Consider the following 57001-nt stretch of genomic DNA (forward strand, 5'->3'; position numbering starts at 1 on the left):
GCGGCCACCGGAAGCGCCGTCGCCAGCGAGGCGGCGGCGACGACCGCCGCGGCGGCCCTGCCCATGCGTGATCCGTGCAACTCCATTGGTTTCCCCCCTTGCACGCCCTCCCGGGGACGGTCGGCCCCGAGGAGGATCTGTGGAGATGATGCAAAGGAACACGGTGTCCCCTTGCCCGAACGGCCCGAGTGTGGCTGACCTCTCACGGCCTTTGGCGCAAAGATGAAGGAGACACCACGGACGAGTGAACCGCCGCCGCCGTGAGCGAGCCGTACCACCGCGCGTAGGCTCTCCCCCGGCGTGGGGATGCCGATCCATCCCCCTGTACGGCCGCTGCGGCCTCGGAACTCAACGGAAGCGAGAATTCACCACCGTGACAGCTCTCACTCTCAGCACTGCGGGCGCGGCGACGCTGCGCGCCGACGCCGTCGTCGTCGGTGTCGCCAAGGGGGCCAAGGGCCCGGTGGTCGCACCGGGCGCGGAGGCCGTGGACCAGGCGTTCGACGGAAAGCTCGCCACCGTCCTGGAGACCCTCGGCGCAAGTGGTGCCGAGGGCGAAGTGACCAAGCTCCCCGCCCCCGCCGGCGTCAAGTCGCCGGTCGTCGTGGCGGTCGGGCTCGGCGCGGCGCCCGAGCAGGACGAGGCGTACGAGACCGAGGCGCTGCGCCGTGCGGCCGGCAGCGCGGCCCGCGCGCTGGCCGGCTCGAAGAAGGCCGCCTTCGCGCTGCCGATAGAGGCGGTCGAGGACGCGGAGGCCATCGCGGAGGGCGCGCTGCTGGGTGCGTACGCCTTCACCGCCTACCAGGAGAACGGCAAGAACGGCAAGAAGCCGCTGGCCGAGGTGGCGCTGCTCGGCGCGAAGCCCCGCGACAAGGCGTTCAAGGCCGCCGCCGAGCGCGCGATCGCCCTCACCGAGGAGATCAACCGCGCCCGCGACCTGATCAACACCCCGCCGAACGACCTCACCCCCGAGTCCTTCGCCGCCATCGCCACCGCGGCCGGCAAGGAGCACGGCATCAAGGTGCAGGTGCTCGACGAGAAGGCGCTGGCCAAGGGCGGCTTCGGCGGCATCCTCGGCGTCGGTCAGGGCTCGCAGAACCCGCCGCGCCTGGTGAAGCTGTCCTACACGCACTCCAAGGACGCCAAGCACCTGGCCCTGGTCGGCAAGGGCATCACCTACGACTCGGGCGGCATCTCCCTGAAGCCGGCCGGGCACAACGAGACGATGAAGTGCGACATGAGCGGCGCCGCCGCGGTGTTCGCCGCCGTCGTCGCGGCCGCCCGCCTGGGCCTCGCGGTCAACGTCACCGCCTGGCTGGCGCTCGCCGAGAACATGCCGTCCGGCTCGGCCACCCGCCCCGGTGACGTACTGCGCATGTACAGCGGCAAGACGGTGGAGGTGCTCAACACCGACGCCGAGGGCCGGCTGGTGCTGGCCGACGCGCTGACGAAGGCGTCGGAGGAGAACCCGGACGCGATCGTCGACGTGGCGACGCTGACCGGGGCGATGGTGCTGGCGCTGGGCAACCGCACGTTCGGCATCATGGCGAACGACGTCGCCTTCCGCACCGCCGTCCACGAGATCGCCGAGGAGGTCGGCGAGGCGTCCTGGCCGATGCCGCTCCCCGCCGACCTGCGCAAGGGCATGGACTCGCCGACCGCCGACATCGCCAACATGGGCGAGCGCATGGGCGGCGGCCTGGTGGCCGGCCTCTTCCTGAAGGAGTTCGTGGGCGAGGGCATCACCTGGGCGCACCTGGACATCGCGGGGCCGGCCTTCCACGAGGGCGCGCCGTACGGCTACACGCCCAAGGGCGGCACCGGCTCGGCGGTCCGCACGCTGGTCAAGCTGGCGGAGCGCACGGCCTCCGGCGACCTGGGCTGACCGGAGGCTCCGCCCCTGGCTCCCGCGCCTCGACGCCGACGGGGCTGGATCTCGTGGAGGGAGATCCGGCCCGCCCGGGGAGCACTCCCCGGCTTTGCCGGTGAACACCCGCGGCCGCCGGGACGTAGGGGGAGATCGAGGGCACGGCCGACGGCGGCGGGGGCGTCCGCGCCCCCGCACCGTCACGGGACGGGGGCACCGCCCACGGCCGCCGGGCCGTCAGGGGGAGGGCGGCGGGCGGCCCCGTGAAGCGCCCCGCCCGCGTACGCCCCAGTAGCCCCGAAAGCGTTCAAGCTCACCATCTCAAGCTCCGGCCCCGCGTCCCGCCGTCCGTCGACAAGTGCGAAGATGGGTTCTCGGCAGGACAGGGCCCCCACCACAGGGCCGAAGACAAGCGGCCGAACACCAGCCGCCGCCCGTCATCGACGACGGCGAACGGCGCACATGCATGGAGGACGTGACGTGGCGAACGACGCCAGCACCGTTTTCGACCTAGTGATCCTCGGCGGCGGTAGCGGCGGTTACGCTGCGGCCCTGCGCGGAGCTCAGCTGGGCCTGGACGTCGCACTGATCGAAAAGAACAAGCTCGGCGGCACCTGCCTGCACAACGGATGCATTCCCACCAAGGCTCTGCTGCACGCCGGTGAGATCGCCGACCAGGCTCGCGAGGCCGAGCAGTTCGGTGTCAAGACCTCGTTCGAGGGCATCGACATCGCCGGTGTGCACAAGTACAAGGACGACGTGATCTCCGGCCTGTACAAGGGCCTGCAGGGTCTCGTCGCCTCCCGCAAGGTGACCTACATCGAGGGTGAGGGCCGCCTGTCCTCCCCCACCTCCGTCGACGTGAACGGCCAGCGCATCCAGGGCCGCCACGTCCTGCTGGCGACCGGCTCCGTGCCGAAGTCGCTGCCGGGTCTGGACATCGACGGCAACCGCATCATCTCCTCGGACCACGCCCTCAAGCTGGACCGGGTCCCGCAGTCCGCGATCATCCTGGGCGGCGGCGTCATCGGCGTCGAGTTCGCCTCGGCGTGGAAGTCCTTCGGCACCGACGTCACCGTCATCGAGGGCCTCAAGCACCTCGTCCCCGTCGAGGACGAGAACTCCTCGAAGCTGCTGGAGCGCGCGTTCCGCAAGCGCGGCATCAAGTTCAACCTCGGCACCTTCTTCGAGAAGGCCGAGTACACCGAGACCGGTGTGCGCGTCACCCTCGCGGACGGCAAGACCTTCGAGGCCGAGGTGCTGCTGGTCGCCATCGGCCGCGGTCCGGTCTCGGCCGGTCTCGGCTACGAGGAGCAGGGCGTCGCGATGGACCGCGGCTACGTCCTGGTCGACGAGTACATGCAGACCAACGTGCCCACCGTCTCCGCGGTCGGTGACCTGGTCCCGACGCTCCAGCTCGCGCACGTCGGCTTCGCCGAGGGCATCCTGGTGGCGGAGCGGCTGGCCGGTCTGAAGACCGTTCCGATCGACTACGACGGCGTGCCGCGGGTGACGTACTGCCACCCCGAGGTCGCCTCCGTCGGCATCACCGAGGCCAAGGCCAAGGAGATCTACGGTGCGGACAAGGTCGTCGCCCTGAAGTACAACCTCGCGGGCAACGGCAAGAGCAAGATCCTTAAGACCGCGGGCGAGATCAAGCTCGTCCAGGTCAAGGACGGTGCCGTGGTCGGCGTCCACATGGTCGGTGACCGTATGGGCGAGCAGGTCGGCGAAGCGCAGCTGATCTACAACTGGGAGGCTCTGCCGGCCGAGGTCGCGCAGCTCATCCACGCGCACCCGACGCAGAACGAGGCCCTCGGCGAGGCCCACCTGGCCCTGGCCGGCAAGCCGCTGCACTCCCACGACTGATCAGTCCGGGCGCGACGACCACTTCCGCACTTTCGTAAGGAGCAACTGAAACCATGGCGGTTTCCGTAACCCTTCCGGCGCTCGGCGAGAGCGTCACCGAGGGCACTGTCACCCGCTGGCTGAAGGCCGAGGGCGAGCGCGTCGAGGCCGACGAGCCGCTGCTCGAGGTCTCCACCGACAAGGTCGACACCGAGATCCCGGCCCCGGCCGCCGGTGTCCTGGCCTCCATCAAGGTCGCCGAGGACGAGACCGTCGAGGTCGGCGCCGAGCTGGCCGTGATCGACGACGGCACGGGCGCGCCCGCTGCCGCCCCGGCTCCGGCCGCTGCCGAGGCCCCTGCCCCGGCCCCCGCCCAGGAGGCCCCGCAGGCCGCTCCGTCCACCGAGGCCGCCGCTCCCGCTCCGGCCCCGACGGCCGAGGCCGCGGCCGGCGGCGGTTCCGCCTCCGGCACCGACGTCGTCCTCCCCGCGCTCGGCGAGAGCGTCACCGAGGGCACCGTCACCCGCTGGCTGAAGGAGGTCGGCGAGGAGGTCACGGAGGACGAGCCCCTGCTCGAGGTCTCCACCGACAAGGTCGACACCGAGATCCCGGCCCCGGCTTCCGGTGTGCTGCTGGAGATCGTGGTCGGCGAGGACGAGACGGCCGAGGTCGGCGCCAAGCTGGCCGTCATCGGCGCTCCGGGCGCGGCTCCGGCCGCTGCGCCGGCTGCCGCTGCCCCGGCCGCCCCCGCGGCTCCGGCTCCGGCCGCTCCGGCTCCGGCGCCCGCACCTGCTGCGCCCGCTCCGGCTCCGGCGCCTGCCGCTCCGGCCCCGGCCGCCGCTGCCCCGGCCGCCCCCGCGGCTCCGGCGCCCGTCGCCCCGGCCGCGCCCGCCGCGCCCGCCTCCGTCGAGGCGAGCGACGCGTACGTGACCCCGCTGGTCCGCAAGCTCGCCGCCGAGAACGGCGTCGACCTCGGCACCGTCAAGGGCACCGGCGTCGGCGGCCGTATCCGCAAGCAGGACGTCATCGCCGCCGCGGAGGCCGCCAAGGCCGCCGTCCCGGCGCCCGCCGCCGCTGCCGCCCCGGCCGCGCCGCAGGCTCCGAAGCTGGAGGCGTCCCCGCTGCGCGGTCAGACCGTCAAGATGACCCGCATGCGCAAGGTCATCGGCGACAACATGATGAAGGCGCTGCACACCCAGGCCCAGCTGACCTCGGTCGTCGAGGTCGACATCACCAAGCTGATGAAGCTGCGCGCCCGGGCGAAGGACGCGTTCGCGGCACGCGAGGGCGTCAAGCTCTCCCCGATGCCGTTCTTCGTCAAGGCCGCGGCCCAGGCGCTGAAGGCCCACCCGGTCATCAACGCCCGGATCAACGAGGACGAGGGCACCATCACGTACTTCGACTCGGAGAACATCGGCATCGCCGTGGACTCCGAGAAGGGTCTGATGACGCCGGTCATCAAGGGTGCGGGCGACCTGAACATCGCCGGTATCGCGAAGAAGACGGCCGAGCTCGCCGGCGCCGTGCGCGCCAGCAAGATCACGCCGGACGACCTCGCCGGTGCGACGTTCACCATCAGCAACACCGGCTCGCGCGGTGCGCTGTTCGACACGATCATCGTGCCGCCGAACCAGGTCGCCATCCTGGGCATCGGCGCCACGGTCCGCCGTCCGGTGGTCGTGAACCACCCGGACCTCGGCGAGACGATCGCCGTCCGCGACATGACCTACGTCGCGCTCTCCTACGACCACCGTCTGGTGGACGGCGCCGACGCGGCCCGCTACCTGACGGCCGTCAAGGCGATCCTGGAGGCGGGCGAGTTCGAGGTCGAACTCGGTCTGTAACCAGCCTCACGAACGGCGCCCCCGCTGGGAGTACATTCCGGCGGGGGCGCCGCCGTATTGTCTAGGGGTCACAGGTCGACGCGGCTTTAAGGAGCGCTCCATGACCGTCCCCGTCGTCCACTCGCTGCGCGATCAGATCCGCGAGCACATCGTGGAGGGGATCGTCAGCGGCCGCTGGAAGCCCGGGGAACGCATCGTCGAGCGCCGTATCGCGACCGAGCTGGAGGTCTCCCAGACCCCGGTGCGCGAGGCGCTGCGCGAGCTGGAGTCGCTGCGGCTGATCGAGTCGGCGCCCAACAAGGGTGTACGGGTGCGGAATCTGACGGCCGCCGACCTGGAGGAGAGCTACCCGGTCCGGGCCGGCCTGGAGCAGATCGCGGCCGAACTGGCCGCGCAGCGGCTGGCGGACGACTGCTCGGCGCTGGAGCCGCACGTCGCGGCGCTGTACGAGGCGGATCGCACGGGCGACTCGGCGGCGCAGGTCCGTCACACGGTGGCGTTCCACCGCGAGCTGGTGCGTGCCGCGTCCAACAAGGTGCTCCTGCACACGTGGGAGGGGCTCGGGATCGAGGTCTTCACCGCGCTGTCGATCCGGTGGCTGGGCACGGTGCAGAAGTCGTACGCGGAGGAGCACCAGGAGCTGGTGGAGGCGTTCCGCAGGCGCGACCCGTCGATCGGCACGCTGGTGAAGTCCCACGTACTGGGCTGCGCGCCGCGCGCGTAGCGCCCCTGGACCGGGCCGCGCCTCGTGCGTGGTCGCCGCTGTGAGCGCGGCGGTCGCTCGGGCTTGACCCGGCCTCACACGTGCCATGTCCTTGCGCGGGTCGCGGCCTCGTGACACGCTCCCCGCCTCGGCCGGGTCCCTGGCCGCGACGCCGGTCCGCTCCCGGGGCCCGAATCCGGGCCGCTTCCCGCTTCCGGGCCTTGCGGTGCCTCACGACGCCTCACGTGCCGGACGCCGCGCGTGGAACGGTGGTTGCCCCCATGTGCCCGAGGACTGGCAGTGCGTCCGCGCATCCCCAGCCACCGCGTCCGCGCATCCCCAGCCACAGGGCAGCCAGGGTTCGTCACCTCCCCCTGATGCCCGGGGCCATGTCCGGAAAGAGCCGATTCGTCGCGGCACAGGGTGCCCACTTTTGCGGCACGGGATGCCAATTTCTCCCCAGCCTTTGATCGATCATCGATCAGAGACTTACAGTCGTCGACGGGTTCACCCAACCCTTCGCCCTGTCCTGCCAGACATGGCACCCCCCTTTCTCCACCCCCCTCCTGTCCGGAAGGCGGCGATCATGACCGACCCCGTAGGCAAGCTTCCGAGCGAGCTCGACCAGCTCCCGGACCGTGACGCCGAGGAAACCGCCGAGTGGGCGGCGTCCCTCGACGCCGTCGCGGAGCATGCCGGCCCGCACCGCGCCGCGTACCTGATGCGCCGCACTCTCCAGCACGCCGAGAAGGCGGGCGTCGCCCTGCCCCGGCTGCTGGAGACGGACTACGTCAACACCATCCCCACCACCGCCGAGCCCGCGTTCGACGGCGACGAGGAGATGGAGGCGCGCATCACCGCCTGGAACCGCTGGAACGCGGCGGCCATGGTGACCCGCGGCTCCCGCTTCGGCGTCGGCGGCCACATCGCCACCTTCGCCTCCGCGGCCTGGCTCTACGAGACCGGCTTCAACCACTTCTTCCGCGGCAAGGAGAGCGACGGCTCCGGCGACCAGCTCTACATCCAGGGCCACGCCTCCCCGGGCATCTACGCCCGCGCGTTCCTCGACGGCCGGCTGAGCGAGCAGCAGCTCGACAACTTCCGGCAGGAGGCGGGCGGCAACGGCCTCCCCTCCTATCCCCACCCGCGCCGTCTGCCCTGGCTGTGGGAGTTCCCCACCGTCTCCATGGGGCTCGGGCCGCTCTCCGCGATCTACCAGGCGCGCTTCAACCGCTACCTGCACAACCGCGGGATCAAGGACACGGCGAACTCCCACGTCTGGGCGTTCCTCGGCGACGGCGAGATGGACGAGCCCGAGTCGACCGCGGCCCTCGCCCTGGCCGCGCGCGAGCGGCTCGACAACCTGACCTTCGTCGTCAACTGCAACCTGCAGCGTCTCGACGGCCCGGTCCGCGCCAACTTCAAGATCGTGCAGGAGCTGGAGGCCCAGTTCCGCGGCGCCGGCTGGAACGTCGTCAAATCGCTGTGGGGCTCGGCCTGGGACGAGCTGTTCCAGCTCGACACCACCGGCGCCCTCGTCCGCCGCCTCCGCGAGGTGCCGGACGCGCAGTTCCAGACGTACGCGACCCGCGACGTCGCGTACATCCGCGAGCACTTCTTCGGCGCCGAGCCCGCGCTCGTCGAGCTGGCCAGGCTGCTCACCGACGCGAAGATCGCCGAGTGTTTCTACACCTCCCGCGGCGGCCACGAGGCCCGCAAGGTGTACGCGGCGTACAAGGCGGCCGTCGAGCACAAGGGCGCGCCGACCGTGATCCTCGCCCAGACGGTGAAGGGCTACACGCTCGGCAAGGGCTTCGAGTCCAAGAACGCCAACCACCAGATGAAGAAGCTGACGATCGACGAGTTCAAGGGCATGCGCGACCTGCTCGGGCTCCCGATCGCCGACAGCGCCTTCGTCGACGGCCTCGTGCCGTACGGCCACCCGGGCGCCGACTCCCCCGAGGTCCGCTACCTCCAGGAGCGCCGCGCCGCCCTGGGCGGCCCCGCCCCCGCCCGCCGGGTCCACGCCGCGGCGCTGCCGCAGCCGGAGGAGCGCGCCTTCAAGGCCCTGTACAAGGGGTCCGGCAAGCAGGAGATGGCCACGACCATGGCCTTCGTCCGGCTGATGAAGGACCTGATGCGGGACAAGGAGACCGGCAAGCGCTGGGTGCCGATCGTCCCGGACGAGGCCCGCACCTTCGGCATGGAGTCGCTCTTCCCGTCCGCGGGCATCTACTCGCCGCTGGGCCAGACGTACGAGCCGGTCGACCGCGACCAGCTGATGTACTACAAGGAGGCCAAGGACGGCCAGATCCTCAACGAGGGGATCACCGAGGCCGGCGCCATGGCCGACTTCATCGCCGCCGCGACGTCGTACGCGACGCACGGCGAGACGATGATCCCGTTCTACATCTTCTACTCGATGTTCGGCTGGCAGCGGACCGGCGACCAGATGTGGCAGCTCGCCGACCAGCTCGGCAAGGGCTTCATCGTGGGCGCGACGGCGGGCCGTACGACCCTGACCGGTGAGGGCCTCCAGCACGCGGACGGCCACTCGCACCTGATCGCCGCCACGAACCCGGCGTCGCTGAACTACGACCCGGCCTTCGCGTACGAGGTGGCGGTGATCGTCAAGGACGGTCTGCGCCGGATGTACGGCCCGGACGCGGAAGACGTCTTCTACTACCTGACGGTCTACAACGAGCCCAAGCCGCAGCCCGCCATGCCGGAGGGCGTCGAGGAGGGCATCGTCAAGGGCCTGTACCGCTTCAAGGAGGGCTCCGCCGAGGCGGACGCGCCGCGCCTGCAGCTGCTCGCCTCCGGTACGGCCATCCACTGGGCGCTCGAGGCCCAGGAGCTGCTGGCCGCCGACTGGAACGTGGCCGCCGACGTGTGGTCCGCGACCTCGTGGGGCGAGCTGCGCCGCGACGCGCTGGAGGCCGACGAGGCCCTGCTGCGCGGCGAGCAGCGCACGCCGTACGTGACCCAGGCGCTGGAGGGCGCTCCGGGTCCGGTGCTGGCCGTCTCCGACTGGATGCGGCAGGTGCCCGACCAGATCAGCCAGTGGGTCGAGCAGGACTGGTCGTCGCTCGGCACGGACGGCTTCGGTCTGTCGGACACCCGTGAGGGCGCGCGCCGCCACTTCGGCGTCGACCCGCAGTCGATCACGGTCGCGGCGCTGGCCCAGCTGGCCCGGCGCGGCGAGGTCCCGGCCTCGGCCGTGAAGGAAGCACGCGAGCGCTACGGTCTGTAGGAACCCGTTTGCGTGTACGAGGGCCCCGGAGGCAGCCGCCTCCGGGACCCTCGGGCGTTCGGGGGGCCGTTCGTCCGTGATGGTTGACCTTGACACCGTGTGAAGCCGTGCAGTGGGAGACGTCATGTTCACCATCGGAGACTTCGCCCGCCACGGCCGGGTGTCGGCCCGCATGCTGCGTCACTACGACGCCATCGGGCTGCTGCGGCCGGACCGCACCCACCCTTTCACCGGCTACCGCCACTACTCCGCGGCTCAGCTCGCCCGGCTCAACCGGATCATCGCTCTGAAGGATCTCGGCTTCACGCTGGAACAGGTGCGCCGGATCCTGGAGGAGCGGGTGACCACGGACGAGCTGCGCGGAATGCTCACGCTGCGGCAGGCGGAGCTGGAAGAGGCGAGGGCCACGGCGGCCGCCCGGCTGGCGCAGGTCGAGGCGAGGCTCCGGTCGATCGAGAGCGAGGGCCGCATGCCCACCCAGGACGTCATGATCAAGAGCACCCCGGCGGTGCGGGTCGCCGAACTGACCGCCGTCGCCGCCGGTTACGGCCCGGAGCACATCGGGCCGGTGATCACCCCGCTGTACGAGGAGCTCTTCCGCCGCCTGACGGCGGCGGGAGTCACGCCGACAGGGCCCGGTATCGCCCACTACGAGGACGCGCCCGAGGGCGACGGCGCGATCCTGGTGCACGCCGGGTGCACGGTCTCGGCCGCCCCGGCGCCCGGCCAGGACTTCGCGATCGTCGATCTGCCGGCGGTCGAGCGGGCGGCGACGATCGTGCACCGCGGTCCGATGGACGCGATCGTGTCCACCGCGCAGAACCTGGCCCGGTGGATCGAGGCGGGCGGGCACCGCTCGGCCGGCTACGCCCGTGAGGTCTACCTGGAGTGCCCGCCGGACAAGGAGCAGTGGGTCACCGAGGTCCAGGAGCCGCTGCGCTGATCCGCGCGCCGGAAGCCGCTGGGCGGATCCGCGCACCGGAAGCCGCTGGGAGGATCCGCACCCGGGAGCCGGCGGCCTGAGCCGCGCGACAATGCCTGCATGCGCGCTGCCCGGCTGATCAAGATGGTGCTGCTGCTGCAGGCGAGGTCCTCCATGACCGGGGCCGAGCTGGCACGGGAGCTGGAGGTGTCCGAGCGGACCGTGACCCGGGACGCGCTCGCGCTCTCCGAGGCGGGGGTGCCGGTCTACGCGGACCGTGGGCGGAGCGGCGGCTACCGGCTGATCGGCGGGTACCGCACCCGGCTGACCGGTCTCGGGCGCGACGAGGCCGAGGCCCTGTTCCTGTCCGGACTGCCGGGCGCGCTGCGGGACATGGGCCTTCAGGACGCGGCCTCCGCGGCGCGCCTGAAGGTGTCCGCTGCGCTGCTCCCGTCCCTGCGGGACGCCCCGCACTCGGCGGCGCAGCGGTTCCATCTGGACGCGCCCGGCTGGTACCAGGAGCCGCGGACGCCGGACCTGCTGCCGCTGATCGCGGAGGCGGTGTGGGCGGACCGCCGGATCCGGGCGTCGTACCGTCGCCGGGACGCCGAGGTGGAGCGGGAACTGGAGCCGTACGGTCTGGTGCTGAAGGCGGGCGTCTGGTACTTGTGCGCCCGCGCGGAGGGCGGCTCGTTCCGGGTGTACCGGATCGACCGGTTCTCGGCGGCGGAGGCGGACGGGGAGGTCTTCGAACGGGACGAGGACTTCGACCTGCCCGGCTTCTGGGCGAAGCGCGCCGCCGAGTTCGCGCGCTCCCTCCTCCGCGCGGAGGTGGTGGTGCGGGTGACGGAGGCGGGCGCGGCGCGCCTGCCGTACGTGACGGACCGCTCGGCGGCCGAGGAGGCGCTCGCCGCCGCGCCGCCGCCGGACGCGGTGGGCCGGGTGACGCTCACGCTCCCGGTGGAGTCGCTGGACGTGGCGTACTCGCAGCTGCTGACACTGGGCGCGGAGGCGGAGATTCTGGAGCCCGCGGAGCTGCGGGACCGCTTCGCGGCGACGGCGACGCGGATGCGCGACCTGTACGCCTGAGGCGGGCCTCGGCAACGGGTCGGACGCGAGCCGGGCTCAGGCCCGGGCGCGTGCGGGTGCGCCGGCCGGCGGTGGTGGCCGACCCGCCGATGAACCCCGCGAGTTTGCGCCGGTGTGGCGTACCGCCGCCGATGAACCTCGGGAGCCCGCGCCGGTGTCGGCGTGCCGCCCTCCTATGGACCCCGGAAGCCTGCGCAGGTGTGGCGTGCCGTCGTTGGCGGCCCGCCTGCCTGTGCACGTGGGCCCGCCGGGCGCGACGGCCCGGCGCGGCCCCGAGGCGGTGACCCAAGCGCGCCCGCACAGAACCCGGCACCTGCGCCCGACGGGACCACCGCGCCGCCCGCGGACCCGGCGCGACGCTTCCGGGCGCGACTGCCCTGCGCGGCCCCGAGGCGGTGACGCAGGCGCACCCACACAGAACCCGGCACCTGCGCCCGACGGGACCACCGCGCCGCCTGCGGACCCGGCGGCTGCACGGCGGGCGCGACGGCCCGGCGCGGCCCGGCGCGGCCCCGAGGCGGTGACGCAGGCGCACCCACACAGAACCCGGCACCTGCGCCCGACGGGACCACCGCGCCGCCCGCGGACCCGGCGCGACGCTTCCGGGCCGCGTGCGCCCCGCTCAGCGGTACGCGTCCGCGCGCGGCGTCCTGCCCGCCTTCTCCGCCAGCATGAAGCCCCAGACGTCCGGGCGGCTGCCGTCCGCGTCCGTCACCCCGTACTCCCTCGCCAGCCGCCCGCTGTCCAGCGACGTGCCGTTCCAGCGGGCCCGGTCCGGGTCTGCGGCCAGGGCCGCGACGCCGCGGCCGATGTACACCGGCGATTCGGACAGCTCCCAGAGCTTCTGTCCTGCGATGCCGTCGCGCCAGTTCTCCTCCGTGAGGCCGAAGAAGTCCAGCATCTCCTCGGAGCGGAGGAACCCCGGGGTGACGGCCACCGCCGTCGCGCCCACCTCCTTCAGTTCCTCGCCGAGGATGTACGCCATGCGGATCGGCCCGTTCTTGGCGAGGTCGTAGTAGAAGTTCTCGCGGCGCTCCCTGTTCGTCTCCGCGGTGCCGTCCGTCACCTCGACGACCAGGCCCCCCGGCTCCCGCACCAGCAGGGGCAGCATGATGCTGCTGGTGATGATGTGGGTGCGCACACCCAGGTCGATCATGCGCAGCCCGCGCTCCAGGTCGACGTCCCACATCCGGGTGTCGAAGTCGAGCAGGTGGTTCCCGCCCCAGATGTCGTTGACCAGGATGTCGAGGCGGCCGTGGTCGCGGTCGATCCGGCCGGCCAGCGCGCGGACCCGGTCGGCCTCCAGGTGGTCGGTGGGGACGGCGATGCCCGTCCCGCCCGCGGCCGTGACCAGCTCCGCAGTCTGCTCGATGGTCTCCCCCGCGCGACCCACCTCGCTGACCCGGTCCCGGGTCGTGCGCCCCGTCACGTACACCGTGGCTCCCGCGGCGCCCAGCTCCACGGCGATGGCGCGGCCGGCGCCCCGCGTCGCGCCCGCGACCAGCGCGACCTTTCCCCGGAGCGGCTGCCGTGTCCGACCCGCCGCCGTCTGCTCTGTCGTCCTGTCCGTCGTCATGGACCGAACGTCCCACGGATACCGGACATCCTCTGTCCGGCTTGCGGGCCGCTTTCCGCGGGGGGCGGACTCATCTCGAAACAGGCGCGTTCTTCCGACTCCGCGTGCGCCGCCCTCCCCCAGACACGATGCTTGTCCCGTGATGGACGAGACGGAGTTCTGGGAGATCGTCGACAGCACCCGTGAGGCCGCCGAGGGCGACCCCGAGGACCATGCCGAGCTGCTCGTCGAGCGGCTGCTGCAGCTCGATCCCGACTCCGTGCTGGACTTCGCCCGGCACTTCGAGGCCCGCTACAACCGCGCGTACACGTGGGACCTGTGGGGCGCGGCGGCCATCCTGCTCGGCGGCGCGAGCGACGACGCGTTCGACTACTTCCGCTGCTGGCTCATCGGCCAGGGCCGCGAGGTCTTCGAGGGCGCGGTGCACGACCCCGACTCGCTGGCGGAGCTGCTGGAGGACTTCGACGAGGACATCGACGGCGACGGCGAGGAGCTGGGCTACGCGGCGGACGAGGCGTACGAGCAGCTGACCGGTGTCGACGCGCCGGACCTCGGCATTCCGGTGCAGGCGACCGAGCCGGCGGGCGTCCCGTTCGCCTTCGACGACGACGCGGCGCTGGCGCGGCGCTTCCCGCGCCTGTGGGAGCGTTTCGGCGGCTGACCGCCCGGCGGCGCGTCCGCGGGGGTCGCATCCGCGCGCGTCATGTCCGCGCCGGTCAGGTCCGCGGGGGTCGCATCCGCGCGCGTCACGTCCGTGCCGGTCACGTGGCGCCGGTCGCATCCGCGCGGGCCGCATCCGCGCGCGTCAGGTCCGTGCCGGTCGCATCCACGCCGGTCACGTCCGCAGGGAACGGCCCATCAGGACGTCGTCCACGTAACGCCCCTCCAGCAGGAACTCGCCCGGCAGCACGCCCTCGACCCTGAAGCCCTCCGCCTCGTACAGCGCCCGCGCCGGGGCGTTGTGGCCGAGGACGCGCAGGGTGAGGCGGACGGCGCCCTGGCGGCGCGCCTCGTCGCCCGCCGCGCGCAGCAGGGCCCGGCCGATACCGCGGCCCCGTGCCCTCTCGGCCACGGCGAGGCCCTGGATCTGGCGTACGTGCCGGTTGCACGCGAGGGGCGTCGGCCGCCCGAGGCGGATGTAGCCGAGGAGCGTGCCGTCGGTGTCCTCGGCGACCAGGAAGTCCTCCGGCGGATGGGCGGCGTCGAAGAAGGGCCCGTACGGGGGCTCGGGCCGCGGCTGAACGGCGTGCAGGGGCGACCAGGTCGCCCGGTCGAGTTCGCCGAGGGCCGTGCCGTCGGCGGCTCGCGCGGGGCGTATCACCGGGGTTCTGGCGGAACGCGTGTGCGACTCGGGCATGGGGGCAACTGTGCCATGCCGTACGGGCGGGGGAGGATGGGGCCATGCAGAGATCGCGTATCGCCGTCACCGGCGCCTCGGGGCTCATCGGCAAGGCGCTCGTGCGCTCGCTGCGTGCGGACGGGCACGAGGTGGTGCGGCTGGTGCGGCGCCCGTCCGGGGCGGGGGACGAGGTCGAGTGGGACCCGCGGCGGCAGTACGTCGACGTCGCGGGGCTCGTGGGCTGCGACGCGGTCGTGCACCTCGCCGGCGCGGGGGTGGGCGACCACCGCTGGACGCAGGCCTACCGCAGGGAGATCCGCGACAGCCGGGTGCTCGGGACGGCGGCGATCGCGGAGGCGGTGACATCCCTGGACACCCCGCCGAAGGTGCTGGTCAGCGGCAGCGCCGTCGGTTTCTACGGTGACACCGGGGACCGCCCGGTGGACGAGGACGCCCCTGCCGGGGACGGCTTCCTGCCGGGTGTGTGCGTGGAGTGGGAGGAGGCGGCGGCACCCGCGCAGGAGGCGGGCATCCGTACGGCGTTCGCCCGCACCGGTCTGGTGGTGGCCCGGCACGGCGGCGCGTGGGGCCGGATGTTCCCGCTGTTCCGGGCGGGGCTCGGGGGACGGCTCGGCAGCGGGGAGCAGTACTGGAGCTTCATCGCGCTGCACGACGAGGTGGCGGCGCTGCGGCACATCATCGACACGGAGTCGCTGTCGGGCCCGGTGAACCTGACGGCGCCGGAGCCGGTGACGAACCGCGAGGTGACGGAGGCGATGGGCCGGGTCCTGCACCGTCCGGCGCTCTTCGCGGTACCGACACCGGCGCTGCGGCTGGTGCTGGGCGAGATGGCGTCGGACGTCCTGAGCAGCCAACGCGCGCTGCCGGTCCGCCTGTTGGAGTCGGGCTTCTCGTTTGCGTTCCCCCGCATCGACGACGCCATCCGCGCGGCCCTGCGGTAGCCGCCCGGGGGTCGGCACTACCGGATCTGGCCACCCGGTGGGCCCGGGCGGGCGGCCGCCGTCCCTGCCACCGGCACGGTGGAACGCCTTCCGAGGACGCTCCCTGGCACGGTGGCGGGACGACCCATGCCACCCCGACGGCCCGGCGGCCGTCACGCGCCTCCTGGCGGCGCAACGGCCGGCCTGGCCGGCAAGGCGCTGCCCTCGCACCGAGCAATGCCGCCGAGGACGCGTCACGGCCGCAAGCCGTCGCGGTAAAGCCCGCCGCGCGGGCGGCATCGCGACGCGGTGCATGGCGATCGCCGCGCGCGTCGGCAACTCCCGGCCGGGCCGCGGCCACCGGCGACGCGGCGGGCGGCAGGCGGCGCGACCTGGTCGCGCACCGGAATGCCCTGGGAGCGGCGGCCACGGTCCCGGCCGGCAGGCGGCGCGACGGGCGCGCACCCGAAGGCCCCGGCGGGCAGCGGCCCATGGTCCCACGCGCGTCCCAGCCGACGGACGGCGCGACGGGCGCGCACCCGACGGCAGTCACGCCCCCAGCGCGCGGCCCGGTCGGCTTGCGGCGGTGCCCGGCCGCGGACGACGGACGGGCGGCGCGCGTGCGCCCCCGCGCTCCGGTGCTCCGTCCTGTGCGCGACTGCAGGTCGGGGTCCCGGTTCCTAGTCTCGGTGCGAACTCGGGTATCGCCCGGGCCTCATGGGGGCATGAGCTCCCCACCAGCCGCGCCGACCTCGGGGAGGGGCACGTGCTCAGCACCGCTCAGCATGCGGATCACGCGGACGTCGTCATCGTCGGGGCCGGGATCGCCGGCCTCTCGGCAGCTCATCGGCTCACCAGTGCGGGGGTGACGGTCAGGGTCCTGGAGGCCGCCCCGGTCGTGGGCGGGCGCATGGCCACCGAGCGGATCGACGGATTCCGGCTCGACCGCGCAGGACAGTTGCTCAGTACCGCGTTCCCGGAGCTGCGGCGCATCACCGCGCTGCGCGGCGCCGAACTGCGGTTGTTCTCGCCCGGTGTGCTCGTGCACGCCGAAGGGCGGCTCCAGCGGACCGGTGAGGTCGGGACGTCGCCGCACGCCACCCGGGGCGTAGGGGTCGCATTCAACGTCGCGCGCGCCCTCGCGAGCGCCCCTCGGCCGCGGCATCTCGACCAGGCCCGGCTGGGGGCGTCGCTGGCGCGGCTCGCGGGGACCTCCGTACGGCGGGTGCTGGCCCGCCCCGAACGCACCGCCGCCGACACCCTCCACAGCCGCGGACTGCCCGCCCGTACGGTGCACGGCTTCCTGCGCCCCCTGCTGTCCGCGCTGCTGTGCGACCCGGAGCTGACCACCTCCAGCCGCTGCGCCGACCTGGTGCTGCGCGGTTACGCACGCGGCAGGCTGTGCGTCCCGGCGGGCGGGGCGTCCGCCCTGCCCGAACTGCTGGCCGCCGCGCTGCCGGAGGGGACCGTCCGTACGGGCACACGGGTCACGGACGTCGCGACCAACAGGGTCACGACCGAGGAGCACGGCGAGTTCCGCTGCCGTTCCGTGGTGGTGGCCACGGACGCGCGGACGGCGGCGGACCTGCTGCCGGGACTGCGGGTGCCCTCCTTCCGGCCGGTGACGGTGGTGCACCACACCGCCCCGGAGCCTCCCCTGACCGATCCGTCGCTGGTCCTGGACGCGGACCGCGCCGGCCCCGTGTCGCACACGGCGGTGATGAGCGAGGTCGACCCGTCCCGCGCGCCCGAGGGCCGGTCGCTGGTCTCCTCCACGGTGCTGGGGGGCCTGCCGGACGACGTGGACCGGCGGGTGCGACGGCACCTGGCGACGCTGTACGGGACGCCGACGAACGACTGGGAGCTCCTGGCGGTCCACCACGACGCCGCCGCCGTCCCGGAGATGAGGCCACCGCACGATCTGCGCCGCCCGGTGCGTGTGCTGGCCGGCCTCTACGTCTGCGGCGGCCACCGGGACACGGCGACGGTCCAGGGCGCGCTGTTCTCGGGCCGCCGCGCCGCGCACGCGCTCCTGACGGACCTCGGCATCCGGCCGGGCCGCGCGACGCCCGCGCTGGAGGCGGCGGCCTGAGTCACGCGGGGGCGGCCGCCACCGCCCACGCGGTACGCCGAGGACACGGCGGGCGGCCCGCCCGGCGCCTCGTCCACCGTCGGCAACCCGTCGCCCGTCACCGGCGAGGCCCCCCGGACCTGCGGCCCGGGCCGGTCGTCACCCCAGTGCCGCCACCCGGTCGCGGTACGTGCGGACCGGGCTCGCGTCCCGGTACGGCTCCAGGCGGCGCTCGAACTCCCGCACGTACTCCGACGCCCGCGCCGACCGCATCTCCGACGCCTGCAGCGCCGCCTCCGCCCCCAGCGCACACGCCTGCTCCAGCTCCCCCAGACCCAGGCGCGCCGTCGCGAGGACCACACGGCAGAAGAGCCGGCTGCGGGCGAAGGCCGGGGCCCGCAGCTGGAGCGAGCGCTCCGCGTGCTGGACCGCCGAGCGGTACTGCTGGAGGTCACGGTGGCAGTGCCCGATCTCGTCGGCGAGCTGCGCCTCGTCGAAGAAGCGCGCCCAGTGCGGCACGTCGTCACCCGGCCGGGCCGACTCCAGCGCTCGCTCGGCGCGGGCGAGGGCCGCGTTGCAGGCCCGTGCGTCGCCGAGCACCCCGTGGCCCCGCGCCTCGGCCGCGTTCAGCAGCGCCTGCACCAGCGGCGGCGCGGAGGAGCCCACGCCCTGCTGCGCGACCCGGGTCAGCTGGACCGCCTCGCGGCCGTGCCCGAGGTAGACGGCCTGGCGGCTCATGGTGACGAGCACGTACGAGCCGTACGCCCGGTCCCCCGCCGCCTGCGAGAGCCGCAGGGCCTGGACGAAGTACCGCTGGGCGAGGCCGTGTGCCGCTATGTCGTACGAGGTCCATCCGGCGAGCCGGGTCAGGTCGGCGGTCGCGGCGAAGAGCCGGCGGCCCACCGCCTCCCCGTACGTGCCGCGCAGCATCGGCTCGGCCTCGTGCTCCAGGTAGCGCACGAGGGCCTGCCGGGCATGGCCGCCGCCGTAGGCGTGGTCGAGGGCGCGGAACAGTTCGCCGACGGAGCGCAGGGCGGAGATGTCGCCGCCGGAGACCTTCTGGCCCGGTCCGCGGTCGGTGCCGCGCTGCCGCGGTACGGTGACGCGGCCGCCCGGGCCCCGGCCCGGGCCGTTGTGCGCCGTCTCGCCGCGGCCCACCCGCTCGTCGGCGCGGCCGATCAGCCAGTCCCGGCTCGGCACGACCAGACCGGCCGGGGTGAACGCGATCTTCCGCAGTTCGGCGTGGCTGCCGGAGTCCTTGCGCCACAGCCCGCTGACGATGTCCACGGCCTCCTCGGGCGTGGCCGCGAACTCCAGGCCCGCGTAGACCGGCGCGCAGGCGTCCAGGCCGAGGTCCTGTGCGGACAGCCGCCGCCCGAGCCGCCGGGTGAACACCTCGGCGATCAGCGCCGGGGTCGTACCGCGCGGCTGCTGACCGCGCAGCCAGCGCGTGACGGAGGTCTTGTCGTAGCGCAGGTCGAGGCCGTGTTCGAGGCCCAGCTGGTCGACTCTGCGGGCGAGCCCGGCATGGGAGAAGCCCGCCTCCGCGATGAGCGCGGCGAGCTGCCGGTTGGGGGTGCGCTGTGGGGCTCGTTCCGTCATCTGCTGTCGGGTCTCCTGCCTTCCGGGCCGGGAGCAGCCCATGGGGGTACCTCCTGGGGTCCCCCCAGGAGGTGCTCTGGGGAAGAAGCCCTGGGGAGGAACGGCGCGAACTTAGCGGCCCTCCCGGCCCCTTCCGCCGCCTTCGCCCCACATTCATCCGATCGTGTGAGGATTGGCGGATGCGGTGACAGCTGTGCTGACGGACGCGGGGCGGCAGCCACCTGCCCGGTCACCGGTTTCCGGACCGCCGTACAGTGACATGGGCCCGGATTTCTGCTGGGCGAAGGTTCGAGGAGGCACAGCCGTGAGTGAGCTGCGGTTCGTCCGACTGGGGTTCGGCGAGGAAGCCGTCGAGTACCAGGAGGCATGGCAGAAGCAGCGCGAGGTCCACGCCGCCCGCTTCGCGGACGAGATCCCGGACACGTGTCTGCTCCTGGAGCACCCGCCGGTCTACACGGCCGGGCGGCGCACGGAGGACAGCGAGCGCCCCCTGGACGGCACGCCCGTCATCGACGTGGACCGCGGCGGGAAGATCACCTGGCACGGACCCGGCCAGCTCGTGGGCTACCCGATCCTGAAGCTGCCCCGCCCGGTGGACGTCATCGCGCACGTCCGCCGCCTGGAGGACGCGCTGATCCGCACCTGCGCGGAGTTCGGCGTCGAGACGAGCCGGGTGGAGGGCCGCAGCGGGGTGTGGGTGCTCGGCGATCCGGTCGAGGAGCGGCCGGCTCTCGGCGGCCTGTCGCTCGACTTCGACCCCCGGCTGCAGGACGAGGATTTCGACCCGCGTCTGAACGGGCCGGAGTACGCCCCCTCCAACGCCGGCCAGCGCCGCGAGGACCGCAAGCTCGCCGCGATCGGCATCCGGATCGCCAAGGGCGTGTCGATGCACGGCTTCGCCCTGAACGTGAACCCGGACAACACCTGGTTCGACCGGATCGTGCCGTGCGGCATCCGCGACGCGGGTGTGGCCTCGCTCGCGAACGAGCTGGGCCGTGACATCACGATCGAGGAGGTGCTCCCCGTTCTGGAGAGGCATCTGCGCGACGTCCTGGAGGGCGCGGAGCCGCAGCCCCGCGTGATCGAGAAGGCGTCCGCCTGACGGCTGCCGGCGGCCCCGGGGAATGCTTCCCCGTGGCCACAGGTTGGCCACACGTAAGGCCGCACTTTTAACGGGCGTACTCTGGTGTTCGCCGAAGAATCGAAGCTGTAGGGAGCCGGTCGTGTCCGCAGTCGCACCCGACGGACGCAAGATGCTGCGCCTGGAGGTCCGGAACAGCCAGACCCCCATCGAGCGCAAGCCCGAGTGGATCAAGACGCGGGCGAAGATGGGCCCCGAGTACAACCAGCTGCAGAAACTGGTCAAGAGCGAGGGTCTGCACACGGTCTGCCAGGAGGCGGGCTGTCCCAACATCTTCGAGTGCTGGGAGGACCGCGAGGCCACGTTCCTCATCGGCGGCGACCAGTGCACCCGCCGCTGCGACTTCTGCCAGATCGACACCGGCAAGCCGCAGGCCCTCGACCGTGACGAGCCGCGCCGCGTCGGCGAGTCCGTCGTGACGATGGACCTGAACTACGCCACCATCACCGGCGTCGCCCGCGACGACCTGGAGGACGGCGGCGCCTGGCTGTACGCCGAGACCGTGCGCCAGATCCACGCGCAGACCGCCGGCCGCGAGGCCGGCCGAACCAAGGTCGAGCTGCTGATCCCCGACTTCAACGCCGTGCCCGAGCAGCTGGCCGAGGTCTTCTCCTCGCGTCCCGAGGTGCTCGCGCACAACGTCGAGACGGTCCCGCGCATCTTCAAGCGCATCCGCCCCGGCTTCCGCTACGAGCGCTCGCTCGAGGTCATCACGCGCGCCCGCGAGGACGGCCTGGTCACCAAGTCGAACCTGATCCTCGGCATGGGCGAGACCCGCGAGGAGGTCAGCGAGGCCCTGCAGCACCTGCACGACGCGGGCTGCGAGCTGATCACGATCACCCAGTACCTCCGCCCCTCCGTGCGCCACCACCCGGTCGAGCGCTGGGTGAAGCCCCAGGAGTTCGTGGAGCTGAAGGAGGAGGCCGAGGAGATCGGCTTCTCCGGTGTCATGTCCGGACCGCTGGTCCGTTCGTCGTACCGGGCCGGCCGCCTCTTCCAGCAGGCGATGGAAGCCCGTGGGACCGCGACGGCCCCCGGATCCACGCAGGCCGCCCAGGCCGTGTGAATTCAGGCACAAGCAACTACTGGCCAGTAAAGGCCGGTTGTGCGCGGCCCGCACCCTCCCCGCAGGTCGGGGACGTGGTGCGGGCCGCGTCCGCGTCCGGGAGGCTTCGCAGGGCGCCCATCGGTGCTTCATCGGCGTTTGACCACCTGGTCACGCCCTGGTAACACCGAACAGTGACGCTGAATGCACGCACAGCTCCCACTCATCGACGCCCGCCCCGAGGGGGGACCTTCACGATGCCGACCTCCAGCATGCAGGCCGCACCGGTACGTCCCGTGATCGCCACGGCCATCCCGTCCGTCACCGACGCCCTGCGCGCCATGGAGTCCCTGCTGCTCGGCGGCGGCCAGCGCACCGCCCGCCGCAACGCCTGGGCCGCGGTGCTGGAGGACCGGCGCCGGGCCAAGGACCGGGTCGAAGCCGAGCACGTTCTGGAGGCCGTGGCTGCCCGCACTTCTTAGGCCACGTAAACTTCAGGTATGGCGAGGAAGGCACACTCAGACAGCGCTGACGCTGCTGCGAACCCCGGGCGACTGAAGCAGATCGCCCTGACGTACAAGATGACCCGTAAGGCCGACCCCAAGGTCGGTCTTGTCGTCGCGGCTGTGGGAATCGTCACCTTCGGTGTCTTCCTCGCGATCGGTTTCTTGATCGACCACCCCATCTACCTGGGCATCCTGGGCTTCCTGCTGGCCTTCCTGGCGATGGCGATCGTCTTCGGCCGCCGCGCCGAGCGGGCGGCCTTCGGGCAGATGGAGGGCCAGCCGGGCGCCGCCGCGGCGGTCCTGCAGAACGTGGGGCGCGGCTGGACCACGACCCCCGCTGTGGCGATGAACCGCAACCAGGACGTGGTGCACCGCGCGGTCGGCAAGGCCGGCATCGTGCTGGTCGCCGAGGGCAACCCGAACCGGCTCAAGGCGCTGATCGCGGCCGAGAAGAAGAAGATGAACCGGATCGTCGTGGACGTCCCGGTGCACGACATCATGGTGGGCAACGGCGAGGGCCAGGTGCCGCTGAAGAAGGTGCGCACCACGATGCTCAAGCTGCCCCGCGTCCTCAGCGGCCCGCAGGTCACCACGACCAACGACCGGCTGCGCGCGATGGGTGACCTGATGAGCAACATGCCGCTGCCGAAGGGTCCGATGCCCAAGGGCATGCGGATGCCGCGCGGCGGAAAGATGCGCTGACGCATCCAGGACACGCAAGACACGAGAGAGGCGGCCGGGACGATGTCCCGGCCGCCTCTCTCGTGTCCGCGTCGTCCCGCGCGTCTCTCGTTCCGCGTTGTCCCGCGCGGCTCAGATCCTGACCTGGACCGCACGCGCGAGACGGTCGTGCAGGCCGCGGCCGTCGCGGTCCCAGACGAGCGCCGGCACGGCGAGGCACAGCAGGACGCTGCGGGCGACGACCCGGCCGAAGCCGAGACGGCCGCCGTTCTCGGAGACGACGCGCAGGCCGAGGAGCCGCTTGCCGGGGGTGCACCCGACGGTGCCGACGGTGAGGACGCTCATGACGAGGAAGACGATCAGCGCGCGGTTGGACGTCGCCTGCTGATTACTGCCCGCGAACAGTCCGTATGCGATCAGGAAACACAGCCCCCAGTCGAGGAACAGTGCTCCGAAGCGCCGCCCGAGGGGTGCCACGGAGCCCGGCCCCGTCTCCGGCAGACCGAGCCGCTGGCCCCGGTACCCGAAGTCGACACCCATGTCCTCGGCCGCCGCGCGGGGCCCGGAAAGCCACGATCCGATTGCTTGCCTGTTGTCCACCCGACCACGGTACTGCGCCCGCTTTGGATCACTTCGGCCCGGGTCCCCGCACCGCCCCCGGATGCCCCCGGCACCCGTGCCGGTTAACTTCGTCGAAACAAATGGGTCATGCTTGAGAAATCCGGCCTGCCTATGGTCGGGTCCAGCGTGTGCCACCGCACTGGCCGCACGGACGAGCTGCAACCCCGCCCCTCCCCGGGTGGGAGTAGGAGGAGTTGGATGTTCCAGAACGCCGACGAGGCCAAGAAGTACATCGCGGACAACGACGTGAAGATGATCGACGTCCGGTTCTGCGACCTTCCGGGCGTCATGCAGCACTTCACGATCCCGGCGACGGCCTTCGACCCGGCGGACGAGCTGGCCTTCGACGGCTCGTCGATCCGCGGCTTCCAGGCCATCCACGAGTCCGACATGGCGCTGCGCGCCGACCTGTCGACCGCTCGCCTGGACCCGTTCCGCCGCGACAAGACGCTGAACATCAACTTCTTCATCCACGACCCGATCACGGGCGAGCAGTACAGCCGTGACCCGCGCAACATCGCCAAGAAGGCCGAGGCCTACCTCGCCTCCACCGGCATCGCGGACACCGCGTACTTCGGCCCCGAGGCCGAGTTCTACGTCTTCGACTCGGTGCGCTTCAACACCACCGCCAACGAGGGCTTCTACCACATCGACTCCGAGGCCGGCGCCTGGAACACCGGTGCGGTCGAGGACAACCGCGGCTACAAGGTCCGCTACAAGGGCGGCTACTTCCCCGCCCCGCCGGTCGACCACTTCGCCGACCTGCGCGCGGAGATCTCCCTGGAGCTGGAGAACGTCGGCCTGCAGGTCGAGCGCCAGCACCACGAAGTCGGCACCGCCGGCCAGGCCGAGATCAACTACAAGTTCAACACGCTGCTCGCCGCGGCCGACGACCTGATGCTCTTCAAGTACATCGTGAAGAACGTCGCCTGGCGCAACGGCAAGACCGCGACCTTCATGCCGAAGCCGATCTTCGGCGACAACGGCTCGGGCATGCACGTCCACCAGTCGCTGTGGCAGGGCGGCTCCCCGCTCTTCTACGACGAGGCCGGTTACGCGGGCCTGTCGGACACCGCCCGCTACTACATCGGCGGCATCCTCAAGCACGCCCCGTCGCTGCTGGCCTTCACCAACCCGACGGTGAACTCCTACCACCGCCTCGTCCCCGGCTTCGAGGCCCCGGTCAACCTGGTGTACTCGCAGCGCAACCGCTCGGCGGCCATGCGTATCCCGATCACCGGCTCGAACCCGAAGGCCAAGCGCGTCGAGTTCCGCGCCCCGGACCCGTCGTCGAACCCGTACCTCGCCTTCTCCGCGCTCCTCCTCGCGGGCCTGGACGGCGTGAAGAACAAGATCGAGCCGGCCGAGCCGATCGACAAGGACCTCTACGAGCTCGCCCCCGACGAGCACGCGAACGTCCCCCAGGTCCCGACCTCCCTCCCGGCGGTCCTCGACGCCCTGGAGGAGGACAACGAGTACCTGCAGGCGGGCGGTGTGTTCACGTCGGACCTGATCGAGACGTGGATCGACTACAAGCGCACGAACGAGATCGCCCCGATCCAGCTGCGGCCGCACCCGCACGAGTTCGAGCTGTACTTCGACATCTAAGATCGCCGCAGGTCGCAGCGGATTCCGCTCGCCTGGGACGTCTTAACGCCGTCGGCCGTGCTCTTCCGATCCCGGAAGGCACGGCCGACGGCCGTTTCCGCCTCCGCGGCGGTCACAGGCGGGGCGCGCGGAGCCCTGCGGGGGCGGCAGGCGGGGGGATTGGGCGAGGACTTCCCCGGTCGCGGGCCGCCCGGGGCAGGGCCAGTCTGGGGGTATGAGCGAACCTGGCAACGGCCCGGAGTGGAGCCCGCCCGAGCCGCAGCAGCAGCCGGCGAGGAAGCGCCGGCGGTGGCTCTGGGTCGTGCTCGTCGTCCTGGTGCTGGTGGTCGGAGGGTGCCTGGCCGCTGTCGGTCTCGTCGTGAGCGAGGTGTCCGACGAGGGATCCGGCGAGGCGGACAGCACCGTCAAGGTCACCTATGAGGTCACCGGTGACGCGCGTGACGTCACGGTCTCCTTCTCCGTCCAGGGCACGGGGGACCTGCGTACCGAGCAGGAGCTTGAGCAGGTGACGGGCCTGCCATGGCGCAGGGAGATCGAGACGTCGGGACAGGACATCAGCAGCACGCTCGTCGTCACGGTCGGCGAGGACGGCGGCAAGGCCACCTGCCGGGTGCGGGTCGACGACGGGCCGGTGCGGACCGACACCGCCTCCGGACCGAACGACACCGCCACCTGCAAGGCACCCTGAGGCACCCGTACGCCCCGTGGTCCCTCTACGATCCATGTCCATGGGGATCACCGTGCAGAAGCTGACGTACTACCCGGTCAAGGGCTGCGCCGGGACCGATGTGATGTCCGCCGTGGCCGGGGACACGGGGCTCGAGCACGACCGGACGTTCATGGTGGTCGACGCCGTGGACGGGTCGTTCCGCAGTCAGCGGGCACATCCCGCCCTGGCCGCCGTGAGGCCCCGGGTCGACGACGGCGGGCGCACGCTGACGCTGCGGGCCGGCGGGGTCGAGGACCTCGTGATCGACGTGGACCCCGAGGGCGCGCCGCGGCCGGTGACCCTGTTCGACAAGCCGGTCGGGCACGCGATCGACCAGGGGGACGCCGTCGCCGAGTGGCTCTCCGACGTGCTGGGCCTCAAGTCCCGGCTGGTACGGGTGCGCGACGGGTTCGACCGGGACGGGTGGGGGGAGACGCCCGGCAAGGTCGCCTTCGCCGACGCGCACGCCGTGGCAGTCCTCTCGCAGGCCTCGCTCGACGGTCTCAACGCGCGGATCGAGGCCGCCGGCGGGACGCCGGTGCCCATGGACCGCTTCCGGGCCAACATCGTCCTCGACGGCTGCGCCGCCCCGCACGACGAGGACCTGATGCGGCGGCTGGAGATCGGAACCGCCCGGCTCGCCCACTCCGTGCGGGCGATGCGCTGCTCCGTGCCGCTGGTGGACCAGGTCACCGGGCGGCGGGCGGGGCCCGAGCCGGTGCGCACCCTCGCGACGTACCGGCGGGAGCCCGCGTACGACAACAAGGTCAGCTTCGGTGCGAAGGCGGCGGTGCTGCGCGGCGGGACGCTGGCCGTCGGGGACACCGTGCACGTCGAGTGGTACGAGAACGGGGCGCCCGATCCCAGGCGCCCCGTCTCCTGACCGCGCCCGATCAGCGGCCGTAGCGGATCAGCGCCCGGACCATCCGGCACGTCGTGTCGGACGGGACGTGCACGCCGATGCGCTCGGCCGTGGCCCGTATGCGGCGGTTGTCGGCGGTCGCCGGGTGGTAGACGCCGGAGTCGAGCAGGGCGATCGTCAGGCGCATCGCCTTCAGGCGGCGGTTGTGCGACACGTACCACTCGCGCGGCTGTCCGGCCGGGAGCGGCTTCTTCTGATGGGGGGTCAGGGGCTTCGTCGTGAGTGTGGCAACGGCCATCGGCAACCTCCTGGCGCGGTGGCGGGACCATCCCGAACTGCTGTTCATTCTACCGGCGGGCACTGACAATCGCCGCTGGCCAGAAGGCGTTTGAGGCAGCGCGGGCGGTACGGTGTGCGGCATGGAGATCTGGATCAACCCCGCCTGTTCCAAGTGCCGCAGCGCCCTCACGCTCCTCGACGCCGAGGGCGCCGACTACACCGTGCGGCGCTATCTGGAGGACGTGCCGACCGAGGACGAGATCCGGGAGGTGCTGGGCCGGCTCGGACTCGAACCCTGGGACATCACGCGTACGCAGGAGGCCGCGGCGAAGGAGCTGGGACTCAAGGAGTGGGCCCGGGACGGCAGTTCACGGGACCGCTGGATCGCCGCCCTCGCGCAGCACCCGAAGCTCATCCAGCGGCCGATCATCACGGCGGAGGACGGCACGGCGGTGGTGGGGCGTACGGAGGAGGCGGTGCGGGACGCGATCGGCCGGGGCTGAGCTCCGGGGGTGCCGTGGAGCGCACCCGCCCGGCCGGCGGCCGGCGCTGTCGGCGTTCGTCGGAGCCTTCCCCTTCTTCGTCGCCGGCGGGATGCGCTTGCAGGTGTCGCACATCGTGCTTCGGTGAGGACCAACTGCCCCTTCCTTAAGGAAAGTTAAGGAAGAGACGGCCGTGACCGGTGAGCAGAGGCCGAGGGCTCCTCGTACGTAAGGGCACAAGGAACCAACCGGCCGCCCCCGCGGCCGGGGACAGGAGCCCTTTCGTGTCACGCAAGAAGACCCTCAGCGGCAAGAAGAAGATCGCCCTCCTGGCCGGCGCCGCGGCGCTGGTCGGCGGCACTGCGATTGTCATGACCGGCACAAGCCAGGCGTCCGTCGCCTGTGACGGTCTCGCCCAGGCGATCCGCAACAACGAGAACTTCATCGCCGGTCAACGAGCCAATCCGGACGCACAGTCGGCGGCGCGCATCGCCAACCGGGAGGCGGTGATCGCGCAGATCAGGGTCCAACAGGAGGCGGCGGGCTGCGACGCCGGGGCGGGCGGCAGCCAGGCTGCGCCCCCGGCGCAGCCCCCGGCCGCGGAGGCGCCCCCGGCCGAGGCGCCGCCCGCCGAGGAAGCGCCCCCCGCGAACGACGGCGGCCAGAACGCCGGCGGCGGAAACGCGGGCGGCGGCGCCGCGGGTGAGGTCGTCTGCGCCGGCTCGACCGTGACGCTCTCCGGCGAGGGCGGCGCACCGGCCGCCTCCAGCAACCAGTTCCCCGTCGGCACCCAGCTGAAGGTGACCAACCTGGACAACAACAAGTCCACGACCGTCGAGGTGACGTCGGTGTCCGGCAGCTGCGCGCTGCTGAACAACGCGGCCTTCGAGCAGGTGCGTGAGGCCGGCAAGTTCCTGATCCGCAACGCGCGGATCGAGCGCGTCGGCTGACGCCGCACGGCCGGGCCCGCGTCCCCCACTCCGGCGGGCCCGGCCGCTGCCGGCCCCCGGGACGGTGTCGTCCGCGCTCCCCTCCCCCGCTGTCCCCCGGCGGAGCGCTCGCCTCCGAGCCGCACACTCGGAGCGCACCGGACGGCACCGTCCCGTCTTTCCCACCCGGCTTGTCACTGCCGGGCCCAGCACCGCCGGGCCCGGCATCGCCCGGTCCGTCACGACCGGGCCGGGGCCCGGCACGCGCGTCCGTGCGGCGCCGTGTCAGCGCTCCGCCCCGGACGCCTTCCGCTCGGCCTCCGCCAGGATCTCCGTGATCCGCAGCCCGAACCGCACGTCGCACGGGTGCGGCCGGCCCGTCCGTACGATGCCCATCAGTTCGTTGACCGCCGTGCGGAACGAGTCCACCGGATTGCCCCAGCCGTCCGGCAGTTCGGCCCTGCCCTGCTCCCCCAGCAGCACCAGGCTCACACCCGCCGCGTTGAGCGGCGCGGCGAGGCCGAGCGTCACCGTGCTGGACGCCCCCGACGCGTGCCGCAGCACCATGTGGGTCGTGTCCGAGGGGCCGCGGGCCGCCGTCAGCTCCACCACGTCGCCCAGCACCGGGAGCAGCGCGGAGAGCGCGTGGGGGCCGACGTCCCACAGGCCGCCCTTCTCACGCCGCCACGGGGACGCCGCGAACGGGCTCTCCGCGCCCGGCGAGAACAGCGCGCCGAGCCACTGCGCATGAGCCGTGAACCAGCCGCCGACCGCCGCCTGTTCCGCGATCCACCGCGCGGTCTCGGTGGCGAACCGCAGCGTGCAGAAGACGACGGACGCGACCTTCGCCTCCTCCACGGCGTTCACGGCGTCCCTGGCGGCGGCGACCGTCGTCGCCACCGGCTTGTCCAGCAGCAGATGGCAGCCGGCGGCCGCCGCCCGGACCGCGAGCGGCGCCTGCACGTCCGGCGGCACGGCGAAGGCGATGGCGTCGTTCGAGGCGAACAGCGCGTCGATGCCGTCCTCGCCGGTGAACGCCGTCGTGCCGTGGGCGTCCGCGAGCGCGGCGGCCGCCTCGGGCCGCCGCCCCCACACCCCGCCGAGAACGACGTCCGGGTGCCCGGAGAGCGCGGGAGCCTGGGTCATCGCGGCCCAGGGGCCGGCGCCGAGAAGTCCGATACGCAGGTGCTTGGTCATGGACACCAGTCTGCCCGCGCGACGGCTGCGGGACCCGCCCGCGCGCGGCGCGTCCGCCCCCGTCGGAGGCGGACGCCCGGCCGGGAAGGAGCCCTGTATACGACGGGGAGGGTGCCTCGGAGCGCGTACGGCGGACGGACGGGTTCACGCCGTGGCGGTTCCCGCCCCGTCCCGTCGCCCGGCGGTGGAACGACACCCGGCGAGGTGCACCACATGGGATGTGTCGCACGTCTCACGACGCTCCGGCCGCCGGCGGCGCGGTTTTGCCGCGGGCACCTGCTCCAGGGACTCCACGACCACGACCGGCGCCTCGAAGACGCGGCGAAAGCGCTGGTACAGCCGGTGGGAAGCCGGCCGGGCGCGTCCGGGACCGAGGGGCTCCGGGGCACTGCCACGCAGGCACGAGAGGACCCGTGACGCACGCGCGACACGCCGGGCATAACGGTGAAATATTCCGCGTAACACGGGGTTCACAAACGGGCAACGGCCGGGAAATCGCGCGTTGCCAAGCTGCGCGGCATACCGCTGCACCCGCAAAGGATGAGGTCCGTGAGCATCAAGGCTGAGTACATCTGGATCGACGGCACCGAGCCGACCGCCAAGCTTCGCTCGAAGACGAAGATCCTGGCCGCCGGTTCCTCCACGGCCCTCGCCGACCTGCCCATCTGGGGCTTCGACGGGTCCAGCACCAACCAGGCCGAGGGCCACGCGTCGGACCGCGTGCTCAAGCCGGTCTTCGTCTGCCCCGACCCGATCCGCGGCGGCGACAACGTCCTCGTGCTGAACGAGGTCCTCAACATCGACATGACCCCGCACGAGTCCAACACCCGCGCCGCGCTCGTCGAGGTCGCGGAGAAGTTCGCCGGGCAGGAGCCCATCTTCGGCATCGAGCAGGAGTACACCTTCTTCGAGGGCGACCGCCCCCTCGGCTTCCCCGCGGGCGGCTTCCCGGCCCCGCAGGGCGGCTACTACTGCGGCGTCGGCGTGGACGAGATCCACGGCCGCGACGTCGTCGAGGCGCACCTGGACAACTGCCTCGCGGCGGGCCTGGGCATCTCCGGCATCAACGCCGAGGTCATGCCGGGCCAGTGGGAGTTCCAGGTCGGCCCGCTCGCGCCGCTGGAGGTCGCGGACCAGCTGTGGGTGGCCCGCTGGCTGCTCTACCGCACCGCCGAGGACTTCAACGTCGCCGCCACCCTCGACCCCAAGCCGGTCAAGGGCGACTGGAACGGCGCGGGCGCGCACACCAACTTCTCCACCAAGGCGATGCGCGAGGGCTACGACGCCATCATCACCGCGTGCGAGTCGCTCGGTGAGGGCTCCAAGCCGCTGGACCACGTCAAGAACTACGGCGCCGGCATCGACGACCGCCTGACCGGTCTGCACGAGACCGCCCCGTGGAACGAGTACAGCTACGGCGTCTCCGACCGCGGCGCCTCGGTCCGCATCCCGTGGCAGGTCGAGAAGGACGGCAAGGGCTACATCGAGGACCGCCGTCCGAACGCCAACGTCGACCCGTACGTGGTGACCCGCCTGCTGGTGGACACCTGCTGCTCGGCCCTGGAGAAGGCCGGCCAGGTCTGAACAGCCGCGTGATCCGAGGGGCGTCCGCCGACCAGGCGGGCGCCCCTTACGCGTAGGGTCGCGCGCGCCTGCCGACGGCGCCGGACCGGCCGTACGGCCGGACGCGTCAGGCCCCTGACGCCATGTCAGCCACCTCGCCTGGGCGCGGTCAGCCGGATCCGGTCCAGGTGGCCGAAACACCGCGGACGTAGGAAAGATCACGTACCGACAGGTGGACGAGGCCTGCTGCGGCCGTTGCGGGTCTGCTTCAATAGGCACATGGCCGACTACCGGAACAACGCGACGGGTCGCGGCGACCTCGAGCCGTTCTGGCCTTCCCGGCAGCACCACGACTTCGACCGGGTGTGTTGCCCCGCGGTGAACGCGCGGGCCCTCTAAAGCCGTTCTTCCCGGCCTTCGGCCAGCGCGCACGACGTACGTCCGTCCTCACGACGCATCGACGACTTCCTCCGCGCGAAAGAGCTGACCTCCCATGGCGAACAGCCGTTCCTTCTCGACCGTTTCCGCCGCTCCCTCCCCCGTGGCCCAGGGCCACGTCACGACCGACCGGACAGCGCCTTCGGGCCGGCACCGGCTGCGTGCCGTCGACCGTGACGAGGTCGTGGACGTCGCCGGCCTCCTGCCGCCGGGCGCCACCTGGCTGCCCGCTCCGCCGCACACCCTGCCCACGCTGCCGGGCCGGCCCCCGATGGTCGGCTACCTCGTCCTCGTACCGGCCGACCGGCAGCCGCCCCAGGCCGCCGACGCCGAGCCTAAGCGGCCGGCCGGCGCCGGCCCGGTGGCGATCGACACGGTCCGTCGCACCGCCGGCGTGGACGGGCGTGAACTGGACCTCACGTACCTGGAGTTCGAGCTGCTGGCGCATCTGGTGGCGCACCCGCACCGAGTGCACACACGCGACCAGCTGGTGACCACCGTGTGGGGCTACGGGCACGTCGGCGACGGCCGCACGGTGGACGTCCATGTCGCGCGGCTGCGGCGCAAGCTGGGAGCCGACCACCGCCGCACGATCCAGACCGTGCGGCGGGTCGGCTACAAGTACGCGCCGTGAGGCACGGGTCCGGTCCCGGTCAGGCCCGGGACCGGACCCTCGCCACCGCGCCGAGCGCCACGTCCACCGCGAGGAACACCAGCAGGCTGACGCCGAGCATCGGCACGAACCAGCCGACGAGCGCCGCCGCGGCGGCAAGCGGCAGCAGCGCCGTGAGCGGCGCCTTGCGCCAGGCGCCGCGCGGCATGGGACGGCCCGCCGACAGGGTGCGTTCCTTCGTGGGCCTGCGCTGCCACCACATGCGGTAGCCCCACACGATCAGCAGGATCAGGGCGACCATCAGCGCGGCGAGCGCGAGCTGGTTGACCGCGCCGAACAGGACGCCCATGTGTCCGTCGATGCCGAACCGGGTCAGCTTGGCGAGCAACGGGTAGTCGTCGAAGCGGAGTTCGTCGATGACACGGCCGTCCGCAGGGTCGACGGCGACCGAGTCGAGGTGGACCGGGTACTGGGTGTCGGTCTCCTTGACGACGTAACCGTCGCCGTCGGCCGGCAGGATCACGGAGATCCTGCCGTCGACGCCGTAGCCGCGGGCCGCCGCCACGACGTTGTCGATGCCCACGTCCTGGCCCGCGTCGTCGGCGCCGGCATCCGTGCCCCCGTGGCCGCCGTGGCCCTCATGGCCTTCGTGGCCTCCGCCGCTGCCGCCGCCCGGCGCCAGTGCGGCCGTGACGACGGGGGTGGCCCCGCCGAGCTGGGACTGCACCGCGTCGATGTTCTCGCCCGCGTAGCGCGACCAGGTCAGCCCCGTGGCCGACAGCAGGACGAGACCGGTGACGGCCCACAGGCCGACGGAGCCGTGCAGGGACAGGGTCCGGCGGCGGCCCTTCGCGCCGCGTTCGGGCAGGACGAGGTCGCGCTTGGTGCGGCGTCGGCGTCCGAACCACAGCACCAGCCCGCCCAGCGCGACGACCCACAGCCAGCTGGCGGCCAGCTCGCTGTAGTTGCGGCCGAGTTCGCCCAGGTGCAGATCGGCGTGGAACCCGGAGAGCCAGGCCCGCAGCGGGAGCGCGCCCGAGCTGCCGTACGAGGGGAGCGCGCCGCGGATGTCCGCGGTGTAGGGGTCGACGAAGACGGCGAGGGACGTGTCCTTCGGCACGTCCGGGGATGTCATCAGGACGCGGGTGGTCGCGCCGTCCTCGTACGAGGGCCACACCGCGGTCACCGTGCCCTCGGGGTGGGCGGCACGGGCGGCCTCGACCTGGGCCGACAGCGGGACGGACCGCTCGCCGACGGGGACACGCAGTTCGTGGCGGTAGACGAACTTCTCCGCCTGGAAGGACAACGAGTACAGCAGGCCGCTGACCGCGGCGACGAGGAGGAGCGGGGCCGTCAGCAGCCCGGCGTAGAAGTGGAGACGGAGCAGGAGGGGGCGCAGCGCGCCGCGCGCTTCGGAAGCGGTGCTCGCGCCGGACGAGGGTGTGGTGCCCGTGCTGGGGGCGTCGATGGACATGAGGGTCCCAAGGGTCGGTGCTGGCATGGGGAATTCGGCCCCCAGGTCAGACAGCGGCTCCAGGGGCCGTGGCGCGGGGAACGGGGTGGGCGGGCGGGCCGCGGCGGACCACGGTGTGCGCGAGGACGACGCCGTGGCGGCGCTCGTCGGCCGCGTCGGTGGCGGGCCGGGGCGCGGCGTCCGGCTCGGGCAGGCGTACGGCGCCCGGCAGCAGCCGCAGCGGGGTGAACGCGAAGGACAGTGCGGCGCGCGCCAGCCGGAAGAACGCCGCCTCGCCGTGGGCCAGCCACAGGGCGCAGCCGACGGCGCCGAGGAGGTGGACGGCGAGCATGCCGGTGCCGAGGCTCCCGGAGGCGGTCTGCGCGGTGGCGTGGTGCTCGTGGTGGTGGAGTGCCGTGGGTCCCGCGCCGGAGAAGAGCAGGTGCAGTGCGCCCTGAACGGCGAGCAGTCCGGCCCCTATCGAGCGTGCGCCCCGGCGGCGGCCGGCCGCGAACCAGCCGGCGGCGGCGGTCACGCCGAGCGCGGCGAGCAGCCCGGAAGCGGGGATGTCGTGCGCAGACTGGGACGAATGCCCTGTCGCTGCCAAGGTGACGGCCACTGCCGCGAACAGCGCGGCCCGCAAGGCGCGCATCGGCGACCGGGTGTCCGTCATCGTCCGCCCATGCTGCCATCCCCGCCCCGGGACCGGGAGAGTGACCGCCGGTACGGACCGTTCCCGCACGGTTCTCCTGGCAGCGGAATCGCGCGGGACGACGGCCGGGCCGGGGCACAGTCGTGGTCATGAGACTTCTGGTGCTGGGCGGGACGGAGTTCGTGGGGCGCGCGGTCGTGGAAGGGGCGCTCGCGCGCGGATGGCAGGTCACGGTGTTCCACCGCGGGAGGCACCCGGCTCCGGAGGGGGTGTCCGACCTGCTCGGCGACCGTCTGGCCCCCGGCGGCCTCGCCGCTCTGCACGACGGCGCGTGGGACGCGGTGGTCGACACCTGGTCGGCCGCGCCGTCGGCCGTGCGGGACGCGGCGCGGCTGCTGTCCGGCCGGGTGGGCCGCTACGTCTACGTGTCGAGCTGTTCCGTGTACGCGTGGGCGCCGAAGGCCGGGTACGACGAGAGCGCCGCGCTGGTCGACGGGTCGCCGGACGCGGGCGACGTGCCGTACGCGCAGGCCAAGCGGGGCGGTGAACTGGCCGTCCTGGACGCCTTCGGCGCCTCCCGCTCGCTGCTGGTGCGCGCGGGGCTGATCCTCGGCCCCTGGGAGAACGTGGGCCGTCTGCCGTGGTGGCTTGAGCGCATCGCGCGCGGCGGCGACGTCGTCGCGCCGGGACCGCGGGACACACCGCTGCAGTACATCGACGTCCGCGATCTGGCCGAGTGGACGCTGGACGCGGTGGCGTCCGGCCTGGAGGGCCCCTGCAACCTCGTGAGCGAGCCGGGCCACGCGACGATGGGCGAGCTGCTTCAGGAGTGCGTGGCGGCGACCGGGTCGTCGGCACGGCTGCGGTGGACGCCTGCGGACGTGGTGCTGTCGGCGGGTGCCGAGCCGTGGACCCAGCTCCCCGTCTGGGTCCCGGCGGCCGAACGCGCCGAGATGCACGGGGCGTTGCATGGGGCCGGTGTGTCCCGGGCACTGGCGGCGGGCCTGCGGTGCCGGCCGGTGCGGGAGACGGTGCGCGACACGTGGTCGTGGCTGCGGTCGATCGGCGGACCGGCGCCGCTGCGGCCCGACCGCCCTCGGGTGGGTCTGCCGCACGAGCTGGAGGCGGCGCTGCTGGCGGGTCGGCCGGTGGCGTAGCCGGGTGCACCCCGCCGCCGGCCGGTCAGCCCCGGTCCTCGGTCAGGCCGGCGGCACGGGCCCTCGGCGGACACCCGGTCATGCGCCCATTGGGCCCGGTTTGACGCTGGAGGTTGCTACGAATCGCAGGCCGCGGTGAACACCCCGTGCGCCACTCCCGTATGAGACGACGCGCTTCTCCCTCTGCCGGGACCCCCCTTAACCCACACACCCCCCGGCAACGAAGCAGAGGAGTTCCATTGGGACGCACATCAAGAAAACGCTCGACGCTGGCCAACCGGGCGATCGCCGCCTCGGCCGCATTGATCCTGGGCGGGGGCGGGCTGGTCGCGGCCAATACGTACGCCTCCGCAGGCGAGGGCTGGTGGCCCGGCGGGCGGAGCGACGGGCAGCAGAGCAGCACCCGGGCCGCGGCAGGTCAGCAGGTGTCCACCATCGACTGTCCCGACGTCGGCAACTCGCTCCAGGAGGTCCCCGACCAGCAGCGCCTCGCGGTCGACCGTGAGCTGGCCACGCTGGACACCCAGATCACCACGGCCTACCAGCGGTTCGCCGACAACCGGGAGCGGGTGCAGACGGACCGGTCCTTCGCCGACAACCAGATCCTGTCCCCGCTGCGCAACGAACGCCTGGTGATCATCCAGCGGATCGTGGCGCTGATCGACCGCTCGGCCGAGCGTCCGCAGGGGCTGGAGCAGATGGCTCCGTGCACCCTGCGGGACGACGTCGCCGACGGCGACAACGACGGTGACGGCAATGGTGACGGCGACGGTGACGGCCAGAACAACGACGGGGACCAGAACGGAGGCGACCAGAACGACGGCCAGGACCAGAACGACGGCCAGAACGACGGCGACGGGCAGAACGACGGGAACGGCGACGGCGACAACGGCAACCAGGGCGGCAACGGCGGCCAGGCCGGCAACGGTCCCGATGCGGGCGACTTCGTCGACATCCAGAACGTCCAGCCGAACGTCCAGCAGCCGCCCAACCGCCGGGGCTCGTCCCGCGGTACGTTCACGACGGACTGCGGCGTGAACGCGAACGGCAAGTTCAACCCGGACAACGTCATCGTCGCCCCCGGCGTGAGCAACGGCGCGCACCACATGCACGACTACGTCGGCAACCAGGCGAACGACGCCTTCGCCAGCGACGACGACCTGGCGGCCGGTGACACCACGTGCCGCAACCAGGGCGACAGGTCGACGTACTTCTGGCCGGTGCTGCGCCTGCAGAACGGGCAGCAGGAGAACGACGCCAACGCGGACGGCGGTGGCAACGACCAGAACGTCGGTGAGATCCAGACACCGTCACAGGTCACGATGACGTTCGTCGGCAGTCCGGTGAGCAAGGTGACGGCGATGCCGAGGTTCCTGCGCATCATCACCGGTGACGCGAAGGCGTTCGTCAACGGCAACGCCAACGCCAACGCCTCGTGGAGCTGCACCGGATTCGAGGACCGCCAGCTCAAGGACAAGTACCCGATCTGTCCCGAGGGCAGCCAGGTGGTGCGTACGTTCAAGTTCCAGAGCTGCTGGGACGGCCAGAACATCGACAGCGCCAACCACCGGACCCATGTGGCCTTCGCGGACGCGGACGGCGGCTGCCCGAACGGCTTCCAGGCCATTCCGCAGCTGGTGCAGCGCATCGTCTACGACGTGCCGCCGCCGGTGTTCGACGGGGAGAACGCGTCGGTGTTCGCCGTCGACTCCTTCCCGGAGCAGCTGCACAAGCCGGTCACCGACCACGGTGACTTCATCAACGTCTTCGACGAGGACCTCATGGACGAGGTGGTGAACTGCATCAACGGCGGGCGCAGGTGCCAGTGACCCGCTGAACGGACGAGGCCGGTTCCGCCTGGAGCACTCCAGGCGGAACCGGCCTCGCCGCGTCTGCGGACGCGGTCGTGCGCGGCCTTCTGGGGCCGGCCGGGATGTCCCGGCCGGCCCGCGGTACGGACCGGTGGTCGTGGGCCTCAGCCCCCGTGGTGCCCCTCGTGCTCCTTGTCCTCGTGGCCGTCGTCGCCGTCGTGGCCTTCCTGGTCCTCGTGGCCTTCGCTGGCGCCCCCGTCGCTGCCCGCGCCGCCGGTGTGCGAGCCGTGCCCGGCGCCCGTCTCCACCGTGCCGCCGAGCCGGCCGCGCAGCGCCGTCACCACCTTCTCGTCGCCGACCGCGACCCACTTGCGCCCGACCAGATAGGTGCCTCCGTAGTCGTTGGCCTCGTTGAGCCACTCGCGCTGGCCGCGGTCGGTGGCGAAGGTCGCGAGGACGTACCTGCCGTCCGCCGTCGTGCAGTTGGCCTGCCGCAGCTCCTCCGCGTCCGTCTGGATGTTCGGTTCGCATTCGGCCTGGCGTGCGATGTCCTCCAGGCTGCCGGTCGCCGTCCGGGGCTCCTTCGCGTCCTGGCCGGCCCCGACACGCCCGTCGTCGTCGCCTCCCGATGAGCAGGCGGCGGCCAGGGCGAGGACCACAACTGCCAGTCCTGTCCGGGCCACCCGCCGCGTACTGGTGTTCTTACTCGTCCGCATCCGGCCATGGTGCACTCCCGCACCCTCTTCGCGCGGCGGAACCGCGAGTAACGTGCGCTGCGCACGCACCTGTTGTCGCCGGAGCAACACGGAGGAGCGCTGATGAACGAGCTGTCGAGACGTACGCTTCTGGGCACGGCAGGGGCGGTCGGGGCGGGCGCGGTACTCGCCGCGCACACCCCGGCCGTCGCGTCCGGGGGCCGCGCGGCGGTCCCCGCCACCCGTGCGGCGCAGCCCGAGGCGGCCGCCGACGTCGCGCTCGCGGCCCTGCGGCGGCTGCTGCCCGAACACGCGGAGCAGTTCCGGCTGCGGGTGGTGGGCGGCGCGGAGCGGTTCCGTGTCACGGGCTCGACGGGGCGCGTCGAGGTGGCGGGTACTAGTGCGGCCGTGCTGCTGACCGGCGTCCACTGGTACCTCAAGTACGTCTGCAGGGCCCACATCTCGTGGTCCGGCTCCCAGCTCGGCCTGCCCCGCCGGCTGCCCGCGCCGCACGCGCCGCTGGAACGCGCCGCGACCGTCGCGCACCGGTTCGCGTACAACGACACCCACGACGGCTACACCGCCCCTTACGCCGACTGGCCGCGCTGGGAGCGGCTGCTGGACGTGCTGGCCCTGCACGGCTGCAACGAGGTGCTGGTGACGCCCGGCCAGGAGGCCGTCTACCACCGGCTGCTGATGGACTTCGGCTACTCGGACACCGAGGCGCGCACCTGGCTGCCCGCGCCCTCGCACCAGCCGTGGTGGCTGCTGCAGAACATGAGCGAGTACGGCGGCCCGATGTCCCCCGCCCTCATCGAGCGCCGCACCGACCTGGGCCGCAGGATCACCGACCGGATGCGGGAGCTGGGCATGCGTCCGGTGCTGCCCGGGTATTTCGGCACCGTCCCGGACGACTTCCCGGCCCGCAATCCGGACAGCGACGCGCGCGTGATCCCGCAGGGCACCTGGAACGGCCTGCGCCGCCCCGACTGGCTCGACCCGCGCACGCGGGCCTTCGCCGACGTGGCCGCGGCCTTCTACCGGCACCAGGCGGAACTGTTCGGCGACGTCTCCTACTTCAAGATGGACCTGCTCCACGAGGGCGGCACGGCGGGCGACGTGCCGGTCCCGGACGCCGCCCGCGCCGTGGAGACGGCGCTGCGCGCGGCCCGGCCCGACGCGACGTGGGTGATCCTCGGCTGGCAGGCCAACCCGCGCCGGGCGCTGCTGGACGCCGTCGACACCGACCGGTTGCTCATCGTCGACGGCCTGTCCGACCTGGACACGGTCACCGACCGGGAGGCCGACTGGGGCGGCGCGCCGTACGCCTTCGGCACCATCCCCAACTTCGGCGGCCGCACGACGATCGGCGCGAACACGGACCGGTGGACGGAGAAGTTCACCGCCTGGCGCGACAAACCGGGCAGCGCGCTGGTCGGCACCGCGTACATGCCGGAGGCGGCGGAGCGTGACCCCGCGGCACTGGAGCTCTTCAGCGAACTGGCCTGGCGCGAGGAGAAGATCGACCGGGACGCGTGGTTCGCCGAGTACGCGCGCATCCGCTACGGCGGTGACGACCGCTCGGCGAGGTCCGCGTTCGCCGCGCTGGCGGCGACCGCGTACAGGCTCACGAGCACCGACGGCCGGCCGTACGACTCGCTGTTCTGCCGCCGGCCCTCTCTCGCCTACTCGATCGGGACGGCCTTCGACCCGGCGGACTTCGACCGGGCCTTCGCCGCGCTGCTGGAGGTACGGCCGCCGCTGCGGGACACGGACGCGTACTGCCACGATCTGACCGACCTGGCACGGCAGGCGCTGGCCAACCGCTCGCGCACGCTCCAGCTGCCGCTGCGCACCGCGTACCTGGACAAGGACGTCGACACCTTCCGCGCGATCGCCACGCTGTGGGTGAAGCTGATGCGGCTGGCCGACACGATGGCGGGCTGCCACCGCGCGTTCCTGCTGGGGCCGTGGCTGGAGGACGCCAAGCGGCTGGCCACGAGCGCCGAGGAGGCGGTGGAGCTGGAGCGCACGGCCCGTGTGCTGATCACCACCTGGGCGGACCGGGTGACCGCGGGGCAGCTCAGCAACTACGCCAACCGGGACTGGCAGGGGCTGATGGGCGACGTCCATGTGCCCCAGTGGGAGGCGTACCTGACCGAGCAGGCCGACGCGCTGGCGGAGGGCAGGGCGCCGCGGTCGTTCGACTGGTACCCGGCGGAGGAGGCGTGGACGAAGGACCGGCGGGCGTACCCGGTGCGGCCGACGGGAGACGCGTACCGCACGGCCCGCCGGGTGTACGACACCCTGGCCGCCGCGCCGTACCAGGGGTTCGTCTCGGTACGCGTGGAGCCGTCGGCGTTCAGCCCGGGCAGCACGGGCACGGTGACGGCCTCGTTCCGCAATCTCAACGGGCTGCGGGCGACGGGCCGGGTGGATCTGGAGCTCACCGGGCTCGACGCCGAGCCTCAGGGCACCCCGTACCTGGAGAGCGTGGCGGCGGGCGGCAGCGGCGAGGTGGCCTGGCGGGTGACGGCGCCGGACGAGCCGCTGACGGAGCCGCTGGTGCCGATGCCGTACGTGCTGACGACGCGGTACGGGCCCGCCGGCGAGGAGCGGGTGGCGGTCACCCAGCGCAGCAGTGTGCACCTGGCGGCGCCGCTGGACCCCGAGTGGCGCACCTTCACCTCCAACGCGGCCGTGTTCGGGCAGCTCGGCGACCGGCTGGCGATCAACGGTGCGGGCAACGACCTGTGGCGGGGCACGACGCAGTTCGGCACCGCGTACCGCGAGGGTGTGCTGAGCGAGGGCGGCAGTGTGCTGCTGCGGGTGGACGCCCAGGAGGTGACGGGCAGTTGGGCGCGCGCCGGCATCGTCGTGCGCAACGCCCTCGGGAAGCCGGGCGACGCGGGCTTCGTGAACCTGGCGGTGACGCCCGGGCAGGGTGTCGTGCTGTCGTACGACACGAACGGCGACGGCACGCTCGACGCCTACCGGCGCATCACCGGTGTCAGGGCGCCGGTGCTGCTGCGGCTGACGAAGGACGCGGGTGCGTCGTTCACCGGCGCGTGTTCCACGGACGGCGGGACGACGTGGCGGACCGTCGCGACGGTGACCGTGCCGGGCGCGGCTGCGCGGCAGGACGCCGGGTTCTTCATGAGCGCGGTGAACGGCGGCAGCGGGGCGCGGGGGACCGTGCGGTTCAGCGGGTGGTCGTTGCGGGAAGGTGTCGCGTCCGCCGGCTGACACCCCGGGCGCATACATTCCGCTCCATGAACGCGATCCCGTCCACCACCGTCGCCAACCTCCGCGATCTCGGCGGCATCCCGCTGGCCGACGGCGGCACGGTGCGCAGCGGTGTGCTGCTGCGTTCCGGTCAGCTGCACCGGCTCGACCTGGCGGCGGATCCGGCGGTCGCCGCGCTCGGTGTGCGTACGGTGGTCGACTTCCGTACGGCGGCCGAGCGCGACGCCCGCCCGGACCGGGTGCCGCCGGGCGGGCGGCTCCTGCTCGCCGACGTGCTGGCGGACCAGGTCGCCGCGGGCCGGATGCCGGCGGCGGCCCGGCTGCGCCAGCTGCTGGCCGACCCGGCCGCCGCCGAGAAGGAACTCGGCGGTGGCCGCGGCCGGGAGATGTTCGAGTCGATCTACCGGGCGTTCGTGGTGACGGACTCGGCGCGGGCGTCCTACGGGGCGTTCCTGAACGAGCTGGCGGAGCCGGGCGCGACGCCGCTGCTGTTCCACTGCACGGCGGGCAAGGACCGCACGGGCTGGGCGGCGACGATCGTGCTCAGCGTGCTGGGAGCGTCGCCGGACGCCGTGCGGGCTGAGTACCTGTCGGTCAACGCGGCGGTGCGGGAGGCGTTCGCGCCGCTGGTGGAGGGCTTCACCCTGCAGGGCGGCCGCCCGGAGACGGCGCTGGGCATGATCGGCGTGGCTCCGGAGTACCTGGCGGCGGCCCTGGACGAGGTCGACGCGCGGTACGGCTCGATGGAGGCGTACGTGACGGACGGCCTGGGGGTGAACCCGTCGACACTGAGCCGCCTCCGCGACCACCTCACGTCGCGGTGAGGGGGACGTGCCGCTTGCGGGTGCGGTGGCGCAGGCACCCACCGGCCCGGCGCTGCCCGGGGTGCGGCCGGTCCGCCCGACGACCGCACGGCGACACCGTCGTCCCCGACAGGTCGTGGGCGCGGCCTCCACGGGGCCCGAACGGGCTGCCCGGCCCCCGCGCCGGCAGACAGCCGCCCGGGTGGACAGCAACAGCCGCCCCGTCCACGGCCCGTCGGTGCCCCACCACGGAGGCCCGGCACGGCCGTGGTCCGGCGCCGCTCCAGGGCGCGGCCGGCCCCGCGCGCCGGGGGCGACCCGGGCAGCGGCCACTTCCCCGTCCGCGCACGCGCCTTGGTGACCATAGGACGATTCGCTCGTTCTGCTGAACGTGCGACCACAGGATGCCGTCACCGCAGCAGACACCTCCGCCCTCTCCGCGCCGCCCGTCCCCCTCGGGAGCGAGGTCGGTGTGGAGGAGGCGGAGGCCGCGCTCGTCGAGCACTATCCGCGGCTCGTGCGGATCGCCTACCTCGTACTGCCGCCGACTCTCGGCCGCAACCGCCGCGTGCTGACGGCGCACGCGATCGCGCAGCGGTCGCTGCCGCGCGGCCGTGGGGCGGTCCTGGGCGGTGCCGCCGTGCCGCGGGCCCGGCGCCCGGAGGGCGGTGCGGACCCCGGCTACGTGTTCGTACGGGGCCGGGTGCTGCGCCAGGCGCTGGAGGCCGGGCTTCCGCTGCGGCGCCTGGCGCGGCCGCGGCGCGCCCAGTTGCCGCCGCTGCTGCCGCACATCTGGGGCCTGCGGGTCTTCCCCCGCTCCGGCGGCGCGGACGAACTCGCCCTGGACCAGCGGCTGTCCGCGCTCGACGGACCCGCACGCGCGGCCTACGTGCTGCGCGGCCTCGAACGGCTCCCGGACGCGCGGGTGCGCGACGCCCTCGCCGCCGCGGGCGCGGCGGACCCGGACGCGGCGCTCGCGGCGGCGGACGCGGTGCCGGGCGGGAGGAAGGCGGCGGCGTTGCTCGGCTCGCCCGAGTTCGACCCGTGCTCCCTCCAGGTGCGGCCCACGGACCTCATGCGCCGCCGCCAGCACGTCAGGGCGGGGCTGGTGGCCGTCGCGGCGCTCGCGGTGTGCGGGGCGCTGCTGGGGCTGCCGGGCGGCGGGCGCGGCGCGGACGCGGCGGCCCCGCTCTACGCCCGCAATCCGGCGGCCGAGGCAGCCCTCGACCCGGACAGGCTGACGCGGGCCGAGCCCGGCGCCTGGCGGCACTCCACACGGCGGGACTTCTCGGTGTGGCCCGCGCGCGGCCCGCTCGTGGACGACCGGGGCCTGCTGCGGCGGGCGCTCGCGGTGTGGGCGCGACCGGGCGCGACGGTCCTGGTCTCGGCGACGCCGGGCACACCGTCGGGTCCGCCCATGGGACCGCCGCACCTGCTGTTCGCGGGCGAGGTGGGCGCGGCGAGGGTGGTGCTGCTGCACGACGGCCTGCGCGTGGCGCGTTACGCCGAGCCGCGCGACGGCTCGCCCGGCGCGGCACTGGACTTCGCGCGGACGGACGGCACGGACACGGCCTCCGCGGCGGCGCTCGTCGTGGCTCGCGCGGGCGCGGACGTCCGTTATCTGACGGCGCCGTGGGTGCGTCGGGTGTCCGTACGGGACCTGCTCGTGCCGGCGGCCCGGCCTCGTCCGCTGCCGCGGGACGCCGACGGGGTGACGTCACCGCTCCCGAGCCCCGCCCAGGCGCGTGCCTGCCGTGCGTGGCACACGCTGGAGGCCGTCGAGGCGGGCGGCGGGGCCCGGGTGCTGACGGACCTCGGCGAACTGACGCCCGCGCGGCTCACCTTCGGCCCGCCCACCGCCCCGAAGGACGCCACCGGCCCGGCGGCCCGCGCGTCCTGGGCGCGTACGGCCTGTTCGCTGGCAGGGGTGCGCGCGCACGGCGTGCGCAGTGTCAACGCCTGGGAGTACGCACGCCAGAGGCTGCCGGAGGCCAACGGCACGGCCGCCTGGGTGTGCACGCGGGCCGAGACGTGGCGTGGCGCCGGCGGCCGCGTGATGGCCCAGTTCCACCCCCCGGCCGACCGCCCCGGCGCACCGGGCACCGTGGTGGCGCGGGCGCAGGACGCGCCGTCGTGCGGGGTGCGCGAGCCCCGGGCGCTGGCGGGCGTGCTGTGGAAGTCGCAGGCGGGCCAGTGGTACGTACTCGCCGCGGGAAGCGGCCAGTTCGCCTCGCTGGCCGTCTCGGGCGGGGCCTCGGGCTTCAGCGCCGGCCGCGTGCTGGCGGTGCGGGCGCGGGAGGGCGCGCGGGCGGAGCTGGACGGCCGCCTCCCGGACGGCACGCGGGTCCGCGCGCTGCACTGAGCGGTGGTCCGCGCCCTGGACCAGGAGGGACGCGCCCGGGCCCGGTCTGTAGGGTGTCGGCATGACGACCGGGGTGCGGCGCAGGATGGGCGTCGAGGAGCGCAGGCAGCAGCTGATCGGTGTGGCGCTGGAGCTGTTCAGCCACCGCTCCCCCGACGACGTCTCCATCGACGAGATCGCGGCGGCCGCGGGCATCTCGCGGCCGCTCGTCTACCACTACTTCCCCGGCAAACAGAGCCTGTACGAGGCGGCGTTGCGCCGGGCCGCCGACGAGCTGGCCCGGCGGTTCGAGGAGCCGCACGACGGCCCGCTGGGGGCGCGGCTGCTGCGGGTGATGGGCCGCTTCTTCGACTTCGTCGACGAACACGGCCCGGGTTTCTCGGCGTTGATGCGCGGCGGTCCCGCCGTCGGCTCGTCCACGACCAACGCGATGATCGACGAGGTGCGCCAGGCCGCGTTCGACCAGATCCTCGCGCACCTGGGGATCACGGCGCCGTCGCCGCGGCTGGAACTCGTCGTGCGCTCCTGGGTCTCGCTCGCCGAGTCGACCGCGCTGCTGTGGCTGGACGGCCGCTGCATCCCGCGCGCCGAGCTGGAGCTCCAGCTCGTGCACGACTTCGCGGCGCTGGCCGCGGTGAGCGCGGCGTACGACGAGGAGATGGCGCAGGTCGTGACGGCCATGCTCGCGGACGAGCCGGCCGACGGCCCGTTCGGGGACCTCGTCGGCCGCCTGCTGGCCCTCGCGCCGGCGCAGGTGCCCGCCCAGCGCCCTCCTCTGGGCGGGGGCTGACACGGGGCAGTGGCCCGACGGCCGCCGACGGTGGCGGGCTTCCCTCGGGCGGACCGGCACCCGGGCCGTGACCGACCGGGCCCGCCCGTCATCATGAGGCCATGATCACCGGGTCTCCCCTCTCCCCCGCGAGCTTCTCCCCTGCAACCGCGTCGGACGTCGACATCCTGGTCGGGCTCTACGACGGAGCCGCGCGGTGGATGCTGCGCCACGGCATCGACCAGTGGAAGCCGGGCGGCAAGGACGCCGCCCATTTCCGCCGTCGGATCGCCGACGGCGAGGTGTGGCTGATGCGGGCCGCGGACGCCCCGGTCGGCGCGTACGAACTGTGGTGGGACGACGAGGGCGCCTGGGGCGCACAGCCCCCGACGGCCGGTTACGTGCACCGCCTGATGACCGACCGGTCGGCTCCCCCCGGCACCGGCCGGGCGCTGCTCGCCCATGCCGAGGGGCGCATCGCGGCCGCGGGGCGCGCGACGGCCCGGCTGGACTGCCTGAGCGGCAACCCCCGGCTGCGGACGTACTACGAGGACGCGGGCTACGCCGTGGTCGGCGAGGAGCCCGCGAAGCGGGCGCCGGACGGGAGCGTGTACGGGGTGCTGCTGCTGGAGAAGCACCTGCCGGCCGCCCGGATCGCCATCGGGAATCCCCGGCTCTCCCCCTGACGGGCCGCTCGTCCGTAAGGTGTACGGCACCCGGCGCGAACCCGTCCGAGGGATGATCAGTGCGGGCCGTGTATCTGGCAGACTCTCGTCCCATGGGTGAAGCGACCGTGAAGACTCTGGACAGCCGGATGGCGACCCCGTCACCCATGGTGGACGACGAGGCCGACACCGAATCGGTCCACACCGGACAAATCCGGCGCGTTCCCCGGTCGCCGCGCCGTCCCCGCATCTGGTTCGAAATCCTGCTGATCGCGGTGAGTTACTGGACGTACTCGCTCATCCGCAACGCGGTGCCGGAGCAGCGGACCCAGGCCCTGCGCAACGCGGACTGGATCTGGGAGGCCGAGAAGACCCTCGGCATAGCGGTGGAGCAGTCGGTCAACCACGCGGTGAACTCGGTGACATGGCTGATCGTGTCCATGAATTACTACTACGCGACACTGCACTTCGTGGTGACCATCGGTGTGCTGGTGTGGCTCTACCGCGGACACCCCGGCCGTTACGCCGCCGCCCGCCTCGTGCTCTTCTCCACCACCGGTGTGGCGCTCGTCGGTTACTACTTGTATCCGCTCGCCCCGCCCCGGCTGATGAGCGGGCAGCACTTCATCGACACCGTTCTCGTCCACGAGACCTGGGGCTCGATGGCCTCGGGCAACTTCAAGAACATGTCGAACCAGTACGCGGCCATGCCCTCGATGCACATCGGCTGGTCGCTCTGGTGCGGCCTCATCATCTGCGCGGTGGCGACGGCGCCGTGGGTGAGGATACTCGGCGTGCTGTACCCGACGCTGACGCTGGTCGTCATCGTGGCGACGGCGAACCACTTCTGGCTGGACGCGGTGGGCGGCATGATCTGCCTGGCGTTCGGCTTCGGGGTGTCGTACGCGTGGTACCGGGCCCTGCCGCACCGGTTGCCCCGGCTGGTGCCGAAGGACCCGAACCGGCCCCAGCGTTTCCGGCGCCTGCTGCCCACGCGCGCCTAGCCCCGCGCGCTACGCGCCGTAGAACAGTTCCTCCACGACGCCCCGCGCCCGCCGCGTCACCCTGCGGTAGTCGTCCAGCATGGCGCCCACCTGGCCCGGCCCGTAGCCCAGATAACGGCCCACCGCCGCCAGCTCCCGGCCGTCCGACGGGAACGTGTCGCCCGCCCTGCCCCGCACCACCATCACGCCGTTGCGCACCCGCGTGGCGAGCACCCACGCCTCGTCGAGCGTCGCGGCGTCCTCGGCCGGGATCAGACCGGCCTCCCGCGCCGCCGCCAGGGCCTCGCGGGTACGGGTGGTGCGCAGGCCCGGCACCTCGCGGCCGTGGCGCATCTGGAGCAGCTGGACCGTCCACTCGACGTCGCTCAGCCCGCCGCGGCCCAGCTTCGCGTGGAGTGTCGGGTCGGCGCCGCGCGGCAGGCGCTCGGACTCCATGCGCGCCTTGAGCCGGCGGATCTCCCGTACGGCGTCCTCGCCGAGTCCGTTCTCCGGGTACCGCAGCGGGTCGGCCAGTTCGAGGAACCGGGCGCCCAGTTCGGCGTCGCCGGCCATGGGACGCGCGCGCAGCAGGGCCTGGCTCTCCCACACGAGGCCCCAGCGGCGGTAGTACGCCTCGTAGGACGCGAGCGTGCGCACCATGGGTCCGCTCTTGCCCTCCGGCCGCAGGTCGGCGTCGATCAGCAGGGGCGGGTCGGCGGTGGGCAGCTGGAGCAGCCGCCGCATCTCGGCGACGACCGTGTTCGCGGCGCGCGCCGCCTCCTCCTCGTCCACGCCGTCGCGCGGCTCGTGCACGAACAGGACGTCGGCGTCGGAGCCGTAGCCCAGCTCGCCGCCGCCGAAGCGGCCCATGCCGATGACCGCGAACCGGGTGGGCAGCGTGTCGCCCCACTGGTCGCGCACGGCGGCCCTGAGCGCGCCCGCGATCGTCGCCGCGGTGAGGTCGGTGACCGCCGTGCCGGCCCGGTCGACGAGGGCTCCGTGATCCGCCTCGGCGGGGCTGTCCTCGGTGCCGTACGAGGCGATGAGGTCGGCGGCGACCGTACGGAACAGCTCGCGGCGGCGCACCCCGCGGGCCGCGGCGACGGCGGCCTCCGCGCTGTCCGCGCGCCCGACGGCGGCGAGCACCTCCTGCTCGAGGTGGTCGCGTCCGCGGGGCCGCAGGCCCTCGGGGTCGCCGAGGATCGCGACGGCCTCGGGAGCGCGCAGCAGCAGGTCGGGCGCGAGCCGGCCGGCCGACAGCACCCGGGCCAGGTTCTCGGCGGCGGCGCCCTCGTCGCGCAGCAGCCGCAGGTACCAGGGCGTCTTGCCGAGCGCGTCGGAGACCTTGCGGAAGCCGAGGAGGCCCGCGTCGGGGTCGGCGGAGTCGGCGAACCAGCCGAGCAGCACCGGCAGCAGTGTGCGCTGGATGGCCGCCTTGCGGGACACCCCCGACGACAGCGCCTCCAGGTGGCGCAGGGCGGCGGCGGGGTCGGCGTAGCCGAGCGCTTCGAGGCGCTGTCCTGCGGCCTTGGGGCTGAGCCGGATCTCACCGGGCGCGAGCTGGGCGACGGCGTCGAGCAGCGGCCGGTAGAACAGCTTCTCGTGGAGCCGGCGCACGACCGAGGCGTGCCGCTTCCACTCCCGGTTGAGGTCGGCGACCGGGTCGGCGCGCAGCCCCAGGGAGCGGCCGAGGCGGCGCAGGTCGGCCTCCTGCTCGGGCACGAGGTGGGTGCGCCGCAGCCGGTAGAGCTGGATGCGGTGCTCCATGGCGCGCAGGAAGCGGTAGGCGTCGTCGAGCTGGGCGGCGTCGGCCCGGCCGACGTATCCGCCTGCGGCGAGCGCCTGGAGCGCCTCCAGGGTCTTGCCGCTGTGCAGGGAGGCGTCGCTGCGGCCGTGGACGAGCTGCAGGAGCTGGACGGCGAACTCGACGTCGCGCAGCCCGCCGGGCCCGAGCTTGAGCTCGCGCTCGATCTCGGCGGCGGGGATGTTGTCGACGACACGGCGGCGCATCTTCTGCACGTCGGCGACGAAGTTCTCGCGCTCGGCGGCCTGCCAGACGAGCGGGGACACGGCGTCGATGTACTCCTCGCCCAGTGCCAGGTCCCCGGCCACCGGTCGCGCCTTGAGCAGCGCCTGGAACTCCCAGGTCTTGGCCCAGCGCTGGTAATAGGCGAGGTGGCTGGACAGGGTGCGCACCAGCGGGCCGTTGCGTCCCTCGGGGCGCAGGTTGGCGTCGACGGGCCAGATGGTGCCCTCGACGGTGGTCTCGGAGCAGATGCGCATCAGGTGCGAGGCGAGGCGGGTGGCGGCCTGGAGGGCCTTGCCCTCGTCGGTGCCGTTCGCCGGTTCGCCGACGAAGATCACGTCGACGTCGGAGACGTAGTTCAGCTCGTGGCCGCCGCACTTGCCCATGGCGATGACGGCGAGGCGGCAGGCGGCGGCGTCGTCGGGCGCGGCGGCGCGGGCGATGGCGAGCGCGGCGCGCAGGGTCGCGGTGGCGAGGTCGGCGAGCTCGGCGGCGGCCTCGGCGACGTCGGTGGTGCCGCACACGTCGCGGGCCGCTATGGCGAGCAGGCAGCGGCGGTAGGCGACGCGCAGCGAGACGGGGTCGGTCGCGCCGGCGAGCCCGGCTTCGAACTCGGCCACGCCGGGGTGCAGGTCGGCGGACTCGTACGTGAACAGCGCCTGCCAGTCGCGCGGGTGGCGGGCCAGGTGGTCGCCGAGCGCCTCGGAGGCGCCGAGGACGCCGAGCAGCCGGTCACGGAGGGGCTTGGCGGTGGCGAGGGTGTCGAGGAAGCGGCGGCGCTCGCCGTCCTCGTGGGCCTCCACCACGCGCACCAGGCCGCGCAGGGCGAGGTCGGGGTCGGCGGTGGCGCCGAACGCGTCGAGCAGCACGGGGTCGGCGCGGACCGGGGCCATGTCGGGGAGGTCGAGCAGCCGCTCGGCGGCGGAGGGGTCGGTGAATCCGTGCCGAAGGAGTCGCGTGAAGGTGCTGCTTCTGCGCCCCGGCGCCGTCATCCCGTTCTCCCGTCCTCGCCCTGATCAGCGTGCCGCATCGAGCCTAGCCCCCACCGCCCGGCCCCGGCCCGGCGGACCGCGGGGCGGTCCGGCGCGGCGCGGAACGGGACTGCCGGACGTGCCGTACGAGGCGCGACGGAACGGGACTGCCCGATGTGACGTACGAGGCGCGTGAGATACGCCATGTTCCGCACACAACGCCCGCGATGAACCGCATGCTCGGTATCTCCGTCTTCACGGCACGCCGGTGCCGGTCTTCGGGCCCGTACGCGACGGGCCGCACACGACGCGCGCCGGCCACACCCTCGTCCGCTGGAAAACCTGAACACCGAAGGCACCACCGCAATGCGCTCGTCCGGGCCCCGCCGCCGCTTCACCCTGCTCTCCCGCCGAGGCCCGGCGGCGGCCCTGCTGGTCGCCCCGGTCGCCGTGGCCGGCTGGTTCTACGGCGCCGATGCCGCCGGCTCCGGCGCGACGCGCACGCCGCCGAAGGTGCAGACGGCCCGGCCGACGGCCGTCCCACAGAGCCCGGCGCCCGCGGGGCAGGCCCCCGCGTCGGTGGTCCAGATCGTCGCGCACCCGGACGACGACCTGTTCTTCATGAACCCCGACACCCGCCAGTCGGTCGACTCCCGCTCGCGGCTGACCTCCGTCTACCTCACGGCGGGCGAGTCCGACGGCGTCAACGCGGCCCGCACCGGCCCGCTCGCCCCCTCGGTCAGACCCGCCGCCGACAAGGCCCGGTACGCGGAGGCCCGGCAGAACGGCATACGCGCCGCGTACGCGGAGATGGCGACAGGCGACCGGACGAGCCCGTGGCGGCGCACCGCGATACCGACGGCGGGCGGCGGCACCGCGGAACTGGACGTGCTCGCGGCCCGTCCTGAGATATCCCTGGTGTGGGTCCAGCTGCGCGAGGCGGGCTCCATCTCGGGCGACCGGCCCGTCAGCCTGCACGGCCTGTGGGACGGACGGGTGTCCGAGCTGCCCTCGCAGCTGGCGTCCGGCTCCCCGGTGAAGCGGGACTTCGCGTACAGCAAGGCGCAGGTCGTCGACACGGTCGCGGGGCTGCTGAAGCGGTTCGCGCCCACGCACGTACGGATGCAGGACCCGACGCCGGGCCTGGTCGCCGGCACGGACCGGCCCACCGACCATCAGGACCACCTGTTCGGGGCGCGGTTCGCGCAGGCGGCGCTCACCCGGTACGCGGCCACGCCCGGCCACCCGGCGTTCAGCGTCCAGAACTACCTCGGCTACTTCACCAGCGGCCTGCCGTACACGCTCGACCCGGAAACGGCGGCGGCCAAGCTGCGCACGATGCACACGTACGCGTGGACGGACGAGCGGAACTACTGCGGCGCCGAGGCGGGCTGCGGCGACCGCAAGGTGGCGGCGCGACCCGGCGGCCACGGCTGGACGCGGTCCGTCCGCTACACCCGGGGCGAGTCGACGTCCTGGGCGCAGCCCGGACGCGGCGGCGAGCTGTGGGCCTTCTCGGTCCTCGACACACGGCTCGCGGTCTGGCACCGCGCCGCGCGGGGAGCCTGGACCGGTCCCGAGCTGCTGCCCGGCACCGGGCTCGACAGCGGGGTGACGTCGGTGCGGCTCGCGGACGGCCGGATCGCGGTGTTCGCGACCCGTACGACCCTGGGCGCGGGGCCCGCCGACTACCGCCGCGAGGTGGTGACGGCGGTGCAGCGCGGGCCGGGCGGCGCGTTCGGGCCCTGGCACTCGCTCGGCACGCCCGAGAAGGACGACGCCTCCGGTCTCTCCGACATCTCGGCCCCCGCGGCGACGGTCGACAAGACGGGCCGGATCACGGTCTACCTGCGCAACGGCCACTACTCCCTCAGCTCGGTCTCCCAGCGCCTCGACGGCTCCTGGTCGGACTGGCGCGAGCGCGGCGGCGAGAACCTGCACGGCGACCCGGCCGTGGCGTCCGACGCGAGCGGCCGCCAGCACGTCTTCGTGAGCAGCCCGTTGTCGGTCTGGTCCTGGACGCAGGCGAGGCCGGGCGCCCCGCTGAGCGGTCCCACGGCGACGGGCCTGCCGCCGACGACACTGGCGCTGAGCGCGGCGCCGGAAGGCGAGGGCGTACGGCTCTGGTTCCGCAGGCCCGTGTCCGGCGCGGTCCGCACGGTCCACTTCTCGGGCCCCGTCGCCTCGCCCGTGACCGAGCTCGGCGGCGTCGCGGGCTTCGGCCCGGTCAGCGCGTCCGGCCCCGGTCACGCGCTGCTGGCGGTCCGCTCCCGGACGGGCGTACCGGGCACGTACCTGCCGGAGCCGGGCGGCACGGGCACGGCGGGCCGCTCTGCCGGCAGGCCGGACTGGCGGTCGGGCGGGCCCCTGTTCGTGGGGGCCTTGTCGGGCACGGAGACGGGTGTGGGCGCGATCGGCCAGGACGGGCGGCTGTACTGGTCCTCTCCCGGGGCGCCGGAGGCCTGGCAGCCGGTGGGCTGAGGGGCCAGGGGGGCCGTCCCGGTGCGAGCGATGACCCGTCCCGGTGCGGGTGATGAGTACGGGCGCCGCGCCAGGTCCATGGCCCGGAACCTGCGCGCCTACCCGCACGTGGTGCTCACGACCGGGTCGACGAACTCGCTGAGCGAGGGCGACGACGTGGTGGTCGAGGGCGAGGCGGTCCGGGTCACGGACGAGGCGACGCCGCGCACGCCGGTGCGGTTGTGGAGCGGGGAGTACGGCGAGGACTGGACTTTCGGGGTGCGCGACGGCGTGTTCGCGCACACGGCCGGCGAGGCTTTGGTATTCCGGGTGGCGCCGCGGAAGGCGTTCGGTTTCCACCGGGGAGAGCCGTACGGCCAGACCCGCTGGAGTCTCACCGGCTGACCCGCGTTTCCCGGCTCCACTCCTCGCTCCCGCGACAACGTAAGGACCCGCCATGGAAATGACCCTCGAAGTCGTCACGGTCCCGGTCACGGACCTGGACCGCGCGAAGACGTTCTACGGGGAGGCGCTGGGGTTCAAGGTCGACCTGGACGACGAGGTCGCCCCCGGCATGCGCATCATCCAGCTCACGCCGCCCGGCTCGCGCTGTTCCATCGCGCTGATGTCCGGAATGCCGCGCCACCCCGACCAGCCCGAGATGGCCCCCGGCACCCTGCACGCGCTCCAGCTGTGCGTGACCGACATCGCGAAGGCGCACTCGGAGCTGATGTCGCGCGGGGTGCCGGTGAGCCAGATCCAGCACGTGGGTGCGACGGGCTGGGAGGACGGCCCGGGCGACGTGTGGAACGCGTTCATGTTCTTCAAGGACCCGGACGGCAACACGTGGTGCGTACAGGAGGCGCCGTCACCGCTGTCCGAGCGCTGAGCCCTCGTGGGGGACGGCCCGGGCGCGCCAGTACGCGAGGCTCGACCGGAGCGCGTCGAGCGCCGGTGCCGTCCCCCCGTCCGGTGCGGCCGCGCCGTCCGCGAGCGCCTGTTCGAGCAGCGCGCACGCCGTCGCCGGGTCTCCCGCCTCGCCGACCGCGGCGGCGTGGACGTGGCGGTAGCGCAGGGTGTCCGGGTGCCCCTGCCCCATCACGCGAGCCGCGTCGTCCGCCACCGACCGCAGCAGCCGGACCGCTTGGTCCAGGCGCCCCGCGCGGCCCCGCAGCCCCAGCGTGCGCACCTGGTCGGCGAAGCGGGCGCGGGCCAGCAGGCCGGGTTCCGACAGCGCGGTGCCGTGGGCGGTGTTGCGGAAGAGGGCGAGGTCACCGGAGCTGCCGAACGTCCGCTGGAGCGGCGCCGGGAGCCCTGCCGCCGGGAGACGCACCGCGAGCCGGCGGTAGAGCGTCGCGAGGTCGAGGTGTTCGGGTCCGTCCGGGACGCCGTCGGCGAGGAGGTCGAGCAGAACGGTGGTGAAGCCGGTGCGCAGGTGCCCTTCGGGGGTGAGGGCGCGTCTCGTACGGCCCGCGGCCGCCAGCACATGGATGTCCGCCGCGTCGGCCGCGTCGAGCGCCCGTCCGGCGAAGCAGCAGTCGAGTACCGCGACCCGGTGCTCGGCCCGCACCTGACGCATGGCCTGGAAGAGTGCCGTGACCGGCAGCGAGGTGCGTTCCGCGCTGTCCACGTCGTCGACCGACCCGGGCAGGGCGAGACACAGCCGGTCGCCCTCACCGCACAGCCCGTGCCCCGCGAAGTAGAAGAGCAGCACGTCGAGCCGCCGGGTGCCGGGCGCGGGCAGCAGCCGGAAGACGTCGGCCGCGCTGGGCGGGTCGACGCATCGGTGGACGCTGCCGGAGTCGAACGACCCGAGCGGCCCGACGAGCGCGTCGCCGACCGCGGCGACGCTGAGCTCCGCCTGCGGCAGCGACGGAAGGCCGCTCGGGAGCACATGGGTGGCGGTCCCCACGACGACGGCGGCCGAGTTCGACGGTGAGGGAACGGTGAGGGACCAGGACATGGCCGATGGGACCTGGCCCGCTACTCCGAATCCGCGGGCCCGGGTTCCAGGAAGGTCCGCAACTGCCGCTGCACCTCGGCGGCGTCCTGCGGATTGCCGGCCGACAGCTCGACGCTCGTCCCGTCGGGCCTGGTGACCTTGAAACTGATCCTGCGCGACCTGGCCCGCTGCACGAGCCACACCGCTGCCCCGCTGATCACCGCGTCCAGCACCGGGCCCACGGCGCCGACGATCTCCACCGCGTCCGCGAGGCCGCCCTGCTCGCCCGGTGCGGGCGGAAGCATGCGCAGCCGGGCCGAGCCGCTGAGGTCCTCGTCGTCGTTCAGCCACGCGGCGAGGGAGCGGGTGTGGGCGTCGGCCTCGTCCACGTGGCCGTCGATCTCGAAGGTGATGGTGGGCACGGACACGGCTCCTGGGTGTCGGGGGGACGGGTGGGACAGGCTGTCGGGGTCAGAACGTCGGGGTGTGCGGATCGCGGCCTTCGGGCCCCCGGGCCCCGTCGCCGCGCGTTCGTGCCGCTGCCGGCCCGGCCCTTCGCGACGTGGCGAACAGCGGTGGCCGGCCCGGGATCTCGTACGGGAAGCGGAAGGCGGCCGAGGCCTGCGGCACGTCGACCAGATCGGCGAGGACGCGCTCCCAGGCGCCCAGGGGCTGGGGGACGTCCTGCTGATACGCGGCGGCCAGCCAGCAGTGCTGCAGCCCGGTGATGTTGCCCCAGGCGGCGGGTGCCTCGTGTGCCGCCACCGCCCGCGCCACCGGCCCGCCGGGGCCGGCGCCGGACGGGGCCGAGACGGTGGCCGCGATCAGCTCGGCCAGGTGGTGGGGAACGGCATCCGGCGCCGCCAGCGAGATCCGCAGCCGGTAGGTGCGGCCGGACAGCGCGCTCAGCGCCTCCTGGTACAGGCCCGCGGCCCGGACGGCGAACGGGTCCGGCGGGATGTACTGCGTGAAGACGGGGTTGGGCCGGCCGGGCTGGGAGAGCCTGCCGTACTCCTGCGCCAGGTAGGCGAGGTAGGAGCGCAGCTCGTGCGGCGGTGCGTAGGGTTCCAGGCAGATGCTCACGGTCGTCGGCACGCTCTCGCGCACGAGCGCGTCCCACACCGGCTCCCAGCTCACGGACTCCGGTATCAGGGGCTCGAAGGCGACGCCGAGCGGAAAGTCGGTGTCGCGGCGGCGCAGGTACGCCCAGACGACGCGTTTGCGCACCTCCGCGAGGCCGACGGGCGGGTGCGCGGACGGCACGAGCACGGTGTGGAGTTCGTTCGCGTCCTCGATCGGCTCGGCCCGTACGTGGCGGGGGCCGTCCATCAGCGCGCCGCGCAGCGCGAGCGCCGCCGCGGACGCCGACGCGCCGTCCCTCCCGCGGGCCCGGCACAGGAGCGTGCCGGTGATGCCGTGCGCCCCGTTCGTGTACCGCAGCTCGAACGCCCGCCCGTCGGGCACCCACTGGCGCGACAGCCACACCTGCTCGAGCGCGGCCGCCTCGGTCCGGCGCTGCGACTCGGGGAGGCCCACGTGGGCTCCGTTGTCGCTCATGGCGGGCCGCGGTTCGAGGCGCAGGCCGGACCAGGCCCACGCCTCGGAGGCGGAGGCGGACACCAGGACGCTCACTGCGGCGTGCCGGCCCCGTCGCCCGTGCCGCCGGCGGTCGGTTGCTGCTGCTGGTGGGAGGGCGAGGGCACCGGGGGAACGGCCGGTGGCGCGACCGGCGGGACGACGGGCGGCGGGGGGCTCGACGGGCGCGGGATCGCCCCGCTCGCGGCACCGCCCGGCGCGCCCGCAGGCCCCGGGACCTGCGCGCCCGGTGTCGGCGTGCCGTCCAGAGCGGCCATCAGCCCCTCGCGGCAGGCGAGATGAACGGCCTCCCGCATGGCGCGGGCGCCCTCGCTGCGCAGCAGCTGGTGCTCGATGCCGTTCTCGCCCTTGAGCCCGCGCACGAGGTCCCCGAGGAACTGCCCCATCAGTTCGGTGCCGCGCCGCGAACGCCACATCATCCAGCCCAGGTAGAGGCTGTTGCCGTAGTTGAAGACGGAGACGTACGCGACGTACGGGGAGTCGGTCAGCGTGATCCTGGTCCCGTGCGGAGCCGGAGCGAGCGGGTACCGGCGGGCGGTGAGCGTCTGGAGGATCACCCCGTACACGGACTGCACCCGGTCGGTGCGGTCGGCCAGCAACACCCGCCATTCGGCGACCGGTTCGGGCAGCCGGGACACGAGGAGCGCGAGCCAGAAGACGACGAACGACGCGATGAAGGCGAGTGTGAACCAGGCCCCGTAGCTGCCGTCGCTGTCGCCCGACCCCCCGTAGGGGTCGTAACTGCTGCTCTCCCCCAGGCCGGACAGCAGGGAGATGAAGCCGATGAACGCCGGGACCACTCCCACGACGAACGCCGCGAGGGCGGCTCTGAGCCACAGGAAGAAGACCATCTTGAAGCTGACGCTCTCGTTGAGCGACAGTTCGATGGGTTCGTGCCGCAGAGTCTTGTCGAGGTACGCCGCGTTTCCGTCGCCCCCGCGCCATCCCGGCAGGGGGGTCGTGGAATCCAGCATGCTTCCTCCGCTTCGACGCGTCCTCAGTCGGGTCGCACCGCGCGGCACCCGGGGTACCAGGGGCGCGGGCCTGTCACCGTGCGAGGCCAATTAACTACCCGTCTTCTCGTCATGGCAAGTCCGATTCACCACGCCAACTCGGCTGCGTGCGCGATCAGTTGATGCATAAACGATTCAGCAGACGCCGAGGCGCGACGCGTCACCGCCACCCACGGCGCAGGAGCCGAAGAAGTGCGTCCGGGTCCGCGCGAGGATGCCTCTTGGCGCCCTTCGGCGGACGCGTACGGGCGCGCTCAGGCGCCGGCGCCCCCACCCCGCCGGGCCGTTGCCGAGCGTCCGTCCCAGGCCCGTCCAGCGCGTCGGCAAACAACCTCTGACCTGGGCGTTCGCGGGGATCCGACGTACCGTTCACGGCGAGGGAAGGGGCCCTGATGGAACACATCACGCACCGCAACATCCGCACGGTCGACGACGTACTGCAGCTCCTGGACGGTCTGTTCGCGCCGGAGGCCGACCGCTGGACCTCCGGCGGCGCCGACTGGTGGGACGGCTTCTACGCCGACCGCGACAAGGACGTGCCGTTCTTCGTCGCCAAGCCGGACGAAAGCCTGGTCTCGTACCTCGACCGAGGGCTCCTCCCGGCGCGCGGCCGGGCCCTCGATCTGGGGTGCGGACCAGGGCGCAACGCGGTCCGGCTCGCGGCCGCC

Annotated in this window: 48 protein-coding genes (2 of these 48 running past the window's edge); 33 read left to right on the forward strand and 15 right to left on the reverse strand. The window is 73.2% G+C overall.

Going from position 1 to position 57001, the window contains the following annotated elements; all coding sequences use genetic code 11:
- Positions 1–65, reverse strand: partial view of a hypothetical protein gene (locus AB0K02_RS00515; protein WP_365990123.1) — the 5' end (the start) only. 1957 nt of this gene lie to the left of the window's left edge; 65 of the gene's 2022 nt are visible here — the first part of the coding sequence; it begins with the start codon at positions 63–65; its stop codon lies beyond the left edge, outside the window.
- A 308-nt stretch (positions 66–373) separates the two neighbouring features.
- Here AB0K02_RS00515 and AB0K02_RS00520 point away from each other — a divergent pair, with 308 nt between their 5' ends.
- The 7 genes from AB0K02_RS00520 (at position 374) to AB0K02_RS00550 (ending at position 11526) form a co-directional block, all read left to right on the forward strand.
- On the forward strand, positions 374–1885 hold the full coding sequence (locus AB0K02_RS00520) for a leucyl aminopeptidase (RefSeq protein ID WP_365990124.1): 1512 nt from the start codon (positions 374–376) through the stop codon (positions 1883–1885).
- A 462-nt stretch (positions 1886–2347) separates the two neighbouring features.
- Entirely contained in the window at positions 2348–3736 is a 1389-nt protein-coding gene (gene lpdA / locus AB0K02_RS00525) for a dihydrolipoyl dehydrogenase (protein WP_307715876.1), read from the forward strand.
- A gap of 53 nt (positions 3737–3789) precedes the next feature.
- Positions 3790–5559, forward strand: coding sequence for a 2-oxoglutarate dehydrogenase, E2 component, dihydrolipoamide succinyltransferase (sucB, locus tag AB0K02_RS00530; protein ID WP_365990125.1), 1770 nt, complete (start codon positions 3790–3792; stop codon positions 5557–5559).
- 100 nt (positions 5560–5659) lie between these two features.
- The gene (locus AB0K02_RS00535) at positions 5660–6283 is read left to right on the forward strand and encodes a GntR family transcriptional regulator (RefSeq protein WP_365990126.1); all 624 of its coding nucleotides are present in this window, start codon (positions 5660–5662) and stop codon (positions 6281–6283) included.
- A gap of 565 nt (positions 6284–6848) precedes the next feature.
- Entirely contained in the window at positions 6849–9515 is a 2667-nt protein-coding gene (aceE, locus tag AB0K02_RS00540) for a pyruvate dehydrogenase (acetyl-transferring), homodimeric type (protein WP_365990127.1), read from the forward strand.
- Positions 9516–9639: 124 nt separating this feature from the next.
- Positions 9640–10458: a MerR family transcriptional regulator gene (locus tag AB0K02_RS00545; RefSeq protein WP_365990128.1), complete on the forward strand. Its 819-nt coding sequence runs from the start codon at positions 9640–9642 to the stop codon at positions 10456–10458.
- Positions 10459–10557: 99 nt separating this feature from the next.
- Positions 10558–11526, forward strand: a complete 969-nt coding sequence (locus tag AB0K02_RS00550; protein WP_365990129.1) for a WYL domain-containing protein — start codon at positions 10558–10560, stop codon at positions 11524–11526.
- 622 nt (positions 11527–12148) lie between these two features.
- Here the strand turns inward: AB0K02_RS00550 and AB0K02_RS00555 are convergent.
- On the reverse strand, positions 12149–13102 hold the full coding sequence (locus tag AB0K02_RS00555; protein ID WP_365990130.1) for an SDR family oxidoreductase: 954 nt from the start codon (positions 13100–13102) through the stop codon (positions 12149–12151).
- Between the two features lie 142 nt (positions 13103–13244).
- Here AB0K02_RS00555 and AB0K02_RS00560 point away from each other — a divergent pair, with 142 nt between their 5' ends.
- A complete protein-coding gene (locus AB0K02_RS00560) occupies positions 13245–13763 on the forward strand; it encodes a DUF4240 domain-containing protein (protein WP_365990709.1) in 519 nt (172 codons plus the stop codon).
- Between the two features lie 174 nt (positions 13764–13937).
- Here AB0K02_RS00560 and AB0K02_RS00565 read toward each other — a convergent pair whose 3' ends face one another.
- Positions 13938–14459, reverse strand: coding sequence for a GNAT family N-acetyltransferase (locus tag AB0K02_RS00565; RefSeq protein WP_365990131.1), 522 nt, complete (start codon positions 14457–14459; stop codon positions 13938–13940).
- 44 nt (positions 14460–14503) lie between these two features.
- Between AB0K02_RS00565 and AB0K02_RS00570 the strand changes: the two genes are divergently transcribed.
- Together AB0K02_RS00570 and AB0K02_RS00575 are read left to right on the forward strand one after the other, a co-directional pair.
- Positions 14504–15403, forward strand: coding sequence for a TIGR01777 family oxidoreductase (locus AB0K02_RS00570; RefSeq protein WP_365990132.1), 900 nt, complete (start codon positions 14504–14506; stop codon positions 15401–15403).
- A gap of 745 nt (positions 15404–16148) precedes the next feature.
- Positions 16149–17474: an NAD(P)/FAD-dependent oxidoreductase gene (locus AB0K02_RS00575; RefSeq protein WP_365990133.1), complete on the forward strand. Its 1326-nt coding sequence runs from the start codon at positions 16149–16151 to the stop codon at positions 17472–17474.
- 138 nt (positions 17475–17612) lie between these two features.
- Here AB0K02_RS00575 and AB0K02_RS00580 read toward each other — a convergent pair whose 3' ends face one another.
- On the reverse strand, positions 17613–19055 hold the full coding sequence (locus AB0K02_RS00580) for a regulator (RefSeq protein WP_365990134.1): 1443 nt from the start codon (positions 19053–19055) through the stop codon (positions 17613–17615).
- A gap of 304 nt (positions 19056–19359) precedes the next feature.
- On the opposite strand from AB0K02_RS00580, the gene lipB reads away from it, so the two are divergent.
- The 4 genes from lipB (at position 19360) to AB0K02_RS00600 (ending at position 22449) form a co-directional block, all read left to right on the forward strand.
- Positions 19360–20157 (forward strand): lipoyl(octanoyl) transferase LipB, encoded by a 798-nt coding sequence (gene lipB, locus AB0K02_RS00585; protein WP_365990135.1) that lies wholly within the window; start codon positions 19360–19362, stop codon positions 20155–20157.
- A gap of 121 nt (positions 20158–20278) precedes the next feature.
- Positions 20279–21262: a lipoyl synthase gene (gene lipA / locus AB0K02_RS00590; protein ID WP_365990136.1), complete on the forward strand. Its 984-nt coding sequence runs from the start codon at positions 20279–20281 to the stop codon at positions 21260–21262.
- Positions 21263–21513: 251 nt separating this feature from the next.
- Entirely contained in the window at positions 21514–21723 is a 210-nt protein-coding gene (locus tag AB0K02_RS00595) for a hypothetical protein (RefSeq protein ID WP_365990710.1), read from the forward strand.
- Between the two features lie 18 nt (positions 21724–21741).
- Positions 21742–22449: a DUF4191 domain-containing protein gene (locus AB0K02_RS00600; protein ID WP_365990137.1), complete on the forward strand. Its 708-nt coding sequence runs from the start codon at positions 21742–21744 to the stop codon at positions 22447–22449.
- 111 nt (positions 22450–22560) lie between these two features.
- On the opposite strand, the gene AB0K02_RS00605 is transcribed toward AB0K02_RS00600, so the two are convergent.
- Positions 22561–23028, reverse strand: a complete 468-nt coding sequence (locus tag AB0K02_RS00605; protein WP_365990138.1) for an RDD family protein — start codon at positions 23026–23028, stop codon at positions 22561–22563.
- 219 nt (positions 23029–23247) lie between these two features.
- Here AB0K02_RS00605 and glnA point away from each other — a divergent pair, with 219 nt between their 5' ends.
- The 3 genes from glnA (at position 23248) to AB0K02_RS00620 (ending at position 26249) form a co-directional block, all read left to right on the forward strand.
- Positions 23248–24657 carry a type I glutamate--ammonia ligase gene (gene glnA, locus AB0K02_RS00610; RefSeq protein ID WP_365990139.1) on the forward strand — a complete coding sequence of 470 codons (1410 nt, stop codon included), beginning with the start codon at positions 23248–23250 and terminating at the stop codon, positions 24655–24657.
- A gap of 214 nt (positions 24658–24871) precedes the next feature.
- Positions 24872–25345 (forward strand): hypothetical protein, encoded by a 474-nt coding sequence (locus AB0K02_RS00615; protein ID WP_365990140.1) that lies wholly within the window; start codon positions 24872–24874, stop codon positions 25343–25345.
- A gap of 40 nt (positions 25346–25385) precedes the next feature.
- Entirely contained in the window at positions 25386–26249 is an 864-nt protein-coding gene (locus AB0K02_RS00620) for an MOSC N-terminal beta barrel domain-containing protein (protein WP_365990141.1), read from the forward strand.
- Positions 26250–26259: 10 nt separating this feature from the next.
- Here AB0K02_RS00620 and AB0K02_RS00625 read toward each other — a convergent pair whose 3' ends face one another.
- Positions 26260–26526: a hypothetical protein gene (locus AB0K02_RS00625; protein ID WP_365990142.1), complete on the reverse strand. Its 267-nt coding sequence runs from the start codon at positions 26524–26526 to the stop codon at positions 26260–26262.
- Positions 26527–26647: 121 nt separating this feature from the next.
- Here AB0K02_RS00625 and AB0K02_RS00630 point away from each other — a divergent pair, with 121 nt between their 5' ends.
- On the forward strand, positions 26648–27010 hold the full coding sequence (locus tag AB0K02_RS00630) for an arsenate reductase family protein (protein WP_365990143.1): 363 nt from the start codon (positions 26648–26650) through the stop codon (positions 27008–27010).
- Positions 27011–27273: 263 nt separating this feature from the next.
- Entirely contained in the window at positions 27274–27939 is a 666-nt protein-coding gene (locus tag AB0K02_RS00635) for a hypothetical protein (RefSeq protein ID WP_365990144.1), read from the forward strand.
- A 264-nt stretch (positions 27940–28203) separates the two neighbouring features.
- Here the strand turns inward: AB0K02_RS00635 and AB0K02_RS00640 are convergent, their stop codons facing one another.
- Positions 28204–29115: a Gfo/Idh/MocA family oxidoreductase gene (locus AB0K02_RS00640; RefSeq protein WP_365990145.1), complete on the reverse strand. Its 912-nt coding sequence runs from the start codon at positions 29113–29115 to the stop codon at positions 28204–28206.
- 549 nt (positions 29116–29664) lie between these two features.
- Between AB0K02_RS00640 and glnII the strand changes: the two genes are divergently transcribed.
- Positions 29665–30699 carry a glutamine synthetase gene (gene glnII, locus AB0K02_RS00645; RefSeq protein ID WP_365990146.1) on the forward strand — a complete coding sequence of 345 codons (1035 nt, stop codon included), beginning with the start codon at positions 29665–29667 and terminating at the stop codon, positions 30697–30699.
- Between the two features lie 472 nt (positions 30700–31171).
- On the forward strand, positions 31172–31750 hold the full coding sequence (locus tag AB0K02_RS00650) for a winged helix-turn-helix domain-containing protein (protein ID WP_365990147.1): 579 nt from the start codon (positions 31172–31174) through the stop codon (positions 31748–31750).
- Between the two features lie 19 nt (positions 31751–31769).
- Here AB0K02_RS00650 and AB0K02_RS00655 read toward each other — a convergent pair whose 3' ends face one another.
- Together AB0K02_RS00655 and AB0K02_RS00660 are read right to left on the reverse strand one after the other, a co-directional pair.
- Positions 31770–33203 carry a PepSY domain-containing protein gene (locus AB0K02_RS00655; RefSeq protein WP_365990148.1) on the reverse strand — a complete coding sequence of 478 codons (1434 nt, stop codon included), beginning with the start codon at positions 33201–33203 and terminating at the stop codon, positions 31770–31772.
- Between the two features lie 46 nt (positions 33204–33249).
- Positions 33250–33855 (reverse strand): hypothetical protein, encoded by a 606-nt coding sequence (locus AB0K02_RS00660; protein ID WP_365990149.1) that lies wholly within the window; start codon positions 33853–33855, stop codon positions 33250–33252.
- A gap of 128 nt (positions 33856–33983) precedes the next feature.
- Between AB0K02_RS00660 and AB0K02_RS00665 the strand changes: the two genes are divergently transcribed.
- Both AB0K02_RS00665 and AB0K02_RS00670 read left to right on the forward strand, forming a co-directional pair.
- Positions 33984–34991 (forward strand): NAD-dependent epimerase/dehydratase family protein, encoded by a 1008-nt coding sequence (locus AB0K02_RS00665; protein WP_365990150.1) that lies wholly within the window; start codon positions 33984–33986, stop codon positions 34989–34991.
- Positions 34992–35230: 239 nt separating this feature from the next.
- Positions 35231–36820: a DUF1996 domain-containing protein gene (locus AB0K02_RS00670; protein ID WP_365990151.1), complete on the forward strand. Its 1590-nt coding sequence runs from the start codon at positions 35231–35233 to the stop codon at positions 36818–36820.
- A gap of 146 nt (positions 36821–36966) precedes the next feature.
- Here the strand turns inward: AB0K02_RS00670 and AB0K02_RS00675 are convergent, their stop codons facing one another.
- Positions 36967–37518 carry a hypothetical protein gene (locus tag AB0K02_RS00675; RefSeq protein WP_365990152.1) on the reverse strand — a complete coding sequence of 184 codons (552 nt, stop codon included), beginning with the start codon at positions 37516–37518 and terminating at the stop codon, positions 36967–36969.
- 102 nt (positions 37519–37620) lie between these two features.
- Here AB0K02_RS00675 and AB0K02_RS00680 point away from each other — a divergent pair, with 102 nt between their 5' ends.
- The 6 genes from AB0K02_RS00680 to AB0K02_RS00705 all read left to right on the forward strand — a co-directional run bounded on the left by AB0K02_RS00680 (position 37621) and on the right by AB0K02_RS00705 (position 46346).
- Complete coding sequence (locus tag AB0K02_RS00680; protein ID WP_365990153.1) at positions 37621–40743, forward strand: alpha-N-acetylglucosaminidase; 3123 nt, start codon at positions 37621–37623, stop codon at positions 40741–40743.
- 26 nt (positions 40744–40769) lie between these two features.
- Positions 40770–41567 carry a tyrosine-protein phosphatase gene (locus AB0K02_RS00685; RefSeq protein WP_365990154.1) on the forward strand — a complete coding sequence of 266 codons (798 nt, stop codon included), beginning with the start codon at positions 40770–40772 and terminating at the stop codon, positions 41565–41567.
- Positions 41568–42018: 451 nt separating this feature from the next.
- The gene (locus tag AB0K02_RS00690; RefSeq protein WP_365990711.1) at positions 42019–43908 is read left to right on the forward strand and encodes a hypothetical protein; all 1890 of its coding nucleotides are present in this window, start codon (positions 42019–42021) and stop codon (positions 43906–43908) included.
- Between the two features lie 61 nt (positions 43909–43969).
- Positions 43970–44698, forward strand: a complete 729-nt coding sequence (locus tag AB0K02_RS00695; RefSeq protein ID WP_365990155.1) for a TetR/AcrR family transcriptional regulator — start codon at positions 43970–43972, stop codon at positions 44696–44698.
- A 101-nt stretch (positions 44699–44799) separates the two neighbouring features.
- Entirely contained in the window at positions 44800–45363 is a 564-nt protein-coding gene (locus AB0K02_RS00700) for an N-acetyltransferase (protein WP_365990156.1), read from the forward strand.
- A gap of 92 nt (positions 45364–45455) precedes the next feature.
- Positions 45456–46346, forward strand: a complete 891-nt coding sequence (locus AB0K02_RS00705) for a phosphatase PAP2 family protein (protein ID WP_365990157.1) — start codon at positions 45456–45458, stop codon at positions 46344–46346.
- Positions 46347–46355: 9 nt separating this feature from the next.
- Here AB0K02_RS00705 and AB0K02_RS00710 read toward each other — a convergent pair whose 3' ends face one another.
- Complete coding sequence (locus tag AB0K02_RS00710) at positions 46356–49343, reverse strand: bifunctional [glutamine synthetase] adenylyltransferase/[glutamine synthetase]-adenylyl-L-tyrosine phosphorylase (protein WP_365990158.1); 2988 nt, start codon at positions 49341–49343, stop codon at positions 46356–46358.
- 345 nt (positions 49344–49688) lie between these two features.
- Between AB0K02_RS00710 and AB0K02_RS00715 the strand changes: the two genes are divergently transcribed.
- From AB0K02_RS00715 to AB0K02_RS00725, 3 genes are read left to right on the forward strand one after another with little or no spacing between them, the layout of a single operon-like run.
- Complete coding sequence (locus AB0K02_RS00715; RefSeq protein WP_365990159.1) at positions 49689–51803, forward strand: PIG-L family deacetylase; 2115 nt, start codon at positions 49689–49691, stop codon at positions 51801–51803.
- Positions 51804–51833: 30 nt separating this feature from the next.
- Positions 51834–52187 (forward strand): hypothetical protein, encoded by a 354-nt coding sequence (locus AB0K02_RS00720; protein WP_365990160.1) that lies wholly within the window; start codon positions 51834–51836, stop codon positions 52185–52187.
- A 52-nt stretch (positions 52188–52239) separates the two neighbouring features.
- Positions 52240–52671: a VOC family protein gene (locus AB0K02_RS00725; protein ID WP_365990161.1), complete on the forward strand. Its 432-nt coding sequence runs from the start codon at positions 52240–52242 to the stop codon at positions 52669–52671.
- On the opposite strand, the gene AB0K02_RS00730 is transcribed toward AB0K02_RS00725, so the two are convergent.
- From AB0K02_RS00730 to AB0K02_RS00745, 4 genes are read right to left on the reverse strand one after another with little or no spacing between them, the layout of a single operon-like run.
- Complete coding sequence (locus tag AB0K02_RS00730) at positions 52651–53745, reverse strand: tetratricopeptide repeat protein (protein WP_365990162.1); 1095 nt, start codon at positions 53743–53745, stop codon at positions 52651–52653. The genes AB0K02_RS00725 and AB0K02_RS00730 overlap by 21 nt on opposite strands.
- A gap of 20 nt (positions 53746–53765) precedes the next feature.
- Positions 53766–54146 carry a hypothetical protein gene (locus AB0K02_RS00735; protein ID WP_365990163.1) on the reverse strand — a complete coding sequence of 127 codons (381 nt, stop codon included), beginning with the start codon at positions 54144–54146 and terminating at the stop codon, positions 53766–53768.
- 49 nt (positions 54147–54195) lie between these two features.
- Positions 54196–55344, reverse strand: a complete 1149-nt coding sequence (locus AB0K02_RS00740; RefSeq protein WP_365990164.1) for a hypothetical protein — start codon at positions 55342–55344, stop codon at positions 54196–54198.
- 8 nt (positions 55345–55352) lie between these two features.
- A complete protein-coding gene (locus AB0K02_RS00745) occupies positions 55353–56294 on the reverse strand; it encodes a hypothetical protein (protein ID WP_365990165.1) in 942 nt (313 codons plus the stop codon).
- Between the two features lie 431 nt (positions 56295–56725).
- Here AB0K02_RS00745 and AB0K02_RS00750 point away from each other — a divergent pair, with 431 nt between their 5' ends.
- Positions 56726–57001, forward strand: partial view of a class I SAM-dependent methyltransferase gene (locus AB0K02_RS00750; protein WP_365990167.1) — the beginning only. 480 nt of this gene lie beyond the right edge of the window; the window shows 276 of its 756 coding nt (coding positions 1–276); its start codon is at positions 56726–56728; its stop codon lies beyond the right edge, outside the window.

Origin of the sequence: Streptomyces sp. NPDC049597 (assembly GCF_040675505.1) — a bacterium.
GTDB lineage: Bacteria > Actinomycetota > Actinomycetes > Streptomycetales > Streptomycetaceae > Streptomyces.

What these genes read in the sequence shown, in the direction of transcription:
- sucB (WP_365990125.1), top strand. Translation starts at nt 3,790, where the DNA reads ATGGCGGTTTCCGTAACCCTTCCGGCGCTCGGCGAGAGCGTCACCGAG.
- AB0K02_RS00535 (WP_365990126.1), top strand. Translation starts at nt 5,660, where the DNA reads ATGACCGTCCCCGTCGTCCACTCGCTGCGCGATCAGATCCGCGAGCAC.
- aceE (WP_365990127.1), top strand. Translation starts at nt 6,849, where the DNA reads ATGACCGACCCCGTAGGCAAGCTTCCGAGCGAGCTCGACCAGCTCCCG.
- AB0K02_RS00545 (WP_365990128.1), top strand. Translation starts at nt 9,640, where the DNA reads ATGTTCACCATCGGAGACTTCGCCCGCCACGGCCGGGTGTCGGCCCGC.
- AB0K02_RS00550 (WP_365990129.1), top strand. Translation starts at nt 10,558, where the DNA reads ATGCGCGCTGCCCGGCTGATCAAGATGGTGCTGCTGCTGCAGGCGAGG.
- AB0K02_RS00555 (WP_365990130.1), bottom strand. Translation starts at nt 13,102, where the DNA reads ATGACGACGGACAGGACGACAGAGCAGACGGCGGCGGGTCGGACACGG.
- AB0K02_RS00560 (WP_365990709.1), top strand. Translation starts at nt 13,245, where the DNA reads ATGGACGAGACGGAGTTCTGGGAGATCGTCGACAGCACCCGTGAGGCC.
- AB0K02_RS00565 (WP_365990131.1), bottom strand. Translation starts at nt 14,459, where the DNA reads ATGCCCGAGTCGCACACGCGTTCCGCCAGAACCCCGGTGATACGCCCC.
- AB0K02_RS00570 (WP_365990132.1), top strand. Translation starts at nt 14,504, where the DNA reads ATGCAGAGATCGCGTATCGCCGTCACCGGCGCCTCGGGGCTCATCGGC.
- AB0K02_RS00580 (WP_365990134.1), bottom strand. Translation starts at nt 19,055, where the DNA reads ATGACGGAACGAGCCCCACAGCGCACCCCCAACCGGCAGCTCGCCGCG.
- AB0K02_RS00595 (WP_365990710.1), top strand. Translation starts at nt 21,514, where the DNA reads ATGCAGGCCGCACCGGTACGTCCCGTGATCGCCACGGCCATCCCGTCC.
- AB0K02_RS00600 (WP_365990137.1), top strand. Translation starts at nt 21,742, where the DNA reads ATGGCGAGGAAGGCACACTCAGACAGCGCTGACGCTGCTGCGAACCCC.
- glnA (WP_365990139.1), top strand. Translation starts at nt 23,248, where the DNA reads ATGTTCCAGAACGCCGACGAGGCCAAGAAGTACATCGCGGACAACGAC.
- AB0K02_RS00615 (WP_365990140.1), top strand. Translation starts at nt 24,872, where the DNA reads ATGAGCGAACCTGGCAACGGCCCGGAGTGGAGCCCGCCCGAGCCGCAG.
- AB0K02_RS00620 (WP_365990141.1), top strand. Translation starts at nt 25,386, where the DNA reads ATGGGGATCACCGTGCAGAAGCTGACGTACTACCCGGTCAAGGGCTGC.
- AB0K02_RS00625 (WP_365990142.1), bottom strand. Translation starts at nt 26,526, where the DNA reads ATGGCCGTTGCCACACTCACGACGAAGCCCCTGACCCCCCATCAGAAG.
- AB0K02_RS00630 (WP_365990143.1), top strand. Translation starts at nt 26,648, where the DNA reads ATGGAGATCTGGATCAACCCCGCCTGTTCCAAGTGCCGCAGCGCCCTC.
- AB0K02_RS00640 (WP_365990145.1), bottom strand. Translation starts at nt 29,115, where the DNA reads ATGACCAAGCACCTGCGTATCGGACTTCTCGGCGCCGGCCCCTGGGCC.
- AB0K02_RS00650 (WP_365990147.1), top strand. Translation starts at nt 31,172, where the DNA reads ATGGCGAACAGCCGTTCCTTCTCGACCGTTTCCGCCGCTCCCTCCCCC.
- AB0K02_RS00655 (WP_365990148.1), bottom strand. Translation starts at nt 33,203, where the DNA reads ATGTCCATCGACGCCCCCAGCACGGGCACCACACCCTCGTCCGGCGCG.
- AB0K02_RS00660 (WP_365990149.1), bottom strand. Translation starts at nt 33,855, where the DNA reads ATGACGGACACCCGGTCGCCGATGCGCGCCTTGCGGGCCGCGCTGTTC.
- AB0K02_RS00665 (WP_365990150.1), top strand. Translation starts at nt 33,984, where the DNA reads ATGAGACTTCTGGTGCTGGGCGGGACGGAGTTCGTGGGGCGCGCGGTC.
- AB0K02_RS00675 (WP_365990152.1), bottom strand. Translation starts at nt 37,518, where the DNA reads ATGCGGACGAGTAAGAACACCAGTACGCGGCGGGTGGCCCGGACAGGA.
- AB0K02_RS00680 (WP_365990153.1), top strand. Translation starts at nt 37,621, where the DNA reads ATGAACGAGCTGTCGAGACGTACGCTTCTGGGCACGGCAGGGGCGGTC.
- AB0K02_RS00685 (WP_365990154.1), top strand. Translation starts at nt 40,770, where the DNA reads ATGAACGCGATCCCGTCCACCACCGTCGCCAACCTCCGCGATCTCGGC.
- AB0K02_RS00695 (WP_365990155.1), top strand. Translation starts at nt 43,970, where the DNA reads ATGACGACCGGGGTGCGGCGCAGGATGGGCGTCGAGGAGCGCAGGCAG.
- AB0K02_RS00700 (WP_365990156.1), top strand. Translation starts at nt 44,800, where the DNA reads ATGATCACCGGGTCTCCCCTCTCCCCCGCGAGCTTCTCCCCTGCAACC.
- AB0K02_RS00705 (WP_365990157.1), top strand. Translation starts at nt 45,456, where the DNA reads ATGGGTGAAGCGACCGTGAAGACTCTGGACAGCCGGATGGCGACCCCG.
- AB0K02_RS00710 (WP_365990158.1), bottom strand. Translation starts at nt 49,343, where the DNA reads ATGACGGCGCCGGGGCGCAGAAGCAGCACCTTCACGCGACTCCTTCGG.
- AB0K02_RS00715 (WP_365990159.1), top strand. Translation starts at nt 49,689, where the DNA reads ATGCGCTCGTCCGGGCCCCGCCGCCGCTTCACCCTGCTCTCCCGCCGA.
- AB0K02_RS00720 (WP_365990160.1), top strand. Translation starts at nt 51,834, where the DNA reads ATGACCCGTCCCGGTGCGGGTGATGAGTACGGGCGCCGCGCCAGGTCC.
- AB0K02_RS00725 (WP_365990161.1), top strand. Translation starts at nt 52,240, where the DNA reads ATGGAAATGACCCTCGAAGTCGTCACGGTCCCGGTCACGGACCTGGAC.
- AB0K02_RS00730 (WP_365990162.1), bottom strand. Translation starts at nt 53,745, where the DNA reads ATGTCCTGGTCCCTCACCGTTCCCTCACCGTCGAACTCGGCCGCCGTC.
- AB0K02_RS00745 (WP_365990165.1), bottom strand. Translation starts at nt 56,294, where the DNA reads ATGCTGGATTCCACGACCCCCCTGCCGGGATGGCGCGGGGGCGACGGA.